This is a genomic window from Paenibacillus taichungensis (assembly GCF_003287275.1).
In the GTDB taxonomy this organism is placed as follows: domain Bacteria; phylum Bacillota; class Bacilli; order Paenibacillales; family Paenibacillaceae; genus Paenibacillus; species Paenibacillus taichungensis_A.
In genome coordinates, this window is the sequence record NZ_QEVW01000005.1 from 115,343 (window position 1) to 173,013 (window position 57,671).

Here is a 57,671-nt window from a genome sequence, read left to right on the forward strand (position 1 = left end):
GTTACATAAGTATTCCCATTGGTTTCTCTCCTGTGCCGATTACATTGCAAACTCTTGCGGTTATGCTGGCAGGCGGACTGCTTGGTCCCTTATATGGTTTTCTAAGTGTCGCTTTAGTCGTAGTCCTGACTGCAGTTGGCTTCCCGCTTCTGCATGGCGCAGGCGGACTTGCAGTACTCCTTGGTCCTACAGGGGGATATGTCATGATGTGGCCCTTCTCCGCATTGCTTATTGGGTTATTACTCAGCAGAATCAAACTGAACGGATTCGTTGGTTATTTCCTGGCCTTTATCGTATTTGAGGTATTTGGTTCAATGTTGATTTATGTTTCGGGCGTGCCCTGGTTGGCCTATGCTTACAAAATGTCATTACCCGAAGCCATGATACAAGGGTTCTATCCCTACATTATCGGTGATCTGATCAAAGCCTTGTTCGCTGCGATCATCATCGCACCTGTGCGCATGGTCTTCCCTCCGCAACGACTGACAGGCAATATGAACTCAACGGTTGTGCGAGCAGATTCTTAGGACATCAATGGGTCGTAAATAAAACGAAACAAATGCCTCCAAAATTAATTTTTGGAGGTATTTTCTTTTGCGCCAGAATGTCATGTCCATATTTTCCATGCTTCAAGTCCATATTCAACATGTTCTTCAAAAGAACTCTTGACTATAATAATTGATAATGATTATCATTATAAAAGAAAAAAGGGGATTTCATTATTATGTTGCGTCATCCAAATAAACTCCAGCTTTCATGCATCATTCTTGTGCTAACCTTGCTTCTCTCTGCTTGCGGTCAAGGGGAACAAACATCATTATCTTCTAATGGGGGGAACTCTGCTCAGCAGTCAGAAACGTCAACCGATACTGCCGGAGAATCGGCAACTCGTGTATATAAAGATGCTCTTGGCCGTGAGGTAACGATTCCATCCCATCCCCAACGTATTCTAACTACACAGTATTTACCGGAAATGCTGGCAGCAGGACTTAAACCAGCTGGGGCAGCATCACATCTGCTTAACAACTATGTCTCGATTAAAGATCAATTGGAAGGGATCGAAGATATCGGGGTATCCAATAAGCTGAATTTGGAAAAGGCACTCGAACTGCAGCCGGACCTCATCATTGCAGCAGAGTGGAATGAGGACCAATTGGAACAATTGTCCAAGATTGCCCCTACGGTTGTTGTCCAATGGGAAGGTGTCGATGCATTCCAACACTTCGAGTCAGTGGCTGACGTAATTGGCAGAAGCGAACAAGCAGAGGAATGGGTTCAGGCATTCAATCAGAAATCCGAAGAGGCACGCACCAAGCTTTCTTCCTTCGTTTCACCAGATGAGACATTCGGCGTAGTGGTTATTGGCGGATTTGAAAAAGGTCAACTCAGAGTATACGGGAACGCTAATGTAGGATATACCTTATATGACGTGCTGAAGTTCAACATGACAGATACCGTCAAAGAGGAATGGGCCAAAGGGGATCATGAACTCGGCATCAACATCTCTCTTGAGAAGCTGCCAGAATATGCCTCAGCAGATCGACTGTTTGTGGTCAGATTCGATAATGATCCTGATTTCCTCAAAGAAGTGGATGATAGCAAGTTGTGGCACTCACTGCCTGCCGTCAAAAATAATAAAGTTTACGTGGTTGATGAGAGCCTATGGTTCTCTTACGACGTGATGTCTCTCAATGCTCAATTGGATGATGCAGTTCAATTACTTACCAAATAAAAAATATTCATCACATCATATACATTAGAGAAGTTCTTCAGCGATCCTGCCTGATGAGCTTCTTTTCAGCTTTTGAGGAGGGTTACCATGATTTCGCTGGTCTATATACATACAGGTACATACTGCGATGCGATATCCGGTTCGTCAACAAAATCAATACAACGTCATACGTTGATGATCATCACCGAAGGGCGCGGCAACGTCCATTGCATGGATAAACTAACTGAGGTTTTAGCAGGAAGCTGTTTTCTATTTCATCCCGGAATGGAAGTGCAGCTTGAGAACCACTCTGATCTTCCTCTGCAAGTATACTGGATTGAATTCGAACCTCTACCCGTGTCTGTTCAGGGTACGCCTCGCACAGCTGTATTAGCGCAAGGTCAAGTATACCCAGAGCATGTTTCCCGCATGATTCAATTGGTTCACTTGCTGCACCCCGTGGAGGATCTTTGCGACGAGAAAGAAAACTACAGCAAACATGTACTGTTTCAGGAATTGATTTTACTCGTCATGAAAGCAGACACGGTGGATAAAGAATATCGCAGCATACAGGCTGTAGATACACTCCTTAAACGGTTGGAACAATCCGTTACACTTGACTATACTTTGGATCAACTTGCCGCAGAGACCGGGCTATCCTCACGCCATTTTTCGCGTCTTTTTCGTGAGCATACCGGACAGAGCCCTATCCAATATTTGAATGCCTTACGAATGAATCGTGCCAAAAAACGTCTGCTGGAATCAAATGATTCGATTCAGGAAATTGCAGGACATATCGGGTTCCGTGATCCTTTTCATTTCAGTCGCAGCTTCAAGCAGCACACCGGTGTATCGCCGCGTTTATATATTCATCTAAGAAAGCACACGATGCGTGTTGCCTCGTTTCAGTTCCTGGGTGAGCTGCTGGCGCTCGGCATAACACCTATTGGCGCGCCTTACCAATTGCTGGAATGCCGTTATTACCAGGGTCATGTGCGAGGTGTTCCTTCGATTGGGAATTCTGTGGTAACACCATATATGGATAAGATATCGGAATTGAAACCCGATCTCATCGTGACTTTTAACGGGCATCATTATGCGGAATATTCCAAGATTGCTCCTACACTGGATGTTCCCTGGTCCCTGCCTTTCTTTGAGCGCTTTCGTCTAATTGCGGATTTGACTGGAAGAACGCCTGTGGCAGAAGCCTGGTTGGAGAGCTATATGAACAAGATTAGGGAAACCAAAGGACTCTTGTCTCCTCTTCATGATGATGACCAAACGGTCTCATTCTTCTGGATGAGAGGGCTCCCTGCTACCTTCCAGGTTTACTACGACGTAGGTGTGTTATATCGTGATTTGCAATTAAAACCTCCTGCTCCGGTGCTGGCAGCCCAGCAAAACAAATCTCATCCGTTCAAAGAAGATATTCCACTAGATCAATTGCATAAATATGCGGGTGATCATCTCTTTATCGTTGTGTCCGGCGATCCGGAATCCATCCGACAGTTTGAACAGCTTGAACGCAGCATGTATTGGCAGCAACTTCCGGCAGTACAAAAGGGGCAGGTTTACCGTATGACGGAAGACTGGCTTCGGGAAGATCCAATCTCCATGATGGGGCAGGTTCAGGACCTGGTGAATTTGATTGGGTAACAGTGAAAAAGCCGCATCCACGTAAACAGAAAACATTCTGTTACACGTCGGACACGGCTTTTAGTTCAGTACTACTCTTATTCCTGTCCCTTTCCACCATACAGGGTAAGTAAAGGCTCTTGAACCCGAACTTGTCCCGTAGTCAAAGGAACCACTTCCTCATAGTTTGCAGAATTCGTTACAATAATAGGGGTTACCGTATGATAACCAGCGGCCTTGATTGCAGCGATATCGAATTCCAGCAGCAAATCCCCTGCTTTAACCCGATCACCTTCCTGAATATGTGATGTAAAGTGCTGACCATCGAGCTTGACGGTATCCACCCCGACATGAACCAAAATCTCCGCACCTGTATCCGATACAACAGCCAGGGCATGTTTCTTTTTGAAAGCCACAGTAATAGTACCGTCAAAAGGAGCAACGACTCGGCCAACTGCCGGCTCAATCGCAACGCCTTTACCCATCGCGCCGGATGAAAATGCCGGATCTGGTACCTCAGTCAGTTCAACAATAGTCCCCTCAATCGGGCTAAGAACTTCTTGATCCACGGATTCCGCCGTTCTTTCTGATGGATTGGTAGATTCCGTGCTTTTTTCTTGTTCTTCCTCATCAACCGGATCTTTGAATCCCATAATGTACGTCAATGCAGCCGAAACAACAAAGGATACGCAGATCCCAAGAATCAGTCCAGGGAAGCCCTCTCCACCTGGTCCATAGAAGATCGGCAAAGTCAGTAGCCCTGGAGCGCCCGAAGCGAATGCCTGCGTACCTGCCTGACCAATAATGGCCCCACCAACAGCACCCCCGATCACTCCTGCGATGAATGGGCGTTTGAGTGGCAGAGTGACACCATATATGGCCGGCTCGGTAATCCCGAACAAGGCTGTCAATGTCGATGAACCCGCCAGCGTTTTCAGCTTTTTATTTTTGGTTTTCAGCATAACGCCGAATGCAGCTCCGGTCTGCGCGAAGATGGAAGCTGTCGCAGCCGGTTTGACGCCATCACGTCCATATACAGCAACATTGTTGATAAATACGGGTATGAGTCCCCAGTGAACCCCGAAAATAACGAGCAACTGCCAGCTTGCACCCATAACGGCTCCTGCCAATAACGGACTGAATCCGAATGCGGCAACGAGTCCTGATGCAATGGCATTACCTACATATACTCCAAATGGACCAAATACGAGCAGGGTAAGAGGTACCATAATGACAAGCAAAAATAATGGAGTGACAAAATTTTTCACACTTTCGTGAAGAACTTTATTGAAAAATTTCTCCAATTTGCTCATGACGATGACTGCCAGAATAATAGGGATAACGGTAGATGAATAATTCATCAAAATGACAGGGATGCCGAAGAAATCGGTTGGCGTTCCCTCCGCCTTGAGCGTGACGATGGAAGGATAGATTAATGCGCCAGCAATGGTCATCGCCACAAACATGTTACCCTGGAATTTACGAGCGGTTGTAACCGCTAACAGCAAAGGTAAGAAATAAAACAGACTGTCTGCTGCTGCAAATAAGATTTTATACGTGGTTTCCGTCGTTTCCAGCCAGCCGACATTGCTTGCAATGAGCAGCAGCCCTTTCAAGATACCGGCTCCCGCCATAACCCCTAGCAGCGGTGCAAAAATACTGGAAATCACGTCGATAATGCCGCCAATGCCTTTCGCGGACTTCTTCGGCTTTTCCTTTTCGGAAGAATCATTCAAAATGTTGCTGATCTGACCAATGGCGCTGTAAACCTCAGGCACCTTATTGCCAACGACCACTTGGAACTGACCCCCATTTTCCTTAACTGCGATGATCCCTTCTGTCTTTTCCAGCTTGGCTTTGTCTGCCTTGGCGTCATCTTTCAATACAAACCGCAAACGTGTTGCGCAATGTACCAGTGATACCACATTTTTTTCGCCGCCGACCAGTTCGACGATCTCTTTTGCGAGTTTTTCCTGACTCATGATGTGCACCCCCATATTTACTAAAACAGGCACCTTACCGATTTTTTTGCACGCAAAAAACCTAAGCCTTGAGTAAGGTTTGGACACATTGGTCCTGCCTTCTCATGACTTAGGTTTTGCCTGCATAACCAGTAACAATCCCAGTTAAATCGTATTCAATTCCTGTTAATCTCATATTATTATAATTTAAACAAATTTGTCAACATTTTAATTATTATCGATTAACGACCCGTTCAATGTGGACGGTCAGATACAATTTCTCTTCGTTGGTAAGCTGATGGTTATATTCCTTGTTGACGAACATTTCGATTTTCTCCGTACATGCCGCCGCTTCCGGGTGCTTCTCTTTTATCATGTCGTAAAAGTGGTCATAATTATTGTCATAATGCGTGCCGCTTAATACCCTCTGGGAGAAGAACTTCAGATGCGTAATGAAGCGAAAATAACTGAGAGACTCCTCGTCGAATTCCATCTTGAAGTGATATTTCGCTATATTAATAATCTGCTGAATAAACTTCGTGATGTTCATCGTTGTAATAACTTCTTCATTCATCTCCGCGTTGACAATATGCAGGGCAATATACGCTGCTTCATCCGGAGGAAGCTCGATATGAAGTCTAGACTTGATCTGCTCCAGCGTTTTCAGACCTAGTCCGAACTCAGCCTTGTATAGCTGTTTGATTTCCCACATCAGTGCATTCTTGATCTCTACCCCTTCACGATATCGTTCAATCGCAAAGTTAATATGATCCGTCAGGGAAACATAAATATTTTCATTCAAGTTACGGCCCAGATTCTCTCTGGCGTAGGTAATAATTTCTTCCACAATTTCGATTAGTTCCATGGGCACTTCACGCAGAAGCATTTTGAAATTGTCGGATGTCTGCTTGTTTTTAAGCGCAAAAACTTTCTGGATGCGGGTCTCGTCTACTTTATCCCCCGGCTTCTTCTTAAAGGCAATCCCACGCCCCATCACGACAAGCTCTGCTCCATCCGCCTGATAGATGCTAATGACGTTATTGTTGATAACCTTTGCTATTTTCACTTCAATCCCCCCGTCACGATCCACTCTCTTGGCAGTCATATATCGCCTTTTGGGCATACAAAAAAAACCTGAAGCATCACAAAATAAACAAGACAAGTACGTCTGTTTTTTTGGTGCTTAGGTTTTGCCTACTTCAAGTAGTAACAATCCCAAAAACGATATAATTGCGTCAAGTATAGCGCGATGAGACACAGATGTCAACGCTTTCAGCAAGGGAACAATCGGAAGTCCCATGAAGAGTGGTCCTTCCGATATGATCATGGAGAATGGCCCTGATTTTGCCCTGCTTATTCCTGTTCTAAATTGCTGCCATCAGATTCAATTACATTTTTGTACCAATGGAAACTCTTCTTCTTGATCCGCTTCAATTCACCCTTGCCTTCATTGTCACGGTCCACATAGATATAACCATAGCGTTTTCTCATCTCTCCTGAAGAAGCGCTGACAATATCGATTGGCCCCCAGCTTGTATAACCAATGATATCTACACCATCCTGAATAGCTTCACCCATCTCAGCAACATGGCGTTTCAGATAATCAATCCGGTACGCATCATCAACCTCACCTTCAGGGGTAACCACGTCATTGGCGCCAAAACCATTCTCTACAACAAACAGCGGTTTTTGATAGCGGTCATGCAGTTGATTGGCTGTAATGCGGATGCCTTTGGGATCAATTGTCCAGCCCCATTCCGATTTTGCCAAATACGGATTCGCTACAGAACCAAATACATTGCCGCTCGTCATGTTTTTGACGACTTCCGGATCCGTGGAAGTTGTACGACTTGAATAATAACTAAATCCAATATAATCAACAGTATGGTTTTTCAGAATTTCCGCATCACCTGGCTGCATGCTAATATTGAGTCCATGATCCTTGAAGAAACGTTTGGCATAACCCGGGTACTCCCCACGCGACTGAACATCAATGAAGAAGTAGGACTCCCTGTCTTTCTCCATGCCCTGGAACACATCTTCCGGATTGCAGGTATAAGGATAAAAGCTTCCTGCCGCAAGCATACAACCGATCATTGCGCCCGGGATGATCTCGTGACAGGCTTTAACCGCCAGTGCACTTGCCACCAATTGATGGTGTGCTGCCTGATATTGAATCTCTTTTACATGATCACCGTCTTTAAAGACCAAACCCGCACCAAGGAATGGCAGATGCAGAAGCATGTTAATTTCGTTGAACGTCATCCAGTATTTCACCTTGTCTTTGTAACGGCTGAATACGGTTTTTGCGTAGGTTTCAAACAGACTCACCAACTCACGGCTTCTCCAACTGCCATATTTCTCAATCAGATTGACCGGTACATCGAAGTGAGCAAGCGTAACCACAGGCTCGATACCATGCTTCAACAGTTCATCGAATAATCGATCATAAAACTGCAAACCCGCTTCATTCGGCTGTGCATCTTCTCCGGTTGGGAAAATCCGTGCCCAGGCAATCGATACACGCAGCGCTTTGAATCCCATCTCGGCAAACAGAGCGATATCCTCGGGATAACGATGATAGAAATCAATGGCTTCATGCGAAGGATAAAACTCGGTTTCCAGTGGGGTCAATGCAGGGACATGACCCTTCATGATGCTTCTGCGATTCTCTCCTGTCGGCAACAAGTCAACAATGCTCAGCCCTTTACCTCCTTCGAGATAAGCACCCTCTGCCTGATTGGCAGCAATGGCTCCACCCCACAAAAAGTCTTTGGGAAACTTAAAATTAGTCATGCATATTCTCCTTTCAAATATGTAATTCAGTATCCGCTCCAATCGCAAGAAACATTAGAAAGACAAAATATTCATGTTGAACTACACATCAGAAAATCTGGGGATAACAGCGATCAGAAGATTGTTCTGGCAGCGCAGTGTCCAATGTAAAATCGTTCGTTCAACATAAATACAAAAAACCCGAACCAGCTCGGATACACGTTGCAGTGTATACAAGCCAGCTCAGGTTATGCCCATATCGGTAACATTCCCAGATCACAATTATGCGGATTGGATAAAACTCTAGCAAGAATTAGGGAAACTGTCAACATCGTTAAGCCTAGATCTGCTGTAGAATGCGATCACTATAACTGATAAAAGGTAGCGCAGGTGCCGCCGAATATCATCTGCTTCTCTACCTCAGACATGCAAAAAGTATGTTTCCTGATAATTTCAAGCACTTGAGCATATGTACCAGCCACCGTGCAAACAGGCCAATCCGAGCCAAACATCACCCGATCCGGACCAAACGCTTCTAGGGCGATATTCAAATAAGGTGCAAAGTCCTCCTGTTTCCAGTTTGTCCAATCTGCTTCCGTTATCATTCCAGATAATTTGCAGTACACATTCGGTTGTTCTGACAAAGAGTATAGCGCTTCCTTCCAAGGGGAGACCGTTCCTGCCTTAATATCGGGCTTCGCCAAATGGTCAAGTACAAATCGCTGTTCAGGAAACATCTTTACTAGCTCTACAGCATAAGGGAGTTGCTCCTTGGACACAAGCAGATCGTAGGCCAGATTATATTGCTGTAGCAAAGCAATTCCGCGCTGAAAATCGTCACGCAATACAAACTGTACATCCGGTTCATCCTGTATTACATGACGCACTCCCTTCAGCCAAGGGCTTGATGCATATTTCTCAAGCTGATGTTCAGCTTCTAAAGAACACAGATCTACCCAACCCACAATACCCTTGATGAACTCATGCCGCTGCGCCATGTCTAGAAGCCATTCGGTTTCCTCCAACGATTGTCTAGCCTGTATCGCCATGCAACCCGATATTCCTGCACCGGTTAACAGACTCTCCAAATCTTCTGGAAGAAACGATCGTCGAATGACGCTCATGTGTTCCTCGATCCAACCATATTCACGAATATTATAATTCCAGAAATGCTGATGCGCATCCAGTCTCATTCGATATCCCCTCCTGAGATTTATTTAACTTCAACCACGGATGTAATGCAACGCTATTTATTCGAATGAATTTATAATAAAATAATCCATTAATCACTAATTATTACATGGATTTTGTACTAATTAAGAGGGTGTTTACTTTCAATGGATCATGATATATTTGCACTTCAGAAAACGTTTTCAATACTTAATTTGGTGGTGATTCCATTTAAATCAATACTCGGTATCGTCTATGCTGAGCTTAATTCTTCATTTTTGTAAACGCTCTATTTTAGTTCAACGAAATCATTACAAAGGAGATTATGTTAATGAACAAAAATCGCAGATCGTTCCTCTCACTCACTATCGTAACGACAATGATCCTGTCCCTGTTCTCATCCGCCATCGCTTCTGCTGCTACAGATGACTCGATTCAGGCAAGTGCGGCCGCTGCCCCAACCAATATTCAGTCCTATGTTACTGCGATGGAGCCGGGCTGGAATCTGGGCAACTCCCTTGATGCTGTTGGCGCAGACGAAACGGCCTGGGGTAACCCGCTGATTAATCAGCAACTGATTCAAAATATCGCCAATCAAGGCTACAAGAGCATTCGTATTCCAGTGACCTGGCAAGCTCATATGGGTGGAGCACCCAACTATACTATTGATACCGCTTACATGAATCGTGTTCAACAGGTTGTAAACTGGGCGCTTGATGCCAATCTGTATGTCATGATCAATATCCATCACGATTCATGGCAGTGGATCAGCTATATGGAGAATGACCATGCCAATGTTCTTGCTCGTTACAACTCCGCCTGGACTCAAATTGCAAACAAATTCAAAAACTCATCCACTAAACTGATGTTCGAAAGTGTGAATGAACCACGCTTCACTGAAGGTGGCACAACGAATACCGCTACTGCTTACGCTTTGCTGGATGAGCTCAATGTATCTTTTCATAACATCGTGAGAGCATCCGGTGGAAACAATGCAACACGTCCATTGGTTCTGCCAACGATGCATACGTCTTCCGCTCAAGCAGATCTCGATGCTTTATCCCAGACGATTGCAAAATTAAATGATCCTAATATTATCGCTACGGTTCACTACTATGGATTCTGGCCATTCAGCGTAAATATCGCAGGTTACACCAAATATAATGCTGAAGTACAGCAGGATATTACCGCTACATTTGATCGGGTATACAATGCATTTACAGCCAAAGGCATTCCGGTTATCGTCGGTGAGTATGGCTTGCTCGGCTTTGATCAGCACACGGGCGTCATTGAGCAAGGCGAGAAATTGAAATTCTTTGAATTCATTGGCCAGTACCTGCGTCAGAAACAGATGACCACCATGTTATGGGATAATGGGCAGCATTTCGGTCGTACCACCTTTACCTGGTCTGACCCAGACCTGTATAACACGATGAAAGCAAGCTGGACAGGTCGTTCCTCCACAGCTGAATCCGATCTGGTTTATCTGAAAAAAGGGGCAGCCATTCAGGATAAAACCGTAAAACTGAATCTCAATGGCAATACATTTAGTTCACTTGCGAATGGCAGCACTACTCTTGTTCAAGGTACAGATTACACAATCAGCGGTGATGTGCTGACATTAAAATCCAGTCTGTTGTCCAGACTGACCACTTCAGGCAATCTTGGGGTTAATGCCAAGCTGACCGTCAAATTCAACAAAGGCGCAAACTGGAACCTGAATATCATCAAGTATGATACGCCTAAACTGAGCAATGTAACGGGCACAACGAGCTCGTTTGCGATTCCGACTACCTTTAATGGCAATCAACTGGCCACCATGGAAGCCACATATACAAGTGGCGGAAACGCAGGTCCACAAAACTGGACTTCGTTCAAAGAATTTTCCTACACTTTCAGTCCAAATTATAGCAGCAACGTCATTGAACTGAAACAAAACTTCTTCAACGAAACAAATAATGGCGAAGTCATTCTTAAATTCCACTTCTGGAGCGGAGACGTCATTACGTACAAAATTACAAAGAATGGTTCGAGTGTTGTCGGAATCTCTTCCTGATAGGGTTTCACAGCTCAATGTATAACACATAGGAATTCAATTGACGAACCGTTGTGGCCAGGGCAACAGACTCTGGACACAACGTTTTTCATTTATACTTGGTTCATCCTACAGGCGACAAGGAACCCGCGATCAGGTGATTCACAATAAAAATGAAACATCTCCACTCCGGCTGTGAATGACATAAGTTGCTCCCAGACCTTTATAAACAAGTTCAACATGAGGCCTGTTGCTGGAAACGACATAGAGTTGTTGCGGACACAAGCTGCGGCACAGTTCAATGTCCTGGCAGCACTGCGGCAAGCTATTTTCAAATACAAAGGCGTTTTTCACAGCAAATTCGGGCGGAAGCTGATTACGGAATGCCAATTCCTGAATGTAACGCACAGTGACTGCCCCAAGCGATTGAAATTGTTCCCCCTCTTCTTCACTGTGCACAAGCACGACAACCGCAAATCCCCTCTGGAGTAATACATTCACAAAATTTTTACCCGCCTCACCTTGTCCTGTTGATACAACCATCATTGCGTCATCCATTGCCGCCAACCTCGCCTTCACATCAGATCCTGCAAATACCATCTGGAGTACGTTATGTGCGAATCATAGTCCTCTGTCTGCATCTCTGCAATGGAACTGCATTCGATTTCTGCACCGTTCTGATCGATTCCAGACAATTCGGGTGAGCATTTCTCGCTTAATCTCCTCTTTTCGCTATCATGCGGCATGTTACTCGATCTGTCATGAGCGGAAGAAAAAATCGGGTTAATCTAGTCCAAAATGAAGATATATCTCTTGTTAATCGCTTACATGTATGAATACCAAACCAAAAATCCGAAAATCAGGGGTATTTCCATCCCGTTTGATTTTACTTGAGCTGTGTTCAGTCGTAACATAATCCGCAGGATAACGAAAACAATAAGGTGATTTTGCCTATGGAGGTTGGAGCGTGTGATTGCAGATTGTGATGTGGAAATTCGAACGGAGATTGGTGTTGATACGCGGATTAGTTCCATCGAGATTATTCGGTACGATATGCAGAAATTACCCTTCATAGCGCAGGGACATGCAGCCTGCTACTGCGGATTGTTCAAAATCTCATGCGGGAATGTTCATGGTTTTGCCGAATTTGAATTGCCTGTAGGTTCCCATCCCTCTGATTTGGTAAAATGGGCTTCAGTATTCAGAGCTTTAAAAGGTATCGAGCTGTCGCAAGTCATGCAATTTATCCAGCAGCATCAAGAACTATGGGGAAATGAACGCATGCTGTTCCTGCAAGAAGCCGTCAGCGATTTGCTTAGCAATATCGAGAAAGCCAGCCCATTGGATGTGATGTTAAACCGGGAAGAAATTCGTTCCTTTCTGATGCAATACGCACTGACGTATTATTCTTTTTAACACCTTCCGTTAAGTAGAAAAGATACATAAAAGTGCAAAGAAACCCTGGTGATAAACAACGGGTCCCTTTGCATTTTTCGATCTGTCTTTTTCAAAACTTTACGCTTATTGCGGTTCAGTAAATTTCACCACAATTAGTGCTTCCCCATTGGCCTGAACAGGGCCTGTCATCGTTGTCATCACCTGTTCAATGCTGTCGTTCCCATTCGGAATGAGCACAGGTGTAATCAATGGCAGCCCGGCAGCCTGGATCGCTTTCATGTCAAATTCAATCAACAATTGTCCTGCGGTTACGGTATCTCCGCTATTCACATGTGCGATAAAACCTTCCCCCCTCAATCCAACGGTATTAATTCCAATATGCACAAGCATCTGAACACCTGTTTCATGTTCAAGGATTACCGCATGTTTGCTCTTATTCATCACATGAGCAATGACGCCGTCAAAAGGTGCAAACACTTTGCCCTCAGAAGGCTCGATAGCAATCCCTTCTCCCATATGCTTTTCCGAGAATGCAGGGTCAGGAACCTGCTCCAAAGCAACCGCTGTGCCTGTGATCGGTGATGCAATCTCCAGCATATCTACCTTGGTCCGATGGTTAACGGCCTGGCTGGCAGATGAGTTTGACTTTGGCGATAGAACTTCCGGCTTGCTCTCTTCTCCTGCATTGCTCGGAATTTCCTCAGCAATCGGCTGATCCTTATATCCGAAGAACCAGGTAAGTGCAAATGCAATTCCCATGGCCACCACGTTGGACAAAATGTACAAAGGCAATTGGCTGTTCAAATACAGCAACGTGCCTGGAATAACCGTCACCGCCATACCTGTACCTTGCAAATGGAACAAGGATGCGATGAATCCACCCACAGCGCCTCCGACAAGACCCATGATGAACGGTTTCATGTAACGCAAGTTAACCCCGAAGATTGCAGGTTCGGTGATCCCCAGAAATGCAGAGAATGACGAAGGCAGTGCGAGTGCTTTCAGCTTTGTATTTTTGGTCTTCAACCCCACTGCCAGACAAGCCGCTCCTTGTGCAGCCATAGCACAGGTAATAATCGCGTTAAACGGATTAAAGCCCGTTTTTTCCAGCAATTGAATCTCCAGAAAGTTAAAGATGTGATGTACACCGGTAACAACAATAATTTGATGGAAGAAACCAATAATAATACCCGCAATACCAAATGGCAATCCCAATACGGCTGTCGTTCCATGCAGCACCCACTCCTCCAGAGAATGGAATACCGGACCAATTGCGAAGAGTCCCAATGTAATCATGACCGTCAGCGTAATAAAAGGGGTAAGAATTAAATCAAGCGCCTCTGGTACGCGTCTTCTCAGAACCTTCTCAAACTTCGCTCCGATCAATCCGACGAAGAACGCAGGCAGCACGGAACCCTGATACCCGACCACCGGTATGAATCCGAACATATGTAGCGGTTGTGCTGATCCATCGGCAACAGCGTATGCATTCGGCAGCGCCGGATTCACAAGCATCAGACCCAAAACGATGCCGAGAACCGGACTTCCGCCAAACACACGGAATGCAGACCAAGCTACGAGTGCAGGCAGAAATGCAAATGCCGTATCCGTCAGAATCTGAGTAAATAAGAGGAAATTGGGCGAAATGTCCTCCGGTGTTGCACCAACTAACGATAAAATTTCGTTTTGAGTGAGCAGCCCTCGCAGACCCATGAATAGTCCCGTTGCTACCAGCACAGGAATAATCGGTACAAATACGTCACCGAACGTACGTATGGCCCGTTGAAAAGCATTGCCTTCCTTTTTGCCCTGACTCTTCACGTCTTCCTTGGAAGACCCTTCGATGCCCAGCTTCTCGACCTCTTCAAATATCCGATTCACTGTTCCGGTTCCAAAAATGATCTGATACTGGCCCGAGTTGAAAAAAGCCCCTTTCACTTTGTCGATGTTCTCGACCTGCTTCTGATCGATCTTGTCTTTATCATTCACCATGATCCGAAGACGTGTTGCACAGTGTGCAAATGATGCGATATTTTCTTTGCCCCCGATGGCACGAATAACGTCCTGGGCAATCTGCTGATTATCCGACATGGTTCTTCATTCCTCTCACGTTATATCTAATAATCCCATTTTGATGCCTGAAATCCTGCCTTACCTCCACGAGCAAAGAAGCGAATCTCCACACTTTCCTTGCTTGGGAAGATACGGCTTGTGAATACCTCTTCTCCATCATTGACAAAGATCTCAACAGAAGAAGAATCCACAAAGATATGAAACTTAAGGACGTCAGCATTCAATGCGCAGCGCCGCATATTCCCGTTCTGATCCGCGAGCGTGGCACCTGACTGCGAGCGATCCAGGGTTACTTTTTGTGCCAACCGATCATACTGCAACACGGTCTTCTCTTCTGCACTCGCCCGCAATTCAATGCCTACGACCTCTGCGTCAAAATCACGGATTTCACATTCCAGTTCATAAGCCATTCCAGTAAAATCTGTGAAAGATCGAGTCTCATGATCCAGTGTGAATTTCCTATGAGTCCCTTCAGAATCCCTGCGCTGCTTCACCATTTCAGAAACTGGCTGTTGAATTAACTTCCCCTCCCGGAGTGACAACTGCCGCGGAATCGTCAGGCAATGTGCCCATCCATTCTTATCTGTCGGATACTCCAAATCGGGAAGTCCCATCCAGCCCACCAAAATTCGTCTTCCATCCGGCGCCTGCATCGTCTGTGGGGCATAAAAGTCAAAGCCACGATCCAGCTCCTGAAATGGACCATGTTCGAAGTGCCTTGTCTGAAGATCCAGTGGTTCGCCAATCAGATAGCCCGACTGAAAAATATTCTGATACTCATCTTCCTGACTCTCTATTCCTTGTGGCGAAAAGATCAGCACACCTTGACCCTGCATCTCCATATAATCGGGGCACTCCCACATGTAGCCAAACTTAGGTAGCCCAGTATGAATCTCTCCAAGAAATGTCCAGTTTCTGAGATCTGACGAACGATATAATACCGTGCATCCTGTTTCATCTACACGCTGGGCTCCAATCACACAATAATACGTGTCACCCTGCTGCCAAACCTTGGGGTCTCTGAAATGCTCCGTGTAGCCAGAAGGCACTTCTGAAATCACAGGTTGATGCACTTTGGTTATTGAACCGCTTTCATCCATAATCGCCAGACACTGATACGGATGCCTGATCCAGTCTTCATCTCTTGTATTGCCTGTGTATAGCAGGTTGAGTTGGCCATCTTTTTCAATAGCACTGCCCGAATATGCCCCGTGTGAGTCATATGTGTCGCCCGGCCTTATTCCAATTCCGACTTCTTCCCACTGCACCAGATCCGTTGAACGGGTATGGTACCAATACTTCATTCCATGCTCGGTCCCGAGTGGGAACCACTGATAGAACAAATGATAATATCCCTGGTAATAGGAGAATCCGTTAGGATCATTAAGCAGTCCGGTTATCGGCTGGATATGGTAATGCTGTCTCCACGGACAAGCAGAGATCAAAGCTTCCAGTTTGCCTATTTCTCCAGGCTCTGCCTGCTCGATTCGTCTGTAGCGTTGCTCTCTAGTCATTTTCATAAAAAGTGTTCTCCATCCTAGCTAATATAAATTAGACCAAGAAATGTTACACTTGGCCACTTCGATGGCAGAACAATCCTCCGATCGCTGTTATCTCCAGATTTCTTTTATCCCTTTTCTAAAGGGTGAAATCCGCTGAAGCTTATGCTTCCGTAGCAGCTTTCTTACAGAAAGCTTTTAGGCGCACACTACGTTTCTACAGATTTTTTCTGCCCTCTCCGTGATCGTGTAACTCTTAATTTAATTTATTTTATAATCCAAAAATTAGAGGAACCGGTTCCAATTAGATCAAAAAAATAATTCCATACGGCTTTTTCGCCTGCCACCGTGTTCCCATAATCGTGTTGGATATCCAATGTGGAACCGGTTCGATGGAATTATCATAAAGGATTCATTTATATCTTGTCAACGCTTTCTCGTGGAATAATCTCCACATCCAGGATCGTGCACTGTTCCACTGGCTCGCCTTTTACCAAGCGAATTATGTGCTGGGCCGCTACTTGACCTGCCTCAAAATAATGATATTTTACTGTCGTTAGCGTAGGATGAATCATCTCGGTAATTTCATAACCGCCAAATCCGGTAACCGATAAATCCTGAGGGATTTGTATCTTATTGGAGAAAGCAATCTTCATCACACCCAGTGCGATGTTATCTGTTGCGCCCACAATAATTGTCGGTTTACTTTCTTTCAAAATCGCTTCTGCGGTAATGATAGCCTCGGACATTTTGAAACTTGTCTCATAATACGTCACATCACATCCGCCACATTCGTCGATCGCACGCTTGAACCCCTGTTTGCGATGGATTCCAACTGCTTGGTCTCTCTCGGTAACCCCAATATAGACGATCTTCCGATGGCCCTTTTCCACAACATGCTTCCCCATCTCATAGCCCGCTTGATCATCATTATGAACTAGACTGTGCAGCTGTTCATGCTGCTGCCCCACCAATAGGACCGGAATTCCGATGTCTTCAACGGCTTTGAGATGTGCTTCGGTCACTTCTGCGGCAAGCAAAATAATGCCGGATACCTTCTGTCTGGCAAAGTCATATATGGCGTCGATCTCGCGCTGCATATCCTGACTCGTATTTGCGATCAGCATCTGATACTGATTATTTCTTAATTCTTCATCGATGCCGATCAATGTCTGAGAGGTTGCAAAGGAATCCAGACGAGGAACAACCGTTCCAATAATACTGGTTTTTTTGGCTTTGAGACTCTGTGCAAACGTATTGGGTACGTAATTGTGTTGTTTAATAATACGTTCGATTTTCTCCCGTGTATCCTCACTAACAGAACCACCATTCAGGAAACGAGAGACGGTGCTCTTCGCCACGCCTGCCAATTGGGCGATATCCGAAATCGTTTTATTCATAACTTCTCCTCTTATTCTCATTCGCTTGAATTCACTTATATTACCTTATATTATACTTCGAAAGGCAAACCCTTGCGAATACTATTCCCATTGAGATATTAGTAAATCTCACAGAACACTGGAAGTGGTTGCATAATGCGCCACGGTAAAGCGTTATTGATGCATGGCATTAATTCAGCTTCTTGCAGACAAGGAACATGAGATGCTAGTATAACCTCAATTCATAACGTGCATCATGAAATACAGAACATCATTAATCATACAGGCTATGACGGAAAGAGTACGCGGAGTTATCGTTCATTACAGGGATGCGGTGCCGAAGACTGAGAGCACCCGAAAAGAACATGCCGCCGAAGTTCACTCCCGAGCCGATTGCTGAAGAGCTATTCCTCATGGATATAGCTTCTAGGACAATCCGTTCCTTGCGTTAAAAGGTCAAAGTGAGAAACAGATCGGCTGTATTCAATCAGCAGGACCGTTTCTAATTAGGGTGGTACCACGGCTTCTTCGTCCCTTACGGATGAAGGGCCTTTTTGTGTTTTTTTATAAATCTAAATTGAAGGAGTGGATCAGCATGGATCAAAGCATGAACTTGGAACAATTAAGAGGCCGATTGAGTGAGATTAATCATAACCTCCTGCACTTGTTGTCAGAACGGGCCCAAATTACACAGGAAATTGGTCAAATCAAGGAAAAACAGGGTGTTCCCAAGTTTGATCCGGTTCGCGAAAAAGAAATGCTGGAGGAACTGACTGCCGCCAATCCGGGGCCTTTCCAAGACGATGCCATCAAACTTTTGTTCAAACAGATTTTCCAGGCTTCCTTGAACCTCCAGGTCGACGAACACAAGAAACAACTGCTCGTTAGCCGCAAAAATCAGCAGGAAGATACTGTCGTGTCCATCGGAAACGTCAAGGTTGGAGCAGGCAAACCAATTATGATCGCCGGACCGTGCTCGGTTGAAAGTTATGAGCAGGTACGCGAGGTCGCAGCAGCGCTGAAAGAAGCTGGCATTACCGTGATGCGCGGAGGTGCATTTAAACCTCGTACTTCTCCATATGATTTCCAGGGACTTGGAATCGAAGGATTGAAAATACTGAAGGAAGTTGCCGACGAGTTCGGACTGAAGACAATTAGTGAGATCGTGCATCCAAGTCATATTGAACTGGCCGGCCAGTATATTGATGTCATCCAGATCGGTGCCCGTAACATGCAAAACTTTGAACTGCTCAAGGCTGCCGGGGATGTTCAGATTCCTATCCTGCTGAAACGTGGTTTGGCGGCAACCATTGATGAATTCGTTCATGCTGCGGAGTACGTTGTCTCCCGGGGGAACAAACAGGTTATGCTGATTGAACGCGGTATTCGCACCTATGAAAAAGCAACACGCAATACACTTGATATCTCTGCTGTGCCGATTCTGAAACAGGAAACCCATCTGCCTGTACTTGTGGACGTCACCCACTCTACCGGGCGTAAAGATATCCTTGCGCCATGTGCCAAGGCAGCTCTTGCTGCGGGTGCAGATGGTGTTATGGTTGAGGTTCATCCGAATCCGGCGGTAGCCCTCTCGGATAGCGCACAGCAATTAAACATTGAGCAGTTCCACCAGTTCCTCTCCTCTGTGAGACAATCTGGATTGCTGAAGGATCAATAGGTTATTAACAATAAAAGCCTGACTAAAATGTGTGGTTCATACGAAAAACGGTATGATCCTACATTTCTCAGGCTTTTGACCATTTTAATCTTTTAATTCTCATCTTAATCTCTATACATCGGCTCCGCTCCAGTTTCTCAAACCTCAATAATAATGGGCAGGATCATCGGTCTTCGCTTCGTCTGGGCGTAGATGTAATGACCGATCTCATCTTTCAGCTTTCTTTTGATCACATTCCACTGATTCGCTCCGCTTCCGGTTAACTCATCCATCTTGTTCTGAACCAGCTCATGAATCTCTTTCATGAATTCTTCGGAATCTTTCACAAATACAAAACCTCTGGAAATAATCTCAGGTGCTGTTACCATATGTTTCTCCGTTTTGCTCAACGTAGTCACAATCACCAGCATTCCATCGGATGACAGCTGCCGTCGGTCACGCAGCACGATATTCCCGACATCGCCCATGATCAGACCGTCGACCAGACTGTTGCCAGAAGCAATTTTGGGACCAGGAGAAGCCACGCCGTCTTTGTACTGAATCATATCCCCATTGTTCACGATGAATACATGATCCCGTTCAATCCCCACGGACTCCGCCAATTGTCTATGCTGATACAGCATTCGGAACTCACCGTGAACTGGAATTAGATAATCAGGCTTCATCAGGGTCAGCATCAATTTGAGTTCTTCCTGGCTGCCGTGTCCTGATACATGCATGCCTGCTGCACCGCTTGAACCGTAAATGACGCGAGCTCCGAGCACATACAGATTATCAATGACATGCGCAAGATTGCGTTCGTTCCCCGGGATCGCGCCAGCTGCAATAATAACGGTATCTCCAGGTGCGATCTTCACATGAGGATGTTTGGAGGCGGCCAAACGGGATAAAGCAGCCATCGTTTCCCCCTGACTTCCCGTACAGAGTACAACGACCTCATCAGGTGGAAACTGGTCCGAATCAATAGCCTCAATGATCAGCCCCTCAGGTACATCCAGGTATCCCAATTCACTGGCTACCGACACTACATTAATCATGCTTCTGCCCAGCAGTGCCAGCTTGCGTCCCGTCTCGAATGCTGCATTTACAATCTGTTGCACCCTGCTTACGTTGGATGCAAAGGTTGAAATAAACACTTTTTGTTTGGCACGAATAAACGCGTCCAATATGTGGTCACCTACGACACGCTCGGAAGGGGTGAACCCGGGTCTCTCTGCATTGGTGCTCTCGGACAACAGCACATGCACACCTTGTTTGCCAATCTCGGCCATACGGTGCAGATCGGGATACGGCCCATTTACAGGTGACATATCAAACTTGAAATCCCCGGTATGGACGACATTTCCCCCAGGTGTCTGAAAGAAAATACCAAGGCAATCCGGTATGCTGTGACTAGTTGCAAAAAAAGAAACCTGAACTCCACCCAGCGTTATGCTGGATTTGGAATCAACCGTATGCAAGTCTGCTTTGCGCAGCAGACCATGCTCTTTCAGTTTCAGTTCAATCAATCCTCGTGTCAGTCTGGATGCATATACCGGAATATTGATTTGTTTTAACAGATAAGGAATGCCGCCAATGTGGTCTTCATGTCCATGAGTAACCACAAGCGCCCTCACCTTGTCCTGATTTTCCAGCAGATACGTCACATCCGGAATGATGAGGTCAATGCCCGGCAGAGTTTCATCCGGGAATTTGGAGCCACAGTCGATGACAATGATGTCCTGATTATATTGGATAAGATACATGTTCTTGCCTATTTCATTCAAGCCGCCAAGTGCCGCGATATACAATTTGTTGTGGGCGAGATTCAAATCGGATGCATCCTCCTCTTCGTTACAGTAATAGCATTGATGCTTTGCATTTTTCTATGTATTTTTAGTATGGAAATTCTGACCGTAGTTATGCATTTCGCAGCTGTTTCCATACAAAAAAGCCACAGCGGAGAGCTTCTCCACCGTGGCCTTCATCATCCTATACGAAAGATTTATCTCGTTGAAGCAAAACTTCCTGCTCATAAGTTTTGATCTCAGCAATCCACTGTTCGCGTACAGGTACTTGCTGTTGTGCACAATAATAATCCCAGATCGCGCCGAATGGATAGGACTTGAATTCTTCCGTCAAAGCAAGGCGGAGGGTGTAATCCCCTTCCAGTTCCGCTGATTTCAGAGCATCCACAGGTTCCAGCATCGCACGCAGTAAAGCTTTAATCGTGTTGCGTGTGCCAACTACCCACGCAGCAACCCGATTGATGCTTCCATCAAAGAAATCAAGTCCGATATGTGTCGTTGGTAGCAGATCATGACGTACCAATTCGCGGGCAATTTCCAGCAGCTCATCATCCATAATAACAACATGGTCACTGTCCCAACGCATTGGACGGCTGACATGCAGCAGAATGCCGTTAGTAAACAGGGCAAGTGAAGACAGTTTGTTGGAGATGACTTCTGTTGGGTGAAAATGTCCGGCATCGAGACAGATTAACGTATCATTTTGAAGTCCATAGCCCATATAGAATTCATGAGAACCAACGACATACGCTTCGGAACCGAGGCCAAACAGTTTACTCTCGACCGCATCCAGATGATACTTCGGATCAAGCTTCTCGGCAAATACCTCATCCAGTGAATCTTTCAGCCGCTTCCGCGGTGTCATCCGATCGACCGGATTATCTTTGAACCCGTCCGGTACCCACACATTGGTTACACAGGTCTGACCCAATTGCTCACCAAAGTATGCGCCAATGCGGCGGGATGCTTTGCAGTGATCTATCCAGAACTTGCGAATCGCCGGATCGGAATGACTTAGCGTGAAGCCGTCACTTGATTTTTCATGCGAAAAGCAGGTTGGATTGAAATCCAGACCAAGCCCTTGTTCTTTGGCCCATTTCACCCAGTTCTCATAATGCTTCGGCTCAATCCGGTCCAGCTCCACTTGTTCGTCCGTATCCGCATAGATTGCATGCAAATTGACCTTATGTTTGCCAGGAATCATAGAGAAGGCTTGCTCCAGATCTGCCCGAAGCTCTGCTGGTGTCGTTGCAGCCCCTGGATATTGACCTGTAACGGATATTCCGCCCGTAAGTTCCCCGTCTTTATTCAGAAAACCTTTCACATCGTCCCCTTGCCAACAGTGAACAGACACTTTGATCTCTGCGAGCTTCTTCAGCACTTCATCCGTATCAATTCCATGCTGGGCATATAATGATTTGGCTGCTTCATATGCTTGCTTGACCTGATTTTCCATGTGCGAGAACCCTCCTTATTATCGTGTAAATGCTGCTGGCACACCGCCGTCAATCGTCATCATGCAACCGGTTGTTTTTTCCGATTTGGATGAGGCAAAAAAGGCGATGCCTTCCGCAATATCTCTAGGATAAATATTGACGAGCAAAGTTGTACGTTTACGATAGTACTCTTCCAATTGATCCGGTTCGATACCATAGGCTGCTGCACGTTCATTTCTCCATGAACCGTTCCAGATTGCTGAACCTTGCAGGATGGCATCCGGGAGAATTGTATTTACACGAATGCCGTATTCCCCACCTTCAGCTGCGATGCAGCGGGCCAAATGAGCCTCAAGTGCTTTGGCTGAGCTGTAAGCTGAGGCGCTTTTGCCTGCATAGACTGAGTTTTTGGACCCAATAAATACCATACTGCCGCCAATCCCCTGCTGCTTCATTAACTTGAACGCTTCGCGTGCTACGAGGAAATACCCCGTACCCAGCACACTCATGTTCAAGTTCCACTCCTTCAACGATGTTTCGTCGAATGGACTGGAGGTGGCCAAACCCGCATTGTTCACGATAATATCCACGCCGCCATATTGTATGGCAACTTCGGCATATGCAGATTGCACGGCTTCCTCATCGGTCACATCCATCTTCAATGCATATGCGCGATTAGCACCATATTGATCGTTAATTTCCTGAGCTACCTTCTGCGCCCCTTCAAGGTTAAGGTCCGCAAGAACGACATGCGCCCCTTCGGATACCAATCTGCGTGCGGTTTCACTTCCAATTCCGCCGGCACCCCCGGTAATAAACGCCACTTTGCGGGAAAACTCAGTCTCCGCCGGAGCCAGCGATAATTTGTAAAGCTCAAGCGGCCAGTACTCTACATTGTAGGATTCATTGGCGCTGAGGGATACGAATTGGCCCAGACTTGTCGCACCGCGCATAACCGCAATGGCTCTATGATACAATGCCCCGCTTACCTGGGACAGGGCCCAGCTCTTGCCTGTGTTGATCATGCCCACACCTGGGATGAGAATGACACGAGGTGCAGCTTCGAACATCACGTCACCATCATTTTTGTTGCTCTCAAAATATTGTTGATATTGCTCTTTGTAGGCAGCCACGCCTTCCACCAGCTTGGATTTCAGCCCTTCAATATCCTCCGCGTCCGGTGTCCAATTGATGAATAGAGGTACCACTTTGGTATGCACCAAATGATCCGGGCACGCCGCGCCTACCTGTGACAGCTTCGGCGAATCCACTCCACCAACAAAGGCAAGCACATCCTCCTGATCGTCAAAGGACAAAATCATTTTTTTGCTGTCGGATACCGCTCCCCGAATGGTTGGCATTACTTTGGATACGATCTGGCGACGAACTTCTGCCTCAAGCGCAGGATGCTTCTCTCCACCGAACAGGCTTCCTTCGTTGACACGTGCTTCAATGAAGGCTTCCGCTTCATTAATAATTTTGATCGTCTGCGCGTAACACTCTTCCGATGTTTCTCCCCAAGTCACAAGTCCGTGCTTCTCCATCAGAACCAGTTCGGCATTCGGATTTGAGAATACGCTTTCAGCAATCATCTTGGACAGTGTGAATCCGGGACGCACATAAGGAACCCATACAAAGCGATCCCCGTAAATCTCTTTTGCCAGTTCTTTTCCGTTATCTGCACAACACAGACTAATAATTGCATCCGGATGGGTATGGTCCACATGTTTATATGGAAGGAACGCATGCAACAACGTCTCAATGGATGCACGCGGGTGTTTGGAATCGATCATGCAGTGCCCCAGATATTCGACCATTTCTTCATCCGACATGGATTCACGTTCGATTAATGGACGAATGTCTTCAAGTCCAAGTCCTGTAAAATGCTTCGCCTGCATGGAAGCCAGGTCCGATCCACTACCTTTTACATACATCACTTCTATATCACGGCCGCGAAAATCTTTCACCGTCGTTTTGGTAGACGTGTTGCCTCCGAAAATGTTACATACACGACGATCTGCCCCAATCAGATTGGATCGGTAGACCAGTTGCTCCAGTCCGGTTGTTTTCTCCGAAGCCTGTGATGAATTCCATAAACTCTGTACCATTTGTTCCCCTCCGATAATGTTTGTTTTATTCCTAATCAGAGTTTATCATCTTTGTTTTGTTTTGAAAACAAAAGATTTTAAATATAAACGGAAGAATTCAAAAGATTTCTGTTTTGGTGATTTTTCTTTCTATAAAAAAACACCCTGACGTGTTGGTCAGAGTGCTTGAAGAGATTTTTGGGTCACAACAAGCTTAATGTCACTCGTTGATTGAATGAATCTTTTTCGAAAAGCTAGGCCCCATAGACTCTAGTAGATCCCTGCTTTTTTTGAAGTGTTTTTAATTCCATACGTGTCGTTGACGACTGTGTTTCCAAAGGATGTCAAACTTCCGTTAGGACCCGTAGCCAAGTCCAAATAGTTCAAATCAGAGCTGTTGCCATACCAGGACCACGCGAGCCAGCCTACCCCTTTTTCCTGACCATATTTCATGATCGCATATTCATCGACGTCCCCATTCGTGTGGTATCCACCGAACTCACCGATGATCAGGGCCAGACCTTTGTTCAATACGCTCTCCATGTTGGATTTAACGGTTGCCGCATCTTTACCGGCATATTCATACATGTGAATCGAGAATACAGTATTTTTCTGCGAATCCGCTGCAAATACACTTTGTCCATAATCCACGATGGATTGCGGGTACTGCCCCCAGCCTGCTGCATCCACGATCAATGTATTGTTAATACCGGCATTTCTCAGCTTCGGAATCGCTTTTTTGTATCCGTCAGCCCAGGCACTGCCGTTCCATGTTCCATACCATTCGTTCGCAATATTTACGATAACCCTGTCTTCTTTGCCTATGAGTGCTTCCTTGATGCTAATCCAGTAGTTCACTGCTGCATCCAACGAATTATAGTCATCCTTCCCTGTTGCATCATGTACTTCTAGCACCGCAATCATTTTGTTTGCGCTTACAACATTAATGATGTTTTTAACAGAGTTCAGATCGTCTTTGGTGTACTGCACACCATTGGAGAGCACAATCCGTACGGTGTTGGCACCTGTTTTGGCAATCGCAGGAATAGCTGTGTTCAGGTCGTTCTTAAACCATGAATGTCCATGATTGACACCTCTCATAACAAATGCCTTGCCAGTGGAATCGTACAATTTGCCTCCACTTACATAAAATCCTGAAGCAGCAGACACTTTGGGTGCAGCACTCCCCAGAATCACCAACATAAGTGCAGCAATTACGGTAAAGACTGTACATTTTTGCAACTTGACCATTCGTTAGAACCTCCTACATTTTTTTGTTTATTTCAATTAACCCTGCTCAAGGCAATAAGTTAACTAAAATCAAAAGCAACTCATAATTCCATAAAGTTATTATTATAAGTATATAACTTTATTTAAGATACATATTTTAAATTAATTTACCTTATCGTTAAGGTTATGGACATATAATAAAATGAAAACGCTTACCGGTCAAGTTATTTTTACCATGATAAGGAATTTATTTTGTACTCACAACCTCCCCCATCAACATTTGGCAATCCCCCTAAACACTGCAAATCGTTTTCGAAATAAAGAGAGCACCTCGTTCACCCCTAAAAGAAGTGAATAGGTACTCTCTGTTTCTTAATCATGGTCAATGGATATCATCTACGCCGAGCAAAGTCCACAAATCTGAACTTGTCCGGGCGGTGCCTTGCCTCTGTGAATTGGAATTGACTGGCATCCTCCAGGTAAACCTGGCTCCTAACCACAACTACATTGTGGAACCCTTCAAGATCAAGCAATTCCCTATCCTCAGCGGTAGGTTCCTCCACCAAAATTTCCTTTTTGGCAAAAGAGATGGTCAGCCCGAGCTCTTCCTCAATGTACTCGAAGATGGAGTCATTACATATTTCCTTGCTCAAACCAGGGATAAGCTTCTGACTTATATGGTCCTTATCGAGAATGACATGTTCGCCATCCACTTTCCGTACACGTCTGATCTCCCAGACCTTTTCATTCAGACCAAAATTGATTTTCTTGAACAAGGCTTGATCAACCTTTTTTTCTTCAAAAACCTTAACGTACGTTTTGGCCCGATGTCCCATTTTTTTAGCCAGTTCCTTGAAGCTAACAAGGCCCGAAATAGGAAAATCAATTTTACGTATATCCAATACAATGGAGCCCTTACCTTGAATTTTCTGGATATAACCTTCTTCAGACAGCATTTTCAGCGCTTTGCGAATCGTCTCTCTTGAAGTTTGATAACTTTCCGATAAATCCAGTTCCGAGGGAAGCAGCGTGCCTGCTTCAATTTCTCCAGTCCGAATACGAGCTGCAATATCTTCATAGATTCGGATAAATTTATTATTCATCATTCATCACCACTGTCCATTACCCTTTTTTATCATATTGGCAACCTATTATAACATTAAAAGTCGAATAACGGATAATGTGGCTGCTGAGGAGGATGAAATGATAATTTCCATGTGATTTAATCCAGGTCGTTCATATCCGTTTTTGACGTGTTAACCTTACCGTCTATGTCAATAATCGTTCCTTTATCATCCATAGTTCGGTTCTCTTCTTCCATAGTTTGGTTCTCATCAATAATACGAATCAGTTTGTTCAGTCGGAAGATCAGGGCTGCCGCCTCGGATCTGCTTAGGTGCTGCATGGGTCGGAAACTTCCGTCTTCGTACCCGGTAAGCATGTACATTCCAGCAAGCTCTTCAACCTCTTCTTTGGCCCAATCGGACACATCCATCTGATCCGTAAAGGCACGACGTGAAGTTGTGGGTTCTGGCTTGATTTTGCGAATAACATTCGCAATGATCTTCGATGCCTGTTCCCGTGTTACCAGCGCATATGGAGCAAACTTACCATTCCCCATGCCATGTACCATACCACGACTTACGGCTGCTTCGATCTCTGGAGCAAACCAATCCTGATCGTTCACATCCCGAAAAGCATGCTGATATTCAGCAGACGTGTCCACCCCCATTAATCGCACAATAAGTGCTGTGAACTCAGCTCTTGTAATGGGGCGACGGGGTTCGAAGCGGGTTTCACTTACACCTTGAATGATACTTTGCTCTGCCAGCCATATAATCTGATCTTTATTGAATGTTTGACCAATATCAATGAACTTGACCTCTTTCTTGGCTGCTGTTTCCGCTTTGTCATTTTGCACAGGTTGAGTTGCTCCGGACTGGGCATTCTCCGGTTTGGAGGAAGTTACAGGTAAACCGGCTCCACTTCCGCTTGATGGTGGATACGGCATAGTTACAGCCGTGGCCTGCTGGCTTTCACTTTTTTCCCCAGCTGAATTTTCAGTCCACAATATGACATCATAGCGCTGCCCACCCGTTAATCCTGTCCAGATGAAGCTTCGATCCTTTCCGCGATAAATCTCCCGCCCACTACTGGAAAGCACGATCGTTTCATTCAAGGATTCCAGCTTCCAACTCAACGCAATGCTGCTTGTGCTATGGGTGATCGCTGAAACAGTGAATTTTTCTGATGGCAATGTCTCGAACTCAGGTACATTGACTGTCTCTCCGTCTCCCGCCTCATTAAAAGGCACAATAGAAAAGTCGGAATAGCGCTGGGCACTTTTCAATTCAGTTACATGTATCGATGTTTCCATTGTTGTCTCAATCAATTCTTCTTCCTGATAGATGCGATAGCCTGCTGCACCAGGAATCATATCCCATACAATATCTGCGCCATACTGAGTACGTTCTTCCACTTGAGGTGGAGAAGGAATTTTTCCAGGCAGTGTTACTGCTGTTAGATTGAAACCGACCTCACTCTTACCGGAAGCATTAACGGTTTTAATGGTATACACATAATTCACACCTGGCTCAAGCCCCCGGTCCTCGTAATAAGGCTCGTCAATAGACACTCGGCCGACCTCCGCACCGTCACGTTCAATGATGAATTGCTCGGCCCCCTTGACACGGCTCTTTTCGAACTGAAGTTGTATGCTATCCTGTGTCGAACGATATTCCACTTTCTTAGGAGCTTCCGGTTTGGTCAACAGCGTATACTCAAGCTTATGTGATGTATCCCCCTGGTCGTTCTCGGTATACAGTTCGATGGAGTAGTTCGTTCCACCCTGCAGTTCATTTACGATATATTCTTTTTGTTTACCTCTATACAGCTCGATACCATCCATTAGAATCACAAACGTTTCGTTGGAATAAGGAAAATCCCACTCCAGTCTGGCATGATCCGTCTCCGGATATAGATTCATCTCAACAGAATCGACATGAGGCAGCGTGAAAAATGGAGCAACGATCATCGGACTTCCATTCCCCGCCGTATTAAAAGGAACGATCTGTACTTGATCATATTGAGCTGCGCTGGTAAGTCCATTAAGAGTAACCTCAGTCAAATCACTCTCTGTAATGGTTATGAATTCATCATCGGCTATCATTACAATGTACCCCTCTGCCCCTTTAACCTTTTTCCATTTAATCACTGCCTCCGTTTCTTCAATCACATCTGGATGCAGTGTTTCCGTAATTGTTGCAGGAAGTGTACGCAATTGAACATCAAATCCCGTATCGCTATCGCCGGAAGCATTCGAAGTCTTAACCGTATAGGTGTATCTCTCCCCCGGCGTCAGGTCATTGTCGACATAAGAAATACTGTCAGCCGGAATGCGGTCAATTTCAAGATCATCTCGCAAAATGATCAACTGTTCCGCGCCTCGTGTGGCGCTGCCACTCAGATCCAGCGTTGCCGATTGATCGGTTACCGCAGCAATACTTGCTGTTTGTGGGGATATGGGCTTGGTCAACAAAAGAACCTGAACAGGAGAAGAACGGTGACCATCCTCATTCATAACAGTAAGTTCAAACGTATACGTTGTGCCATCCATTAAACTGGCGAGATGAGCCGATGGTTCGGACACAGTCTGTACTTCCCCCGTTGTCTGATTGCGTATTTCATATGCGGCGGCTCCCTTTACTGCTTCCCACGCCAGATCAAAATAGTGAGTTCCTTTGTTCACTGTAATCCCATCTGAGGATAGTGGCAGCGTTTGAGTTGTTATTCCATAGGTAAGGGAAGCACCTGTACCACTTGCATTAACCGCCCGGATCTTGTATGTATATTTCGTGCCTGGCGACAAATTCTCATCTACGAATCGGGCTTCACTCGCATCCATGCGAGCAATTTCTCCTCCATTGCGTTCAATGATGTATTCGTCTGCACCTTTCACCCCTGTTTTGGTAAAATCCAGACTAAGACTGCTTTCCGACACTTCCGATGCCTTAATCTCAACTGGTTTCTCTGGCAATGTCAGTATGGATATACCTGTCGCTTCGGATGGGGTCCCTTGTCTGTTCACTGCAACAAGTGTGTAATGATGGATCGTTCCATCCTCAAGTCCTGAAATAAGGGTCATCAGCTCTGTTCCACGGTAAATCTCTTTGTTCCCCTGTTGAATTACATACTCCGAGGCACCTGCTACCGCGGCCCATGACAAGTTGGCTTTATGAACCCCAGGTTCAACTACGATCTCTGAAGGCGATGCTGGTTTGGATAATCGAATCAAGCTGGCGGACTGACCGACTCCAGACATGTTCACGGCCTGTACTTCCACTAAATACTCCATGCCTGGCAACAATTCTTCAGCCGTATAGGCAAGTCCAGAAGTTCGACCTACTTCGGTCCCATTGATATTCACAATATAGGATTCAGCTGTATTTACAGATTCCCATTCTACTCCAATACTTGTTTCATCTGTACGTGTCACTTTGAGTCCTTCAGGTCTGGTTGGCAAAGTAAGCAGCTCACCGCTTGTGGGTGCACCATAACCAGCGGCATTTCCGGCCTCCACTTGATACGTGTAGTGGCGACTGGCTGATAACTGATGGACTTCAAGCTGGGTATCTGATATCTCATAACTCTGACCCTCAACAACGACCCGGTACTTCGTAGCTCCGGGTACTGCATCCCATCTGAGTGTTGCTCCTGCTTCAGTCGGCTGTACAAAGTGAAGACCTGAAGGACTCTCGGGAAGCGTCGTTCCAGATACTCGATTGGATTGACCTTGTCCACTTCCATTGCCAGCCTGAACATCCACCTGAACCAACGTTCCCGCGGTCAATCCAGTTAGCAGATATTCATGGGTTCCAGCAAGCAGCGTCTCACGCTTTTCCCCATTCACAAAGACTTCGTATCGCTCCGCGCCTCTTACAGGATCCCAACTGAGACGCATGCTCGTTGTTGTCGCATTATCTATACTCAGGCTTTCAATGGCCCCCGGCAATGTCATCAGCTTCTGCAAGCTTGTTACCGGGCCTTCTCCTGTCTCGTTTGTGGCCAGCAATTCATAGCTATACTCTGTTCCACTATCCAGACCTGCGTCCACATACTGCGTTTCCAATCCTTCGTAGATTCCTTCCCCACTGCGTGAAAGGCTGTAATACGTAGCTGAAGTTACCGTCTGCCATCCCAGAGAGATCTCTTGCTCCCGAATCTGCACTGCTGCAAATTCACCGGGTGCTGCAGGCAATGTCAGGAATCCCGCCCTGCTGCTTTCTCCTGCACCACTCTCATTCAGAGCTGTGACCGAAATCGTATGAATGCTCCCCGGGACCAAATTGGTAATGTACGGGAGATTGGAAGAATCGGAGATCGTCTGGTCAAAAACAATTCTTCCATCCGAAGTTGCAGCTGATATACGGTACGCAGTAGCTCCTTGAACCGAATCGAAATGCACTTCTGCCAGCTCAGGCTGGAAATCAACTTTTCGAATTTGTAATGATCCCGGAGCCGCAGGAATTGTCAGTGCACGGACTGTAACTGCATCACTTATACCCGTATTGTTTCGAACTCTCACTTCATAATCATAGGCTTGCCCACCACTCAGGGAATGATCAACGAGCGTATGTTTAGGATAATCCAGCGTCCAAGACTGGCCTGTCGTATGGTTTATAATTTCATACTGATACCCGTTGGTGTACCATTCTCCGGTGGGCAAATCCCACGTAAGTTCTGCCGAAGTTTCACTGATCTGTATAACGCTCGCATTTCCCGGCTGTTGTGGCTTGCGCTGGATCTGATAAGGTGCTGATACGGTCTCATATGTATTCCCTGCCACATCCATTGTTTTGGCATGAATATACCAAATGCCTTCGGATTCAATTGAAATTACAGGCTCATTCGAGCGAGCTTCATTCCAATTGTCTGGCGATACGGTACTGTTGCTTACACTGTACAATCGTGAAATTTCATCTATACCCGAATCAGAATCTTCATATTGAATGGTAGCAGATAGATTAGTGTCACTCCAACCCTGTCCATCCGGTGTAAATGTAATCGTTGGAGCGACCTGATCGACATAAGCCGTACGACTGATCTCCTTGCTAACGTTTCCAACAGCGTCTCTCGCTCTGGCTCGAATTACGTTGGGACCGTTTGAACTCACTGTGCCGGAGTTTCCTGCAATATACGGGGCGCCATTCAAACTATATTCATACGAAATGGCATGTTCATCTACGCTGCCAGCAACCGTAAATTGTACAGCTTCCTTGCTCCAGCCGGACTGACTTAATGTAATAACCGGCTCTGTTGGAGCGGTCTTGTCCAGTCGAATTAGTGCTTTCGCTATAGTGCTTACATTTCCTACCTTATCAAGTGAGCGTGCGTATACTGTAGTTTGACCTTCTTCGGTAACCTTTACTTCTCCGGTGTAATCGATCCAGGGGCCTTGTTCGTTAAGGCGATATTGGCTTTTGGCAAGTCCACTGCCTGTATCTTCACCACTGGTTATTTCAAAGGACACATCCTGATTCGTCCATTCATCATCACTAAGTATAATCTTGGGCTCATCAGGCCCTGTCTTATCGATCCGGGCAGTGGCTGAAGTTGAAGCACTGACATTAAAGGCCCGATCCACACTTCGCGCCTGAATCTCGGTGTTTCCTTCCGTATTAATGGTGAATGGCTCTCGATAATCGACCCAAGTCCCTTCCCCTCCAAGCCTATACTGCGTAACACCCACCCCACTTGCTTCATCGGTACCTGCCGTTAACGTCACGGTTACTGCAGAGTGGGTCCATTCCGGAGGATTTAACGAGATGACGGGAGGCGTCGGAGCTGTACGGTCCACTCGCGCTGTAACAGAAGCCTCCTGTCCTGTATTGCCAAATGCATCTATACTGCGTGCAATAATGAGTGTGTTTCCTTCAGAAGCAACCGTGATGGGAGCAGTGTATTCCTTCCATTCTCCTCCAATCCCCAGCTTGTACTCAGTCTTTTGTACACCACTTAAGGCATCCGAGCCTGCTGTAATCGTAACCAGAACATCTTCCTTGGTCCAAGAAGAAGGATTTACTGCTATCGAGGGGGCAGTGGGACCGGTTGTGTCCTTTGTGATCTGACCTGCAGAGGTAAATGCAGTCTGTATGCCTTCTCCATTCAGTGCTGCTACATATACGTTATATAATCCGTCAGCAAGTCCAGTTAACGCAAGTTCAGTACGAGTTGATGAAGTTGTACCCGATGCAAGCACTTGTCCGACGGAGTTACGTATTTCCGTTCTGTAATTCGTTCCAGCAGGATTGCCATTGTTGTTCCAACTAGCCGTAACGAAGTTTCCTGATTGGCTTACAGCTGCATCGCTTGGTGCATTTGCTAGTGTAAATTTGCTAGCTGGACTTGAATATCCCGTATACGAATCGACTGTATTTTTGGCGCGCACAGCAAAAGAATATTGAGTATTCGGTGTAAGTCCGGTCACTTGCCGACTATTTGTTGTACCCGTATCGAAGCTCTGATTCGTCGTTACATTTTTCAATTCATACCTCACAGAAGCATCATTTGCCTTCTTGTCCCAGTTCACGGTCAGATTATTATTGTTAACCGATGTAAATGTCGGTGTTCCCGGAACAACGAAACTTTTCACCGTGAAATTGACCGTGCCTGCTGAGGAGACTCCGCCCTTGTCATCCATAACCCACACCTGCAACGTATGTGCGCCATCTGCGAGCGTATCCGGCAATGTGTAATTCGTATTAAATGACTGATTGGAGCCTGTAGCCGTCATCTGTGTCAGAATGTTTTCACTGCCTCCGTCGATCGACCATTTGACAGTCAGAAGATCTCCCACATCCGTATCCCGGGTTGTACCGGAAATTTGAAGCTGTTCCCCTTTGTAATAGGTTTGACCCGAAGAAGGGGCCGATAGTGCAAATGAAGGCGGTGCATTTTTGGGACCAATCCCCACAATCGTCGAAAATTTGCGTGAAGTTTGGTTCGCGGTTGCTTTGCCGTTCCACCAGAACTGCGCAGCGGTATCCGTTGCGGTAACAGTCTGCCCTGGCGTAAAAGAAGATGGAGAGGAACCACCTGTTAGCTGCGCATTGTCCGGGCTATTGTACTGTCCCATGTAAATGCGATCCGCGTCCACGACGTTATACGTGTTAGCATAAAAAGCGGTTACCTGAACACCGCCACTGTAATTGCGCCATCCGTTCTCAATCACTTCAAACGGAGAAGCATCGTTGCCATTCACCATCGTATCCCAATAGAACGTACCTCCCAGATTCAGCGTAGAGCCGCTGCGGTTAATAGCCTCCAATTCCACCTTCATATAACCGCCCTGAGATGTAGCATTAACGATAGATACACGCAAAATATACTCTACATTGTCTTTCTGCCTGGACATTTCGATTACATTGTTATTGATCCGATAATAGTTAAGGGGCAACGACTTAAAATTAATGGGTGTTCCGTTATGATCAATAATGGTGGATACATTCCCTGTATCGCCACCGTAGAATACGTTTGTATTTGGAAGCAGCACAATTCTATATTTGCCATCACTATTCATTTCCACTTTTACCTTGGAGGATTGAACAGCCTTCATGCTGGAAGTATCGGATACAATACTGATGGTTTCCACAGCTTCAGCCATAATGGCCGTTGAGCCCCATTCGACCAGCAAGGCTTGGGGTGACAGCAGGGCAAATGCCAGTACCACTTTGGTAAGCTGCTCGGCCTGTTTTTTAATACGCTTCTCAGATTTCTTCAACGTCTGCTCTCCTTTTCTACACACCAAAAAAAAGAAGCACCCCAACAAAGGAACAAAGTCCTCTGTTGGGGTGCCTCCCCTAACAAGTGTCATTTTTTCTTGATTATAACGATTCGAATAACGAAAGTAAATACTTAAAAATGCTGAATATTGTCAATTTACGAATGATTGATTATAACGAATGGCTGAGAAACCACTTGTACAATTCCGGGTTGTCATAAGTTTCCGTCCAAGCATCGTGATCGCCTTCAGGGTATATCGTCAGCTTCACATCCGCGTTCAACGCTTCAAGCGCATGAACAATCTTTTCGGATTCCGTTACATAAACGACGTCATCCTTGGCCCCATGGAACGCCCAGATCGGTATATTACGCAGTTCTTCCGCTTTGGAAGGATCCGCTCCCCCACATACAGGAGCCAATGCAGCAAATGTATTGGAATTAAACAGTGGCAGATCCCAAGTACCATACCCGCCCATACTCAGACCTGTAAGATACACCCGTTTCGGGTCAGCAGCTTCGTTCTCCAAAACATGTTCCAGAAGGGCCATGATAGCTTCGCGATGCATACCCCAAAATTCGTCCACTGGACATTGCGGTGAAATCACGATAAACGGGAAACTTTTGTCCTGATCGGCAATAAGCGGAACCCCGTGTGCTTTAAGCATTTCCAGATCATTACCGCGTTCCCCAGCACCATGAAGAAACAATATGACAGGCCATTTCTGGTCTGCAGCAAGTGGTTCCTCCTTCTCAGGAATGTGCAGCAAATAGTTCAAAGTGACGGTTTTGGTGATTTCCTTTACCAGTCGATGCCCGGTTTGGGACATATGCTCGCCTCACTTCTCATCTCTGATTTTCAACAACGCCTCGTCCAATACTCCGAACACCTTGTCACACCATGCATCAAATTCAGGATCTTCGGTCTGCAATTCAGGATGTGCAAGAATATATTCTATCGTACTCCGGATTCCTTGATCGGCCCGAATCGTTGCCACAAATTCCGGAACAAGCCTTTTTAATTTACTGTTATCAAATACAACCGTATTCGCCTTGTCTCCCAGCAGACCGCCTCGAAGATCCTGATCACTGCATGCAGCCAAAAATTCGGAAGATACATGAACCGCATGAAGTTTGACACCAAGTACTCCTGCGATAATTTCATAGATCTGATTCCAGGTTACTGACTCGTCCGAGGTAATATGTACCGATTCACCAATGGCGTGAATGTTGCCCATAAGGCCAATAAATCCTTTGGCAAAATCACGGTTATGCGTTATGGTCCAGAGCGATGTGCCATCTCCATGAATGAGGACAGGTTTGTTTTCACGTATGCGCTTGAGGACCTGCCAGCTTCCCTCTGCCCCGTGTACACCGAGAGGCACAGAACGTTCACTATACGTATGGCTTGGACGCACAATGGTCACTGGAAATCCTTCTTCACGATACAGTTTCATCAAATAATCTTCACATGCAATTTTGTTGCGCGAATATTCCCAATACGGATTGGATAATGGCGTACCTTCTGTGATCCGATAATCAGCAAGCGGTGTCTGGTAGGCAGATGCCGAACTGATAAATATAAACTGCTTCGTTTTATCCTTAAACAAACGGTAATCTCTCTCCAGCTGAGAAGGTACAAATGCGATAAAGTCTGCGACAACATCGAACTCCAGGTCGGCAATCAGCTCTGCAACCCGTGCTTCATCGTTAATATCGGCTTGCAGCACTTTGATTTGAGCAGGCAAATTATCATTTTGATTTCCCCGGTTGATCAAATAAAGCTCACAGCCTTGCTTCGCAAGCTGATCGGTAATTGCTGTACTGATGGTACCTGTTCCTCCAATAAATAGCGCTTTCATATTTGGCCACCTCCAGATGAAATTGATCACTAGTCCATGATATCATGCACACAAAAGAGGAGCAAAGATTCAAATGAAGAATCTTTGCTCCTGTCCACTATATGACCTTAATTGTTCCGTAGATCATGTACATACCGCAGTGAATTTCATATTCACCAGGTTGGACATCCTTGTCTACAGTGTAGTAGTTGTTTCCTTTTTGCATGTAAAGATCCATGCCCAGCTTGTCAGCCGCTACCGATTTAACATGCGTAACCTTACGAGTAAGGATAAAGTTAATTTTGGTTGGAACCCCGGCTTTAACTTCAATAACATTAGGTTCAAAGCCGTCGTTACTTACATTAACATCAACAACTTCATATCCCTTCAAGTCCTCCGGAGTCTCGGCTTTGGCCGTCACGGCACTTCCTGAGCCTGGGGACATGTCCTTGCCCATAAAATACACCATAAAAGATCCAAGCAGCACAACTACAGTAATTCCCAGCGTAAGCCAAGGCCAGGTTTTGCTAATCCAGCTTTTCATCTCAACGCTCCTCTGTCTATGTTCCCATTCTATCGATACTCTTCTTCAGCATACCCCATCCGGTTGAAATTGAAAATGACTCGAATGGGCCATATCAACGGTATGTTACTTAGCCAAATAAATATATTCATCAAAAAAGAGCCTGAATCACTCAGACTCTTTCAGCTATAGCTATTGTCAATATCGTTCTATCTATTCACCAATCAGGAATATATAGGTGTATTTCGGCTTCGTCTCATCCGTAACTTATAGATCTCTGGCAGCGCTACACCAATCAGCACTATGATAACCCCGATCCATTGCAATGCGCTCACATGCTCGTGAAGCACAATGGATGAGAGCAGGACAGCGATTGGGAGCTCAACCGCACCAAGAATTCCGGCCATGTCGCCACCAATATGAGGCACACCTACTGCGAACAGTACTGGTGGGATAAAAGCTCCGAAGAAACCAAGCAACAATCCGAAAACAAGAAGTTGACTCCAAATCAACCCGTTAAACAGGAATGTCGGTGGGAACAGAATGCACAGCAAGACCAGACCCCCGGTAACCATCCAGGCACTGCGAAAAGCCGGATGTGCTGTTGGAACGGCTTTACCACTAAACAGCACAAACAAGGAGTAACTTACAGCTGCCATCAAGCCAAGCGCTATACCCAAGCCGTTAAACTCTCCGAGTCCTTGTTCCAGAAAACCAGCTGCCAGCAATGTGCCGCCAAACAGGATAATCAAAGTTAGGAATGTTACTTTGTCAGGACGCTGACGTTTGCTCACGGCCTGAATCAATACGCTAATCCACGTAAATTGGAACAAAAGAATAATGGCCAGTGACGCGGGAATATACCGCAAAGACTGATAATAGACAAGACCGGTAATAACCGTCGGCGTCCCTGCAGCCATCAACAGCAAACGCTGCTTCCACGTTAATTTCTGAAGCGCTTTTGCCACGGCCGCTGATGGTTTTCCATCTGCCTGTGACTTCCGTTTCATTCTAAACTTCGAATATAATGCCAGCATCCAGGACAGGATGAAGCCCGTGATCAGCTGTGTGCCCACGACCTCTCCAAGTTTGTACCCTTCGCCGTAAGCCAGAACCACAATTGTGGATAATATGCCATAGCTCATCGCTCCTGCGAGAACGGACAGATAATATTTCATTGTAGATAAACCTCCTGATGATCGAAAAATGCGTCCGCATGTTTGATCCATGCCAAGGTCACAGACACCATCCAAATGCAAAAATCCTAACTACGAGCAAGGAATACAATGATTCCCTGGCATCGTAGTTAGGAAGTATAGGCTTCCCGTAGAGACCCTCGCCCTGTGTACACTTTCGGCCTGCGAGGTTATACGAAATGAAATATGCACTTGTTTTGTTTGCGATTCGTGTGTGACGACTTTTCATATATTACATGGGAGGTGAGGTGGTGTCAACCCTGATTCACAATTTAAATTTTTTTAATTCAAATTTAAGGTAAAGAACATGCGTCATTACGTCATTTCACAGATGAAGAATCCCATGTTAACGTTTGCTGCAATCCTTCTTTGAGACCATTTAAATCCAATCCGTCCACTGCAAATGCCTCTCGGATCAATGGAGGAGCCACGAATTCATCATATTTACCAAGATACGGCGCTTCATCTTCTGAAAGCAACGTAGATGCGTCTTTTGCTGATCGACATTCACTCATGATCTCGGCCAAAAGTGTACGACCATCCACTTTGCCTGACACGACAAAATAATATGGCTCCATAGGTACAACAGATCGCAAGGCGAGCTTGTCAGACAAATTTTGCTTCATCAAACGCTCCAGTGTGCGGAAAGATTTGCTTCCCACCCAAGGTAATACATACAAGGAATCTCCTCCAGCTGGAATGACAACCTGCTTCAGTAAACCACTTTCACGAGCAAGTCGACGGGCGCGTTCCAATCGATTTACCGCTTGCGGTGACAGGTAGGGATATATCACCGTGTCTGAAAGTACTTCACGCATTTTCTGGACAACCGACGTGTGAATGTCCCCACCCGCACCCAGCCACAACGTATCCACTTTACCTTTGGCCGCCTTCACATACACAGATTTATGCTTATGATCGACCTCTTCCACTTTCCACAGTTTCCCGGCAAGAGAGAAACAGTATCCAGGTGGCGGCACGGTTGTAATCGACCCGATCTCCTCGGAACCGTTCAGCACTTTGTGCTCTTCATCATCTTTGAACACCGCGTAAAAGCGATAGTTATTCACGGTTTTCTCACCCGTAAGCCCAATGATTAACGTTCGATCTTCAGTCCACTGCAGATGATCGGTCTCAATCAGATAATTCAGAAAAAGCTGATATTGATCTGCACGAATCTGCGCGAATGGTGCGAGCGAAAGTATAGCCTCAGCCAATTCTTTGGGTTCAGCCTCCCCCATGCTTTTCAGCATGCTCATCGTCTGATGGTAGAGCACCCCCATCGGCATCTTACGGGCCTCAAGTGGTTCAACCCACTTGCTCTTTACATACAGTTCAATAACAGCAATCGCTCGCATGAGTGTCCATGGCATTCGAGCAGGCAATTGAGCTTCCTCATCCTCTTCTTCCGGACATACAAATAGCATCTCGGAAGCCATATCCTCACGCCTGCCTGACCTTCCAAGGCGCTGAACAAAACTCGATGCACTATAAGGTGCTCCAAGCTGTACAACCCGCTCCAGTTCACCCAGGTCAATCCCCAGTTCCAACGTTACGGTAGCCGCAGCTACTGCTGGCCCTGATCCGGTTCGTAAGGCGGCTTCGGTCTCTTCTCTCAGCATCGCGGATATGCTCCCATGATGAACATGGAATACATCCCGCTCCTGTCTCCGTGCGGCGACACGCCGCATCTCAAGTATAGTGACTTCTGCATCCGTCCGACTATTGGTGAATATCAAAGCTTTTTTGCGATGTGTACTCTCATAGATGAAGTCGTAATAGGCTTTACGTGCATTATGCAGATGTTCTGCCTGCTCTTCATCCCGTGCATCCGGGAACGAAAAATGCTCCACCCTTAGACGTAGCTTGCGTCCACCCGGGGAAGAAACCACATCCACCCCCTGGTTAGTTCCAGCAGCGAGCCAGGCTGTAGCCGCATCATAATCACTTAATGTCGCAGATAACCCCACTCTTCTCGGTTTACATCCAGCCATACGTTCAATTCGCGCCAGCTCGCTCAACACCTGAATGCCACGATCCGCTCCCATGAATGCATGAACCTCGTCTATAATGACATACCGCAGATCATGAAATAATGCCGGAATGGCATTGGGACGATTCATCAGCAGACCTTCCAGTGATTCAGGCGTAATCTGAAGCACACCGGAGGGGCTTCGCATGAGTCGTGTTTTCTCTGCCTGGGGCACATCTCCATGCCAGTGCCATACCGGAATATTCCCCTCGGACAACAAGTCCTTTAGTCGCTCGAATTGGTCATTAATCAGTGCCTTAAGCGGCCCGATGTACAAGATCCCCACGGATTTGGAGGGCCGTTCATGCAGCTCGGTTAGTGCTGGAAAAAAAGCCGCCTCCGTCTTGCCGGAGGCAGTGCCTGCTGCAATCAGCATATGATGCGCGGTATGAAAACAAATGTTGCACGCTTCAATCTGTGCAGGCCGAAGGGATTCCCATCGTTTTTTATAAATAAATTCCTGTACAAAAGGAGCCAGTCGATAGAAAGGGTTCTCACTCATAATTCAAACTCCGCCAGAAAATCATCCAGATCATCAGCAGATGATGAATCCATTCCTTTCCCTGCTTCCTGCGGTTTTACTGCTCGCTCACCAAGCAATTGAGCATAGGTTACTTCGGGATTCTGATGGAGCGTATGCAACACATCCATGAAGTCCCGCACCACTTCACGTGTGGTCAGTAATTCATCCGCGCCGAGCCGGTTGACCGCTGTTTGCATAAAATCAACTAGATCCTCATCCGTTAGACTTGCAGTATATCCAAAATGCAGAGCATGAATCTGACGCAGCTTCTGCAAAAGAATCAAAATCTCTTCATGGGACAACATTGGAAGTTTCAAGATCGGTCCGGTATAATTCGCGTATTCTCTTGCTGCATAGCGCCCATCGATGAGTCTGGAGCGAAGTGCTTCATAACTGAATAGTCCGCGTCTTTCATCCTCCACGAATTGTGGTGTACCGCCCACAAAAATGCCGAGGTGTTCTGCTTTGCCCTGCATCGTATCATTGAACATGGTAAGCAACTTCTCGTAGTTGCTTTGCCGGGATATACTGTTTGTAATTTTGTACAGATTCACCGCTTCATCTATGAACAACAGCAGTCCTTTGTAACCGATCCGTGCCGTAAATTCGGACCATAATTTGAAGTAGTCATACCAGTTATCATCATCAATGATGACGCCGACAGCCAGCTCTTTCTTGGCTTCCGTCTTGGTTGCGAATTCCCCTCTCAACCAGCGCAGCGCCGCCTGTTTTCGGTCATCATCCTCCAATTTATAGCCGTTCCAGTACGAAGCCAACACCTTGGCAAAATCGAATCCATGCACCAAATTCTGCATTTCGTTTGTCACCGCATAGATCTGCTTCTCGACTTCGGCAGGAAGAGCCGGATCATCCGGGCGCAATCCCTGACTTTGCATCGCTTGCTGCTGAAGACCAGCGATCCACTTCTGCAAAATCGGTTCCAGTGCACCGCCATCTGGTCGTGTACGAGTAGACAGACGAGTCATCAGCTCACGATAGGTTGCGAGCCCCTGACCTTTGGTTCCCACCAGTCTGCGCTCAGGTGACAAGTCACCGTCCGCCACCACAAATTCCCGATCCATCGCATAGTTCCGAATCATCTGCAACAGAAAACTTTTCCCGCTCCCATACCTCCCTGTAATAAGCTTAAACGCTGCCCCGCCTTCTGCAATATTGTCCATATCTCGCAAAATCGCGTCCACTTCAGACTTCCGACCAACTGCAATCTGCTCCAGTCCGATTCGTGGCACAACGCCCGCGGTCAACGAATTCACTAGTGCGGTAGTCAGCCGCTTCGGTATTTTAAGTTCTGCCACTGCCCAATCACCTCTTCACATGTTCAAACACATTCATATAATCCGAAACTATACGATCACCATCAATGAGAAGGTCACCAATCGTTTCCATGGCCACATCATTAATTTCATCCAACAGGAGTGCAGGCATCGTTCCATATTGCTCAGCCACCCGCATCAGCTCCGTATCCGGTTTGACACCAAGCAAGGCATAAATTGCCTGTACATGCTGCGGAGATAGCATTTCAGAGAACTGTAACCACTCTTCATCCAAGTCAGCAGAAAAATCCGCCTCCCATTGTAATGATATTGGCTCGTTATTCCCGTTTTCTTGGACTCCGTCAGTTTCAAGCGCTCCCTCAAAGCCAACCTCCGATTGGTTAGACTCCTCAGCTCTTTCAGCTTCATCCGTTGAATAATGAATGGCCATAGGCGCTTGGCTATTCACATTGTTCGCATCTTCATCTTCGGTGATATGATTTTCCTCGATCATGAGTGCTCTGCGCACATATTCGCTTTCCTGTTGCAGCGATGCAAGTTTCCCCGCATCAATTCGGACTATCGGTTGCTCCACTACTGGTACTTTCTCGACTGCAAAGGCCTTGTCCAGGTAACGTTCAATCACGTTTGCTAGCTCTGGTTCAAGGGTCTTTCCACGAAGTCGCCCTCTGAAACCGAGCAGTTCACGGCATTTATTTTCCGTGCATCGAAAAACTCGAGTTACAAACTGAATAAAATCTGCATGCTCTCCAATCGGAACATATGTTATTCGAACCGATTTTCCATAAATGGATTCATCATATACGGCTTTTCGAAACAGCGTACGTTCGATAACTCTCTCATGATTTAGCTCAAACTGATCCAATATGCCGACCTTGCGTGTACGCAGCAGATAAGAATCCAACAAAACCATGACTCGGGGAATGTACTGTTCCAGAACCTTCATGCCGCCATCCCTGTAAAATTTGCTGAGCGTAATGTCGTAGTCATAATATCTTTGTAACAACTTCAGCGAGATTTCCGATATATTGCTGCTCAAGAGCCGTTGCAACTCCATATCCAGAATCTCCGGTGGCAAAAAACCACTCGAAAGCTCCACTATCTCGGATAATGACATGTTCAACTCATGTACGAGATCATAATCAATAATCCATTCCTGCATGTACATATCCAACTGCGGAAGCCGTTCACGATAGTTCATCCATAGTTGTTTTAATTGCTCGTAGCCTGCCTGTGGTTCCTGCCAACCAATTCCGTTAATCAGCTCATAAATATGCACAAACAGATAGGACAGATCCGTGTCAGGGAAACGGCCTTGCCGGACTTCAGTCCTCCAATACATATACCACTTGCGCTGGGGTTCGTTCATTACACCATAGGTCGGCCAATAACTCATAAAAGGAACCCAGGGAGCCTGCTCCCCTTCCACTTCAATGAGTTGCCTTGCTTCCTCTACAAACCTTTTCTCCGAAGACAATATGCCACCAGGTAATTTTATATCAAAATCAGCACGGACAATCGTTGAACGATCAGGAACCGGGACTGCCGCTGTTATGGGTTCTTCGCACAGATCTATCTCTATAAACTCCAGTTGTCTTGAATCCTCTTTCATTGAATTCCGTTTCACCGTCCTCCACGTGTGAATACGAACAAGTGTATCCATATTGTTCATTATAACACTTGTCCTGGGCCTGCGGTGATGAAAATAATAGTTTCCTTATTAACAGAAAAAAGAAAGACATTCAAACTGATATCCAGTTTAAATGCCTTCCCACTATACCATTTTGCTTCATCCTTTACAGCAAGGTTAGTACAACCTTATATCATACCATGATAGCACGATTTTTCCCGTCACTCTTGGCTTGAGCAAGGGCCAGGCTGGCTTTTTCAATCAGATTCGACACCATCAGCGTCTCTTCAGGAACCATTACCGAACCGCCAACGCTAACCGTGACCACTTCACTTGGACTGGACAGATCCCTCTGAATTTGAAGTGCAAGCACATGTTGTCTGATTTCTTCGGCAAGCTCCGCTGAACGTTCCGATGTTGCATTCTTCAGTTTCAACATGAAGGTTCCTCCCCGAAGGCGGGAGATGACGCCATCATTCTGTTCACTGACCACCGTCAGCACTTCTCCAATCCACTGCAGGCACAGATCGCCACCTTGAAGTCCATAAGATGCATTATATGAACGGAAATCATCGATATCTATAATAAACAGTCCCAAACTGCATTTCTCTTGCAAACATTCATTCCAATCATCCTGAAGCTGGGATTGGAATATGGTCTGAAGCGGCATGTCTGTTAACGGATCTGTGTTGAGATAGTTCTGGAGTTGACTTGTTGTCTCCGTATAATGTTCCTGATCAGGATGAGATGTCCCACTGTTAAGAAGAACCATCACAGATGGTTTGCCAGCATGTGTAACAGAAGCCAGTGTAATCTCAAGCAGTAAGGACATGCCAGTTGCTGTGATGAAGTATGCCTGGTTGGTAAACAAACGCGTATTGTTGAGATTCAGTTCCTCCAGATTTTGCTGCAAAATCGTTCTCGTCTTGTCAGGCACAAATCCCCTGAAATCCTTGCCGATGAGAGCTTTGGAACTTTCATAACCAAGCAGTTCAGCTGCCTTGTTATTGCAATAAATGATGAATCCATCCGTCAACGTAAAAAAGGCAACCGGTGAAAACTCCATCAACTGCAAGTAACGCTGTTCATTTTGCCGCAAAATACGTGCGTTCTGCAAAGCCTGCTCCTCTGCCTGAACCAGTTGGTTCTCTGTCTGACGGCGTACGATGCTTTTGAGCAATGGCAGCACATTCAGCTCCTTCGTTGTCCAAGGATAAGAGGTGGATTGTACGACCTCTCTCCATTTCTCGAAGGATTTTCGTGGAGACAAACGCATGCCATCATCGGTTTTGATCACCGCCTTTGCTGGATCACCTGCCCAATCCACAAGCTGAACCACCTCAGGGCGGAACCAGATGATGTAATGATGCTGCCCAGGGGATATGGCAACATAAACAATACCCGATGCTTTTTCCTTGTAAGCTTGGGCAGGATCATACTCCAAACTCAGCTTGGAAGTATGATAACTGTAATCTTCCGATTTGCCCGCCAGCCATGCTGCCAATTCGCGTACTTGCTCCCGTGTCGGCGTATCGCCATATAATAGCAGCTTGTCCTGATAACAGATCGCAGCTCCCGAAGCATCCATAAGACTCAGTAAGGTCTGCTCTTCGCCCTGCAATTCTTCAATAATCCTCGCTGGACTTGTATTCCCAATAAAAATATTAGCAATTTGGGTAGCCGCTTCACGTGACCTGATCTCAGCCTGATATTCATCCAGCTGCTGACGTTGAAACAGTTCACTTGAGAAGAAGGAACCCAGGAAGTTACACAAGTTACGAACACGATGGGGTATATATCTGGCTGAATAGTGATGACATGTAATCAGGCCCCACAGCTGGTTGTCATGGATCAGAGAGATGGTTACGGTTGCACCAACACCCATGTTCTGCAAATACTCAATGTGCAGAGGGGATACACTGCGCAGAACCGACAAGCTCAAATTAAGCGGTTTGCCGGTCAAAGGTTGAAGCAAGGGAACGATCTCGACAGGTGTATAATTCACGTTCACGATGGTGCGCAACCAATTGCGCAGATACAATTCCCGTGCCTGTTTGGGAATATCAGACGCCGGGTAATGGTGTCCGAGAAAAGGTTCAAGCTCTTCCTCACGCGCTTCAGCGATGACCTTCCCATTCCATTGTTCGTCAAATTCATAGATCATGACCCGATCATAACCTAGCATTTCTTTCACTTGCTCGGCAGCAATCTGACTCGCCTCGACCCGATTATCAGTACTTTTAAGTCGGCTGAAGAAGCTGGAAATCCACTCAAAATCATTACCTTCCATATCTCCATTTTCATAGGAAGGTTCCATTTCCAAAATTAACAGGCCTTCACTCTCATGAATGACTGTTGTGAAGACCTGAGCATTTCCAGATATGTTAATCGTAAGATCCATATATTGCAGGTCTGATGTTACAGATGCACTGAAGGTGCGTGCCAGTACCTGCCTTATATTATCCTTGCCAATCAGATGTTCGAGTGGAAGGCCCAGCACCTCTTGCGTAGAAAGACCGAGATGTTCCTCCGTATTTTGGCTGCATTGTACAATAGTCGGTATATTGTTGGTGCTCACAGCCAAGAGCACACCATGAGGTTGAATGAAGCCGGGGATATGAATAGGTTCTTTGTCGCAATTGTTTAGATCAATTGGATCATTGGTGTACGTACCCTGATTGAGCAATGTACGGTTAAGCAAATTATTTTCTTTCTTGGACTTCGATTCGGGCATAGCCTGAAAAATCCCCTCTCATGATGTGATAACTCTTATTCTCAACTTACAACTGATCTGTATTTGTATTTGTATTGATCCATTGATCAAGTAATCGGAACGTTTCCGAGGCCGTGTGCACCATGATGTCGTGATCTTCTTCCTCCGTGATGGATTGACGCAGTAGTTCTGTGAACTCCGCCCATCTCGTTCTGGTTTCCGTACCATAGGCATTAAAATATTCCAGCCCCCGATCTGCATCAATCGGCAGGAACTGTGACAAACGTTTGGTCATGATCTGACCTCCGTTCGTAGATCCTTCAATGACGTATAAATAACCGAACAACCTTGCAGGTGTCGAGATATCAGGAAGATCCTTACATAAAGGAACCTGGCTGATTTCCTCTTCACTGGCGCCGAGATTTCGCAGGTCATTTTCAAGCAAGTTCGCTTTTCCTCTAATCCCGATATCCAGTCCTGTACTGCTCCAGAAAGGCTGCTGTACAGCTTGATTTTCCAATGGTTTCAGGAACCCGTAAAATTTCTCCAGATATTTCTTATACTCTCCCAAGCTAACGGTTTGATTCATAATCGCCTTGGCATACTCGTTCTGTTCCACTTGTCTGTGATAATGAGCTGTCTCACTCTTCAGACGTTCCATAATGGTACTGGCTGTCATGTAATCATCGCCCTTCTATGTCGGATCTCTTCATCAGAATTAAGACTTATACTTAACTAAATGTTAGTGTAGGTTTGAATGGATAACCCATTTCATCTAGATAAAGACTCTATGTAAGTATACTTTTTCTTGTAGGAGAAAACTATATGAATCCAGCATCGTTACATTTTGAATACGACTGTTCGTTGTTATATTAACCAGCTACCTATCATCGATTCCACAGCTGTCCGCCCTTCTTTTCTTTCAACAGGAAAAAGTCCATATCTATGATGCTGTTCATCCATCAACATGATAAACTGTGCATATCCTGTTCTTGGAGGTATGAAGTATATGAATATAACCATCCAACACATAATAGATCACCTAACCGCCGAAGTTGAACTTCCAGAAACCACCGTGGATCAACTGATAACGGGTTCTCCCCACCAAACGGTCACAGGCGTTTTTGTAACTTTTATGCCTACACAACATGTGATTGAGCATGCTATACAACGTGGGGCTAATCTGATTATCGCTCATGAGCCTCCCTTCTATAACCATCATAGTCACACCGACTGGCTGGCTGATGATCCAGTCTATGAAACCAAGAGAAAGCTGATTGAGAACGGCAAAATTGCAATCTATCGCTGTCATGATGCCATTCATCGCTTTCAGCCTGATGGCATTACGGAAGGATTGGTTCAGGCACTGGGGTGGTCATCTTCTGTGGAGCAGAGAAGACCAGAAGCTGATATTCTGTCCTTTCCGGAAGGTATGACAGTTCAGCTTATTGCGGAACATATTAAACATTCGCTTGGAAGCGAATATGTACGCCTAGCTGGTGATCCAAAGATGATATGCAGACGTGCAGCGATCCTGGTCGGTTTTCGAGGCAACGGCAATCTGACCATTCCCCTTCTTCAGCAAGAAGAGCTGGATTTGATTATCGCAGGTGAAGGATTCGAATGGGAGACACCAGAGTACATACGTGATGCTGTGCAGCAAGGAAAACAAAAAGCTCTTCTCATGATCGGCCATGCCGAAAGTGAGGCCTCCGGGATGAAACTTTTGTCTGAAAGATTGGCTGCTGGTTTCCCGGAATTGTCAGTTCATTATGTTGGTGAGCAACCGGTGTTTCAAGTATTGTGATTTTCAGAATCACGTGCCATCCTGGGTCCTGTCTGGATTTTACGAAGGGTTTATTGTACTCTAAATGCTATAACTTCTGAGCTGAGGACATTTGTCCTTGGCTTTTTGAGTGGATATATCATTTAATAGAAATCGAAGAAGTAATGACGCGACAAGGAGAGTACAACCATGAGAGGAATTATTTTTGCACTATTAGGCGGTGCATGCATTACCCTGCAAGGGGTTGCCAATACCCGAATCAGTACGGACATGGGTACCTGGCAAGCCGCTACAATTACACAACTCACCGGGTTTATATTGGCAGCTCTGATCCTTGTATTCGTGCGGGACATCAACCTGCAAGGATTGAAGCAAGTGAAGCCCATGTACCTGGCGGGAGGCGCGTTTGGTGCAGTAATTATTTTTAGTGAAGTCACGGCAATCCAGCAAATTGGGGTAACTTTTACGATCTCAGCGCTGTTGATTGCACAGCTATTCCTGACCTTTATGGTCGATAGTAACGGATGGTTTGGTGTTGTGAAGCAGAAAATGAAACTACCGCAATTTCTGGGTATAGCATTAATGGTTACGGGCGTCATTATTATGAAGCTGTAGCCAGGTCAACATAAAGACGGGGGTGAAATACATTATGGAAGAATTCCAGAATCAGCATCAATTGTTGCACTATTTGAAGCAGTATCAACTCGAATCGGTATTTCACGAGCCCCTGCGTCCACATATGACGATATGCCACTTCGAGAAGTGCGAATTAATCTGCCGCGAAGGGGAAATGTCCGAATATTTATATGTGCTGGTCGAGGGGAAAGTCAAAATTTTCACGACCTCTCCACAGGATAAAACACTCGTTCTTTGTTTCAAAACACCGCTTGAAATGGTTGGTGATGTCGAGTACGTTCGGGAGAGCGACATCGTGAACACCGTGCAGGCGGTTTCCCCTGTGGTCATGCTGCGCATTCATTATAATTGGTTAGCCGAACTCGCCAGCGATTACGCACCCCTGTTGAAATTTTTGCTCAAAATTATTTCTCACAAGTTTTATATTGATTCGAACCTCTCCAACTTCAACCTGATGTATCCGGTCGAGGTTCGATTAGCCAGCTATCTGCTCTCCATCTCTACTGAAGAAGCGGGGACTGTTGTCCACGAAGAACTGGACGCCTTTAATTTGACAGATATCGCGAATCTGATCGGTACGAGTTATCGGCATTTGAATCGGGTGATTCAGAAGCTGTGTGCAGATGGATTAATCATGCGGGATCAGGGCTTTATTATGGTCAAAGATCGGGCAGGTCTGGCAGAAGTGTCGGGTCACAACATCTATGAATAAGGAGATCTCTATCCTATGATCATTACAGGTATTTTGCTTGCGTTACTGGCAGGTTCTCTTGTCAGTCTGCAGACCATCTTTAATAGTAAGGTAAATGAACGTACCGGCTCGTGGTCCACGACAACGATGGTGCTTTTCACCGGGTTTATTGCATCATTTCTGATTTCTCTAGTGGTGGAGGGAAAAAATACGTTCAGCTTCCAACATATGCAGCCCTGGTACTGGCTTAGCGGAGCCATCGGTGTTGGGGTTGTCTTCTGTCTCGTTCAGGGGATGAAACTGCTTGGTCCCACATTTGCTATCTCCATCGTACTTACATCCCAGTTAAGTTTCGCCTTGCTTTTTGATTCCATGGGATGGCTTGGACTGGAGCAGATCCCATTCTCGTGGAACCAGCTTCTTGGCGTTCTTGTCATCGTTGGCGGTATTGTGTTATTCAAGTTTGGCGGTAGCAAATCGGCAAAATCAAAAAAATCTCCGGGTGCATTGCAATCCGACTCATAGGAGAAAATAAAAAGAGTGTCTGTCCAATCCGTTGATTGGCTAGACACTCTTTTTGGCAATCGAACCACGTTTCGCTTAATTCGCTTAAACGAACTCTACGTTGTGGTACACTTGCTGCACATCTTCAAGGTCCTCAAGCGCATCGATCAGTTTCTCGAACTGGGCTTGTGCGTCCTCTGGAAGTTCAATGTGGTTTTGCGCAAGCATCGTCAGCTCGGCTACGGTGAACTCAGTAACACCCGCAGCTTTGAATGCTTCCTGTACAGCGTGGAATTGGTCTGGCTCGGCATATACGATCACAGCATCGTCTTCGTCCACGATATCACGTACATCCACATCCGCTTCAAGCAGAAGTTCAAGTACTTCCTCGGAGTTTTTGCCTTCTACCCCGATTACCGCTGTAGGATCAAACATATAAGCAACAGATCCGCTTACACCCATATTACCCGCGTTTTTGTTAAATGCAGAGCGCACTTCCGGTGCAGTACGGTTCACATTATTGGTGAGCGCATCCACGATAACCATGGCACCATTGGGCCCGAATCCTTCATAACGCAACTCTTCATAATTTTCGTCCCCGCTGCCTTTTGCCTTTTCCATGGCACGGTCAATAATGGCTTTGGGTACGTTATACGTTTTGGCACGTTCCAGCACGACTTTCAGTGCGCGGTTCGCTTCCGGGTCCGGTTCGCCTTTCTTGGCAGCTACATAAATCTCAACGCCGAATTTAGCATAGACCCGGCTAGTATTTGCATCTTTTGAAGCTTTTTTTTCTTTAATATTATTCCACTTACGACCCATATCGTTTCCGCTCACTTTCAACATATAATCTGCTTTCTACTTTGTCATTATATCTTGTTGGGCGTACTTCAACAAGTTTAGACTCACGAAAAAATGGTAAAAGGCAAGTCGATTTCACCTCGCCACGTTCAGACATCCCAAAAAGAACCGATCCAAAAACGTCAAAGAAGCAATTCCCAAGGGAATGCTTCTCTCACGAATTTATCTAATTAGGCATGAAACTGCTGACCATCCAGCACTTCAGGCACATAACCAGCACGAATGACAAAATCTCCAAAATGCTCACCATCATTGCGTTCTTTGGCGTACTGATTCACCATCGGAGTCAATGTATCCAAAATTTCGGATTCGCCAATATTTTCTTTGTACAATTTGTTCAAGCGATGCCCGGTAAAACTTCCGCCGAGATACATATTGTATTTTCCTGGAGCTTTGCCGATAAACGAGATCTCGGCCAGCATCGGTCTTGCACAGCCGTTCGGGCAACCCGTCATACGAATGACAATCTCTTCGTCTCTCAGCCCCGCTTCGTCCAGAACAGGCTCCAGCTTGTCGATCAGGGAAGGCAGATACCGTTCGGATTCCGCCATGGCAAGACCACAAGTCGGAAGTGCCACACAAGCCATAGAACTTCTGCGAAGCGCCGAGTAGTGAGCACCATCAGTCAGATTGTATTGCTCAATCAGTGCTTCAATCTTTTTCTTCTTCTGGCTGCTGATGTTCCCGATAATGAGATTCTGATTAGCTGTCAGACGGAAATCTCCGGTATGGATTTTGGCAATTTCACGCAGACCTGTCATGAGCGGATAACCGTCCACATCCTTCACACGTCCATTTTGAATGAACAAGGTGTAGTGCCATCTGCCGTTGCTGCCTTTCACCCAACCGTAACGATCTCCATTATGTTCAAAATGGAACTCGCGCGCCGTATCCAGCTTCCAGCCGAGACGACTCGTCAGTTCTTCCACAAACCAGGCAAGGCCGCGGTCATCGATTGTATATTTGAAACGGGCATGTTTACGCACTGCACGATCCCCGTAATCACGTTGAATCATAACCGTCTTCTCCGCAACATCAATCATTTGCTCTGGTGTACAGAAACCAATGACCTTGGAGACCTGCGGATAAGTCTTCGGATCTCCATGAGACATCCCCATACCACCGCCGACAGAAACGTTAAAGCCTTGCAGCTTGCCGTTCTCTACAATAGCGATGAATCCGAGATCCTGCGAAAACACATCGACATCATTGGATGGTGGAACAGCAATCCCGATTTTGAATTTACGCGGCAAATACACTTTGCCATAAATCGGTTCTACTTCTTCATCCGTGTCCTGTGAATCAATAATTTTCTCTCCATCCAGCCACAGCTCGTGATATGCACGAGTGCGTGGATCCAGGTGATTACTCACCTGGCATGCCCATTCATATACTTCAGCATGAATATCCGATTGGTCCGGGTTCGGGTTGCACATGACGTTCCGGTTGACGTCACCACATGCAGCAAGGGTGCTGAGCAACGAATCGTTTACTTCACGTATAGTATTTTTGAGGTCCCATTTGAGCACACCATGCAGTTGAAATGATTGGCGCGTCGTCAGACGAATGGTCTCATTCGCATATTTATGCGCTACACGATCCATCATCAGCCACTGTTCGGGTGTAACAATTCCTCCGGAAGCACGCACACGCAACATGAATTGGTAGGCAGGCTCCAGCTTGGATTTATTCCGCTCATTACGCAGGTCGCGATCGTCTTGCATATAACTGCCGTGATGTTTCATCAGACGGTTATCGTCCTCAGGAATCGCACCACTGATCCGATCCGCCAGCGTTTCAGTCAGACTTCCGCGCAAGTAGTCACTTTTGATCTTTATATCTTCCACATCGCTGTTCGTGCGCTGCGGGTTAAGTAAGTTATTATAAGCCATGCTGCTTTCTCCTCTCGTATCTCCGGGATGCCTTATACGGCATATGGTCTGTAATTAATACACATCCCGCTGATAACGTTTTTCCTGTTGCAACCGTGTCAGATATTCCGCTGCCTGTTCAGATGTTAGGCCACCCTCTTGTTCAAGAATGGTTGCAAGTGCAGCATGAACATCATGTGCCATTCGTTTCTCGTCACCACAGATATATACAACTGCACCTTCCTGTAGCCACTGATATAGCTCTTTGCTGTGTTCCAGCATTCGATGCTGCACATATACTTTCTCTTCTGCATCACGGGAAAACGCGACATCCATTTTCGTAAGAACGCCGTCCTTGAGCCAGCGCTGCCATTCGGTCTGATAGAGGAAATCGGTGGAGAAATGCTGATCACCGTAGAACAGCCACGACTTGCCTTCTGCACCCGTCTCTTCACGCTCTCCAAGGAAGGATCTGAACGGAGCTACACCTGTACCTGGTCCAACCATGATGATTGGAGCATCCGGGTTCTCCGGCAGTTTGAAGTTTGGATTTTGCTGAATGAATACAGGCAATGTATCACCTAATTCGACTCGTTCAGCGAGATGAATAGAGCATACACCATAGCGCTCTCTACCACGTGATTCGTAACGTACTGAACGAACGGTAAGATGAACTTCATCCGGGAAAGACTTCGAACTGCTTGCGATCGAATATAGACGTGCCGGGATTTTACGAAGCACAGCTACGAACGATGCAGCCGGAATACCTTTAAGCCCATAATCCTGTACCAGATCCAGCAAGTCACAGCTGTTCATGACCTTGCGGAATTCCGAATCATCTGCAAGCAGTGCGGGTAAGCCGCTACCCGTGCTCAGCTTTGCCAGCTGCTCCACAACGGGTCTTGTGACAGCAGTAATTTCGAAGTAACGCAATAATGCTTCACGTACAGAAACCTGGTCTCCACTTTTATTAACCGTAACTCGCTCATCCGCATTCCATTCCATGGCAGCGATCAGCTCATCGACCAGACGTGGATGATTCTCAGGGAATACACCGAGGCTGTCGCCCGGCTCGTAATCCAGGTTGGAGCCTTCCAGAGACAATTCGATATGACGTGTCTCGCGGTCCGACCCTCTGCCGTTCAAGTTGAGATTTTCCAGCACTTCTGCCTTGAATGGATTGGTCCGGTTGAACTCGGAATCGCCGCTGCTTACTGCTGCTCCAACCGCTTCACTGGTTACTACTCCCGCAGCAGAAGGCGTACTGCTGAGTGAAGCAAGCACATCATCCATCCACTCTGCAGCCGCTTCATCAAAATCAACATCACAGTCCACACGTGGTACAAGCGCTGTTCCGCCAAGTTCCTGCAAACGTATGTCAAAATCCTTTCCTGTCTTACAGAAGAACTCATACGAAGTATCTCCTAGTGCCAATACGGAGTAACGCAATCCCTCGAGCTTCGGAGCCCGTTTGCTATGCAGGAATTCATGCAGCGGAATCGCATTATCCGGCGGTTCACCTTCCCCATGGGTGCTGACAATAATGAGAAGATTCTCAACTTTCTTCAGTCCGTTCGGTTTGAAATCTCCCATTGACGACAGGGTCACCTGAAGCCCCTGCTCTTCCAGCTTTTTCGCCAGTTTCTTGGAAAGTCCACTGGAGTTCCCGGTTTGTGATCCAAAGAGTACCGTAACTTCCCTGGACACCGTAGCAGGTGCGCTTTCAGGAGTAGTTCCTGCATAAGATATAACCTGTTGTTCTACACCAGCAGGTGCAGCTAAAGCCGCATATCCCTGAATGGCTGTAAGATATCCGCTAAGCCACGTTTTCTGTCCGTCGTTCAATGTAGGAATAAGGCGATTGAGCAGCTCAACCTGTTCCTGATTAAAAGGGCTGTTTGTCACTTGAAGTTCCACTATTTGCCACCTCGCGCATTACGTCAATTTTAATTCCTACTAAAATGATCATATTAATTTCTACTCTCTTGAACCTACCATACCCTATGGTAGGGGTCAATTTCGATGATTTTATGGCATTTATCAGTTTCACTGATAAAGGACAAAAAAAACAACAAATACCCTCCACTTCTATTCAGGAAGGTTTTTGTTGTTTTTTTAATTTGGGAGCAGTCTAGTTCGAAGTCGAAAACGGAATATATTCGCTAAAATGATTCTCCAGTACTTTGTTTTTATCTCCATACACTCTGTCCAGATGATTCTCTCCCCACAGACAGATGCGGTCGATGATTGCCTGCAGTGTCAAGCCATACTCGGTCAGCTCATACTCTACCTTGGGCGGAATCTCGGGATGAATAATTCGATGGATGATTTCATTCTTTTCAAGATCACGCAGCTGCTGAGTAAGGACTTTCTGAGTAATGCCAGGGATGGCTCTGCGAAGTTCGCTTGTTCGTTTTTTACCTGATATCAGTTGATGCAAAATAAGAATCCTCCATTTTCCACCGACGAGTTCCAGCATTGCCTGCACACCACTCTCATATCTTTTCAGTTCCTGTTCCACTGGGAATCCCCCTTAAATCTCATTTATGTATGTCCATTATTAAAAGTAACCGAAGAACCTTAAGGTATCTACAGCACTCGAAGGTGCGTACTTCTCAATAAGATGTCATGAAACTTATAATAACATTGGTCAGAACGTTAAACCAAAAAAATGAAGGAAAAAGGATGGTTACTCATACATGAAAATCAAACTGGTCGTTACTCACCCAAGACAGGATTCTCTAACATTTGCTGTGATGAATCGATTTATAGAAGGTATGAAGGAGAATCACCACGAAATTGATATCCTTGATCTGTACCATGATGGATTCGATCCGTTATATAGCGTAGAAGACGAGCGAGATTGGCAAAATCCCGATAAACAACATGCCCCTGTAATTCGCAAAGAGCTGGATCGCGTGCTCGCGGCTGATGCCATTGTTTTTATTTTCCCTGTATGGTGGTACAACGTTCCTTCCATGCTCAAGGCTTACCTGGACAAGGTATGGAATATGGGGCTGCTGAACAAAGCAAACTCCAAAAAGGCACTCTGGATTGCACTAGCTGGAGGAACGGAGGCTTCATTCCATAAGTACGATTATTACAACATGATTTCAAATTATCTGAATAATGGGATTGCGGGTTATGCAGGATTGCAGGAATCCCGAGTCGAGTTTCTCTATGAGACCATATCCGATTCCAAAACGCACATTGAAGGCTTGCTGGAACAAGCGTATCAAATCGGCAGACATTACAAGTGACCTCTGCAATCGGACAGCAGGCTACTTACTCGTTAAGAGTGATTTTACAACTTTACCGTCCAGTTATCCCCCATGCCGGGCGCACAAGCAAAAAGAAAAAGACTTACTTCATCCTGTAATCCAGGTTGAAGTAAGTCTTTTCTTCTTACACTAAAATGGTTGAGTATAATCAGTTGGGCCAAACCAATTTGCTCATCATCGCATACAGCATCGTTGCTGATTCGGCACGAGTCGCTTGGGCAAGAGGCTTCACTTCTCCGTTGTATCCACCGACGATGCCCAGTTTCACAAGCATAGCTACACTATCGCGGGCATATGAGCGGATCTTGGAAGCATCGCGGAACTGTTCGAGGCTATCCACCGAAGCTGATTCCGGATCGACCAATCCAGCCGCTCCAAGTGCCCTCACGGTCAGCGTCATCATTTCCTGACGGGTGATAGTTGCCTCAGGCTTAAAGCGCCCGTCCCCGGTGCCGCCAGTGATGCTCAGCGCACGAGCCGCAGTTACCGCTTTATAATAAGGAGCATCCGCGTTGACATCGGAGAACGCGTTCCCGTGCAATGTATTCAAGCTCAGTGCGGTCATCAGCCACTGCACGTATTGACCACGCGTCATCTCCTGTTTTGGATGCAGCTGAAGGGAGTCCCGGCTCGCACCTTCATCAAAAACTCCTCGGGCTGCCAATGCCTCCATTGCATTCTTGGCCCATTGTACATCCGCAAGATCTTTGAACGTCTGCTTCACGGACACAGCAGCATAATTTCCTGTTGCAGACGTAACAGCGAATACGACCTCTCTGCTATTCTGATCATAACGGCTTTGCGGCAACGGAGTTGCCACATGATTCGCATCTATAACAAACCCTACAATCATATCCCGTTGTACATTTTGCAATGTTTCGTAAGGTAGACGTAGTGTCAGTTCACTTGTTGCTGGCCAAGCAGCACCGTCCAGATCAATTTCGAATCGAACCCCGTGCTGTGTTCCAAGCCGATCTGCGGCTGTTTGCGACAGCTGAGTTCGAATCAATCGTACCGATACAGTCTCATATCCAGCCAAGTCTTTCTTTGAAAGTGTGACAGGAAGTTCTAACGTTCCAAGTTCCGTAACGATGTTAAATACATATACTCCGCCTTGATCCATCAATGCAGAAACAGGCAGGAGTAATTCATAAGCATTTGCTCCTGAGACCGATTTCTGCCGAATTTCGACGAGCCTGTGACCCCTACTAGCCGGAGCGACTTTCAATGCCTCTTCAATCGTTGAAGCATTCAACTTCGTCTGCACTACACCTTTCTGATCAACAAAACCTTGTAATTCGAGAACGGCACGGTCTTTTTGCGACTCTGGTCGTGGTGATGAATTCTCTGTACTCGGGGTACCACTCCCCGCCTGTCCTCCGGGGCTACTTGAATTGCCGTCCGGATTCACTCCTGTACCACCGCCCGAACCATCGGAGCCCGAGCCGCCTGGTGAAGGCGTATATGCCGGTACCTTCACCATCAGCGGTATAGTCATTGCATTGCTGTTATCAGAGGTTCGAGTAATCTCCAATTCCAGCGCGACCGATGTTTCCTTCGATGGCGGGATGATCGTTCCATCGGTTTGAATGACGGATGGTACCGAACTAGAGGCGATCTCCACGGCGAAACCTTGCGGTACGGTCGGTAACTTCA

Annotated in this window: 39 protein-coding genes (2 of these 39 running past the window's edge); 11 read left to right on the top strand and 28 right to left on the bottom strand. The window is 46.1% G+C overall.

All coding sequences use genetic code 11. The annotated features are described in order from the left end of the window. The 3 genes from DC345_RS05765 to DC345_RS05775 form a co-directional block, all read left to right on the top strand. A protein-coding gene (locus tag DC345_RS05765; protein ID WP_113052292.1) for a biotin transporter BioY crosses the window boundary here: on the top strand, positions 1 to 527 show its 3' portion. The gene continues 64 nt to the left of window position 1, outside the view; 527 of the gene's 591 nt are visible here — the last part of the coding sequence; the start codon falls outside the window, past its left edge; it ends in the stop codon at positions 525 to 527. A gap of 197 nt (positions 528 to 724) precedes the next feature. Further along, positions 725 to 1,732, top strand: a complete 1,008-nt coding sequence (locus tag DC345_RS05770; protein WP_113052293.1) for an ABC transporter substrate-binding protein — start codon at positions 725 to 727, stop codon at positions 1,730 to 1,732. A gap of 87 nt (positions 1,733 to 1,819) precedes the next feature. After that, entirely contained in the window at positions 1,820 to 3,367 is a 1,548-nt protein-coding gene (locus DC345_RS05775) for a helix-turn-helix domain-containing protein (RefSeq protein ID WP_113052294.1), read from the top strand. Between the two features lie 77 nt (positions 3,368 to 3,444). Here the strand turns inward: DC345_RS05775 and DC345_RS05780 are convergent, their stop codons facing one another. The 4 genes from DC345_RS05780 to DC345_RS05795 form a co-directional block, all read right to left on the bottom strand. Next, positions 3,445 to 5,328 carry a beta-glucoside-specific PTS transporter subunit IIABC gene (locus DC345_RS05780; RefSeq protein ID WP_113052295.1) on the bottom strand — a complete coding sequence of 628 codons (1,884 nt, stop codon included), beginning with the start codon at positions 5,326 to 5,328 and terminating at the stop codon, positions 3,445 to 3,447. Between the two features lie 214 nt (positions 5,329 to 5,542). After that, positions 5,543 to 6,373, bottom strand: coding sequence for a BglG family transcription antiterminator LicT (licT, locus tag DC345_RS05785; protein WP_076291149.1), 831 nt, complete (start codon positions 6,371 to 6,373; stop codon positions 5,543 to 5,545). 287 nt (positions 6,374 to 6,660) lie between these two features. After that, complete coding sequence (locus DC345_RS05790; protein WP_113052296.1) at positions 6,661 to 8,103, bottom strand: 6-phospho-beta-glucosidase; 1,443 nt, start codon at positions 8,101 to 8,103, stop codon at positions 6,661 to 6,663. Between the two features lie 344 nt (positions 8,104 to 8,447). Then, positions 8,448 to 9,275 carry an amidohydrolase family protein gene (locus DC345_RS05795; RefSeq protein WP_113052297.1) on the bottom strand — a complete coding sequence of 276 codons (828 nt, stop codon included), beginning with the start codon at positions 9,273 to 9,275 and terminating at the stop codon, positions 8,448 to 8,450. Between the two features lie 308 nt (positions 9,276 to 9,583). On the opposite strand from DC345_RS05795, the gene DC345_RS05800 reads away from it, so the two are divergent. Then, positions 9,584 to 11,308, top strand: a complete 1,725-nt coding sequence (locus DC345_RS05800; protein ID WP_113052298.1) for a cellulase family glycosylhydrolase — start codon at positions 9,584 to 9,586, stop codon at positions 11,306 to 11,308. Between the two features lie 141 nt (positions 11,309 to 11,449). Here the strand turns inward: DC345_RS05800 and DC345_RS05805 are convergent, their stop codons facing one another. Continuing rightward, the gene (locus DC345_RS05805; protein WP_181586498.1) at positions 11,450 to 11,830 is read right to left on the bottom strand and encodes a hypothetical protein; all 381 of its coding nucleotides are present in this window, start codon (positions 11,828 to 11,830) and stop codon (positions 11,450 to 11,452) included. A gap of 426 nt (positions 11,831 to 12,256) precedes the next feature. Between DC345_RS05805 and DC345_RS05810 the strand changes: the two genes are divergently transcribed. Then, entirely contained in the window at positions 12,257 to 12,703 is a 447-nt protein-coding gene (locus tag DC345_RS05810; RefSeq protein ID WP_113052300.1) for a hypothetical protein, read from the top strand. A 105-nt stretch (positions 12,704 to 12,808) separates the two neighbouring features. On the opposite strand, the gene DC345_RS05815 is transcribed toward DC345_RS05810, so the two are convergent. The 3 genes from DC345_RS05815 to DC345_RS05825 all read right to left on the bottom strand — a co-directional run bounded on the left by DC345_RS05815 (position 12,809) and on the right by DC345_RS05825 (position 17,657). Beyond that, on the bottom strand, positions 12,809 to 14,776 hold the full coding sequence (locus tag DC345_RS05815) for a sucrose-specific PTS transporter subunit IIBC (protein ID WP_113052301.1): 1,968 nt from the start codon (positions 14,774 to 14,776) through the stop codon (positions 12,809 to 12,811). A gap of 26 nt (positions 14,777 to 14,802) precedes the next feature. Continuing rightward, on the bottom strand, positions 14,803 to 16,278 hold the full coding sequence (locus tag DC345_RS05820; RefSeq protein ID WP_113052302.1) for a glycoside hydrolase family 32 protein: 1,476 nt from the start codon (positions 16,276 to 16,278) through the stop codon (positions 14,803 to 14,805). A 395-nt stretch (positions 16,279 to 16,673) separates the two neighbouring features. After that, a complete protein-coding gene (locus DC345_RS05825; protein WP_113052303.1) occupies positions 16,674 to 17,657 on the bottom strand; it encodes a LacI family DNA-binding transcriptional regulator in 984 nt (327 codons plus the stop codon). A 574-nt stretch (positions 17,658 to 18,231) separates the two neighbouring features. On the opposite strand from DC345_RS05825, the gene DC345_RS05830 reads away from it, so the two are divergent. Continuing rightward, the gene (locus tag DC345_RS05830) at positions 18,232 to 19,314 is read left to right on the top strand and encodes a bifunctional 3-deoxy-7-phosphoheptulonate synthase/chorismate mutase (RefSeq protein ID WP_113052304.1); all 1,083 of its coding nucleotides are present in this window, start codon (positions 18,232 to 18,234) and stop codon (positions 19,312 to 19,314) included. A 137-nt stretch (positions 19,315 to 19,451) separates the two neighbouring features. Here DC345_RS05830 and DC345_RS05835 read toward each other — a convergent pair whose 3' ends face one another. From DC345_RS05835 to DC345_RS05905, 15 genes are all read right to left on the bottom strand, one after another. After that, positions 19,452 to 21,125 carry a ribonuclease J gene (locus DC345_RS05835; RefSeq protein WP_113052305.1) on the bottom strand — a complete coding sequence of 558 codons (1,674 nt, stop codon included), beginning with the start codon at positions 21,123 to 21,125 and terminating at the stop codon, positions 19,452 to 19,454. A gap of 160 nt (positions 21,126 to 21,285) precedes the next feature. After that, entirely contained in the window at positions 21,286 to 22,557 is a 1,272-nt protein-coding gene (gene rhaA, locus DC345_RS05840) for an L-rhamnose isomerase (RefSeq protein ID WP_064638766.1), read from the bottom strand. Between the two features lie 18 nt (positions 22,558 to 22,575). Then, complete coding sequence (locus DC345_RS05845; protein ID WP_113052306.1) at positions 22,576 to 24,645, bottom strand: bifunctional aldolase/short-chain dehydrogenase; 2,070 nt, start codon at positions 24,643 to 24,645, stop codon at positions 22,576 to 22,578. A 249-nt stretch (positions 24,646 to 24,894) separates the two neighbouring features. After that, a complete protein-coding gene (locus DC345_RS05850) occupies positions 24,895 to 25,827 on the bottom strand; it encodes a glycoside hydrolase family 5 protein (protein ID WP_397333650.1) in 933 nt (310 codons plus the stop codon). 419 nt (positions 25,828 to 26,246) lie between these two features. Beyond that, positions 26,247 to 26,957 (bottom strand): trehalose operon repressor, encoded by a 711-nt coding sequence (gene treR, locus DC345_RS05855; RefSeq protein WP_083679056.1) that lies wholly within the window; start codon positions 26,955 to 26,957, stop codon positions 26,247 to 26,249. Positions 26,958 to 27,076: 119 nt separating this feature from the next. After that, positions 27,077 to 34,633, bottom strand: coding sequence for a fibronectin type III domain-containing protein (locus tag DC345_RS05860; RefSeq protein WP_181586499.1), 7,557 nt, complete (start codon positions 34,631 to 34,633; stop codon positions 27,077 to 27,079). A gap of 172 nt (positions 34,634 to 34,805) precedes the next feature. After that, on the bottom strand, positions 34,806 to 35,462 hold the full coding sequence (locus tag DC345_RS05865) for a carboxylesterase family protein (RefSeq protein ID WP_113052309.1): 657 nt from the start codon (positions 35,460 to 35,462) through the stop codon (positions 34,806 to 34,808). Positions 35,463 to 35,471: 9 nt separating this feature from the next. Next, on the bottom strand, positions 35,472 to 36,494 hold the full coding sequence (locus DC345_RS05870) for an SDR family oxidoreductase (protein WP_113052310.1): 1,023 nt from the start codon (positions 36,492 to 36,494) through the stop codon (positions 35,472 to 35,474). A gap of 97 nt (positions 36,495 to 36,591) precedes the next feature. Next, positions 36,592 to 37,017 (bottom strand): cupredoxin domain-containing protein, encoded by a 426-nt coding sequence (locus tag DC345_RS05875; RefSeq protein WP_113052311.1) that lies wholly within the window; start codon positions 37,015 to 37,017, stop codon positions 36,592 to 36,594. A 203-nt stretch (positions 37,018 to 37,220) separates the two neighbouring features. Beyond that, positions 37,221 to 38,174 carry an EamA family transporter gene (locus tag DC345_RS05880; protein WP_090897067.1) on the bottom strand — a complete coding sequence of 318 codons (954 nt, stop codon included), beginning with the start codon at positions 38,172 to 38,174 and terminating at the stop codon, positions 37,221 to 37,223. A 338-nt stretch (positions 38,175 to 38,512) separates the two neighbouring features. After that, a complete protein-coding gene (locus DC345_RS05885) occupies positions 38,513 to 40,726 on the bottom strand; it encodes a DEAD/DEAH box helicase (RefSeq protein ID WP_113052312.1) in 2,214 nt (737 codons plus the stop codon). Next, positions 40,723 to 42,063, bottom strand: a complete 1,341-nt coding sequence (locus DC345_RS05890; RefSeq protein ID WP_113052313.1) for an ATP-binding protein — start codon at positions 42,061 to 42,063, stop codon at positions 40,723 to 40,725. Before DC345_RS05890 ends, DC345_RS05885 begins: the two co-directional genes overlap by 4 nt. A gap of 7 nt (positions 42,064 to 42,070) precedes the next feature. Next, complete coding sequence (locus DC345_RS05895) at positions 42,071 to 43,714, bottom strand: TerB N-terminal domain-containing protein (RefSeq protein ID WP_113052314.1); 1,644 nt, start codon at positions 43,712 to 43,714, stop codon at positions 42,071 to 42,073. A gap of 151 nt (positions 43,715 to 43,865) precedes the next feature. Then, positions 43,866 to 46,406 (bottom strand): diguanylate cyclase domain-containing protein, encoded by a 2,541-nt coding sequence (locus DC345_RS05900; RefSeq protein ID WP_113052315.1) that lies wholly within the window; start codon positions 46,404 to 46,406, stop codon positions 43,866 to 43,868. A gap of 46 nt (positions 46,407 to 46,452) precedes the next feature. After that, positions 46,453 to 47,064, bottom strand: coding sequence for a biliverdin-producing heme oxygenase (locus tag DC345_RS05905; RefSeq protein WP_113052316.1), 612 nt, complete (start codon positions 47,062 to 47,064; stop codon positions 46,453 to 46,455). 330 nt (positions 47,065 to 47,394) lie between these two features. Here DC345_RS05905 and DC345_RS05910 point away from each other — a divergent pair, with 330 nt between their 5' ends. The 4 genes from DC345_RS05910 (at position 47,395) to DC345_RS05925 (ending at position 50,023) form a co-directional block, all read left to right on the top strand. Continuing rightward, positions 47,395 to 48,192 (top strand): Nif3-like dinuclear metal center hexameric protein, encoded by a 798-nt coding sequence (locus tag DC345_RS05910; protein WP_113052317.1) that lies wholly within the window; start codon positions 47,395 to 47,397, stop codon positions 48,190 to 48,192. 168 nt (positions 48,193 to 48,360) lie between these two features. Next, on the top strand, positions 48,361 to 48,786 hold the full coding sequence (locus DC345_RS05915) for a DMT family transporter (RefSeq protein ID WP_113052318.1): 426 nt from the start codon (positions 48,361 to 48,363) through the stop codon (positions 48,784 to 48,786). Between the two features lie 34 nt (positions 48,787 to 48,820). Continuing rightward, positions 48,821 to 49,519, top strand: a complete 699-nt coding sequence (locus tag DC345_RS05920) for a Crp/Fnr family transcriptional regulator (protein WP_113052319.1) — start codon at positions 48,821 to 48,823, stop codon at positions 49,517 to 49,519. An 18-nt stretch (positions 49,520 to 49,537) separates the two neighbouring features. Then, the gene (locus tag DC345_RS05925) at positions 49,538 to 50,023 is read left to right on the top strand and encodes a DMT family transporter (RefSeq protein ID WP_063563626.1); all 486 of its coding nucleotides are present in this window, start codon (positions 49,538 to 49,540) and stop codon (positions 50,021 to 50,023) included. An 84-nt stretch (positions 50,024 to 50,107) separates the two neighbouring features. On the opposite strand, the gene DC345_RS05930 is transcribed toward DC345_RS05925, so the two are convergent. From DC345_RS05930 to DC345_RS05945, 4 genes are all read right to left on the bottom strand, one after another. Continuing rightward, the gene (locus tag DC345_RS05930; RefSeq protein WP_064640900.1) at positions 50,108 to 50,824 is read right to left on the bottom strand and encodes a YebC/PmpR family DNA-binding transcriptional regulator; all 717 of its coding nucleotides are present in this window, start codon (positions 50,822 to 50,824) and stop codon (positions 50,108 to 50,110) included. 209 nt (positions 50,825 to 51,033) lie between these two features. Next, the gene (cysI, locus tag DC345_RS05935) at positions 51,034 to 52,755 is read right to left on the bottom strand and encodes an assimilatory sulfite reductase (NADPH) hemoprotein subunit (RefSeq protein ID WP_113052320.1); all 1,722 of its coding nucleotides are present in this window, start codon (positions 52,753 to 52,755) and stop codon (positions 51,034 to 51,036) included. 54 nt (positions 52,756 to 52,809) lie between these two features. Beyond that, complete coding sequence (locus DC345_RS05940) at positions 52,810 to 54,651, bottom strand: assimilatory sulfite reductase (NADPH) flavoprotein subunit (RefSeq protein ID WP_113052321.1); 1,842 nt, start codon at positions 54,649 to 54,651, stop codon at positions 52,810 to 52,812. Positions 54,652 to 54,865: 214 nt separating this feature from the next. Next, a complete protein-coding gene (locus DC345_RS05945) occupies positions 54,866 to 55,255 on the bottom strand; it encodes a winged helix-turn-helix transcriptional regulator (protein WP_113052322.1) in 390 nt (129 codons plus the stop codon). A 178-nt stretch (positions 55,256 to 55,433) separates the two neighbouring features. On the opposite strand from DC345_RS05945, the gene DC345_RS05950 reads away from it, so the two are divergent. After that, on the top strand, positions 55,434 to 55,994 hold the full coding sequence (locus DC345_RS05950) for an NAD(P)H oxidoreductase (RefSeq protein WP_113052323.1): 561 nt from the start codon (positions 55,434 to 55,436) through the stop codon (positions 55,992 to 55,994). Positions 55,995 to 56,163: 169 nt separating this feature from the next. On the opposite strand, the gene DC345_RS05955 is transcribed toward DC345_RS05950, so the two are convergent. After that, positions 56,164 to 57,671, bottom strand: the final stretch of a protein-coding gene (locus DC345_RS05955; protein WP_113052324.1) for an S-layer homology domain-containing protein. Its footprint extends 3,700 nt past the window's final position; only the last 1,508 of its 5,208 coding nucleotides appear in the window; the start codon falls outside the window, past its right edge; it ends in the stop codon at positions 56,164 to 56,166.

Coding starts and splice junctions, on each gene's coding strand:
- DC345_RS05775 (WP_113052294.1), top strand. CDS start 1,820: ATGATTTCGCTGGTCTATATACATACAGGTACATACTGCGATGCGATA.
- DC345_RS05930 (WP_064640900.1), bottom strand. CDS start 50,824: ATGGGTCGTAAGTGGAATAATATTAAAGAAAAAAAAGCTTCAAAAGAT.
- rhaA (WP_064638766.1), bottom strand. CDS start 22,557: ATGGAAAATCAGGTCAAGCAAGCATATGAAGCAGCCAAATCATTATAT.
- DC345_RS05900 (WP_113052315.1), bottom strand. CDS start 46,406: ATGCCCGAATCGAAGTCCAAGAAAGAAAATAATTTGCTTAACCGTACA.
- DC345_RS05850 (WP_397333650.1), bottom strand. CDS start 25,827: ATGTTGGTGATTCTGGGGAGTGCTGCACCCAAAGTGTCTGCTGCTTCA.
- DC345_RS05845 (WP_113052306.1), bottom strand. CDS start 24,645: ATGGTACAGAGTTTATGGAATTCATCACAGGCTTCGGAGAAAACAACC.
- DC345_RS05815 (WP_113052301.1), bottom strand. CDS start 14,776: ATGTCGGATAATCAGCAGATTGCCCAGGACGTTATTCGTGCCATCGGG.
- DC345_RS05790 (WP_113052296.1), bottom strand. CDS start 8,103: ATGACTAATTTTAAGTTTCCCAAAGACTTTTTGTGGGGTGGAGCCATT.
- DC345_RS05920 (WP_113052319.1), top strand. CDS start 48,821: ATGGAAGAATTCCAGAATCAGCATCAATTGTTGCACTATTTGAAGCAG.
- DC345_RS05910 (WP_113052317.1), top strand. CDS start 47,395: ATGAATATAACCATCCAACACATAATAGATCACCTAACCGCCGAAGTT.
- DC345_RS05875 (WP_113052311.1), bottom strand. CDS start 37,017: ATGAAAAGCTGGATTAGCAAAACCTGGCCTTGGCTTACGCTGGGAATT.
- DC345_RS05800 (WP_113052298.1), top strand. CDS start 9,584: ATGAACAAAAATCGCAGATCGTTCCTCTCACTCACTATCGTAACGACA.
- DC345_RS05780 (WP_113052295.1), bottom strand. CDS start 5,328: ATGAGTCAGGAAAAACTCGCAAAAGAGATCGTCGAACTGGTCGGCGGC.
- DC345_RS05805 (WP_181586498.1), bottom strand. CDS start 11,830: ATGGTTGTATCAACAGGACAAGGTGAGGCGGGTAAAAATTTTGTGAAT.
- DC345_RS05770 (WP_113052293.1), top strand. CDS start 725: ATGTTGCGTCATCCAAATAAACTCCAGCTTTCATGCATCATTCTTGTG.
- DC345_RS05880 (WP_090897067.1), bottom strand. CDS start 38,174: ATGAAATATTATCTGTCCGTTCTCGCAGGAGCGATGAGCTATGGCATA.
- DC345_RS05895 (WP_113052314.1), bottom strand. CDS start 43,714: ATGAACAATATGGATACACTTGTTCGTATTCACACGTGGAGGACGGTG.
- DC345_RS05865 (WP_113052309.1), bottom strand. CDS start 35,462: ATGTCCCAAACCGGGCATCGACTGGTAAAGGAAATCACCAAAACCGTC.
- DC345_RS05905 (WP_113052316.1), bottom strand. CDS start 47,064: ATGACAGCCAGTACCATTATGGAACGTCTGAAGAGTGAGACAGCTCAT.
- cysI (WP_113052320.1), bottom strand. CDS start 52,755: ATGGCTTATAATAACTTACTTAACCCGCAGCGCACGAACAGCGATGTG.
- DC345_RS05820 (WP_113052302.1), bottom strand. CDS start 16,278: ATGAAAATGACTAGAGAGCAACGCTACAGACGAATCGAGCAGGCAGAG.
- DC345_RS05830 (WP_113052304.1), top strand. CDS start 18,232: ATGGATCAAAGCATGAACTTGGAACAATTAAGAGGCCGATTGAGTGAG.
- DC345_RS05825 (WP_113052303.1), bottom strand. CDS start 17,657: ATGAATAAAACGATTTCGGATATCGCCCAATTGGCAGGCGTGGCGAAG.
- DC345_RS05915 (WP_113052318.1), top strand. CDS start 48,361: ATGAGAGGAATTATTTTTGCACTATTAGGCGGTGCATGCATTACCCTG.
- DC345_RS05795 (WP_113052297.1), bottom strand. CDS start 9,275: ATGAGACTGGATGCGCATCAGCATTTCTGGAATTATAATATTCGTGAA.
- DC345_RS05950 (WP_113052323.1), top strand. CDS start 55,434: ATGAAAATCAAACTGGTCGTTACTCACCCAAGACAGGATTCTCTAACA.
- DC345_RS05885 (WP_113052312.1), bottom strand. CDS start 40,726: ATGAGTGAGAACCCTTTCTATCGACTGGCTCCTTTTGTACAGGAATTT.
- DC345_RS05870 (WP_113052310.1), bottom strand. CDS start 36,494: ATGAAAGCGCTATTTATTGGAGGAACAGGTACCATCAGTACAGCAATT.
- treR (WP_083679056.1), bottom strand. CDS start 26,957: ATGAATAATAAATTTATCCGAATCTATGAAGATATTGCAGCTCGTATT.